This is a genomic window from Candidatus Pelagibacter sp. HIMB1485 (assembly GCF_052048055.1).
Lineage (GTDB): Bacteria > Pseudomonadota > Alphaproteobacteria > Pelagibacterales > Pelagibacteraceae > Pelagibacter.
In genome coordinates this window covers 230687-288357 of record NZ_JBNAIN010000002.1, presented here as the reverse complement: position 1 = coordinate 288357, position 57671 = coordinate 230687, and the positions used below count along the sequence as shown (strand labels likewise).

At 30.9% G+C, this 57671-nt stretch carries 57 protein-coding genes (2 of these 57 running past the window's edge); 35 read left to right on the top strand and 22 right to left on the bottom strand.

Annotated elements, in window-relative coordinates:
- The 3 genes from ACTTA4_RS04000 to gcvT all read right to left on the bottom strand — a co-directional run.
- Positions 1-532 carry the start of an NAD(P)/FAD-dependent oxidoreductase gene (locus ACTTA4_RS04000; RefSeq protein WP_440633623.1) on the bottom strand. It extends 797 nt beyond the left edge of the window, so the window shows 532 of its 1329 coding nt (coding positions 1-532); the start codon lies at positions 530-532; its stop codon lies off the left edge, out of view.
- A 101-nt stretch (positions 533-633) separates the two neighbouring features.
- On the bottom strand, positions 634-984 hold the full coding sequence (locus ACTTA4_RS03995) for a hypothetical protein (RefSeq protein WP_262590395.1): 351 nt from the start codon (positions 982-984) through the stop codon (positions 634-636).
- A 3-nt stretch (positions 985-987) separates the two neighbouring features.
- Positions 988-3327 carry a glycine cleavage system aminomethyltransferase GcvT gene (gene gcvT, locus ACTTA4_RS03990; RefSeq protein WP_440633622.1) on the bottom strand — a complete coding sequence of 780 codons (2340 nt, stop codon included), beginning with the start codon at positions 3325-3327 and terminating at the stop codon, positions 988-990.
- A gap of 144 nt (positions 3328-3471) precedes the next feature.
- On the opposite strand from gcvT, the gene ACTTA4_RS03985 reads away from it, so the two are divergent.
- The 7 genes from ACTTA4_RS03985 to ACTTA4_RS03955 all read left to right on the top strand — a co-directional run bounded on the left by ACTTA4_RS03985 (position 3472) and on the right by ACTTA4_RS03955 (position 11136).
- Complete coding sequence (locus tag ACTTA4_RS03985) at positions 3472-4416, top strand: ABC transporter substrate-binding protein (RefSeq protein WP_262590397.1); 945 nt, start codon at positions 3472-3474, stop codon at positions 4414-4416.
- 83 nt (positions 4417-4499) lie between these two features.
- Positions 4500-4877, top strand: coding sequence for an MORN repeat-containing protein (locus tag ACTTA4_RS03980; protein WP_440633621.1), 378 nt, complete (start codon positions 4500-4502; stop codon positions 4875-4877).
- Positions 4877-5428 (top strand): hypothetical protein, encoded by a 552-nt coding sequence (locus ACTTA4_RS03975; RefSeq protein WP_262590399.1) that lies wholly within the window; start codon positions 4877-4879, stop codon positions 5426-5428. The genes ACTTA4_RS03980 and ACTTA4_RS03975 overlap by 1 nt, the downstream gene beginning before the upstream one ends.
- A gap of 65 nt (positions 5429-5493) precedes the next feature.
- Positions 5494-6525, top strand: a complete 1032-nt coding sequence (locus tag ACTTA4_RS03970; protein WP_440633620.1) for a quaternary amine ABC transporter ATP-binding protein — start codon at positions 5494-5496, stop codon at positions 6523-6525.
- A 3-nt stretch (positions 6526-6528) separates the two neighbouring features.
- Positions 6529-8682 carry an ABC transporter permease gene (locus tag ACTTA4_RS03965; RefSeq protein WP_440633619.1) on the top strand — a complete coding sequence of 718 codons (2154 nt, stop codon included), beginning with the start codon at positions 6529-6531 and terminating at the stop codon, positions 8680-8682.
- Between the two features lie 4 nt (positions 8683-8686).
- Positions 8687-10165, top strand: a complete 1479-nt coding sequence (gene glpK / locus ACTTA4_RS03960; protein ID WP_440633618.1) for a glycerol kinase GlpK — start codon at positions 8687-8689, stop codon at positions 10163-10165.
- A gap of 8 nt (positions 10166-10173) precedes the next feature.
- Positions 10174-11136: a 2-dehydropantoate 2-reductase N-terminal domain-containing protein gene (locus tag ACTTA4_RS03955; protein ID WP_440633617.1), complete on the top strand. Its 963-nt coding sequence runs from the start codon at positions 10174-10176 to the stop codon at positions 11134-11136.
- Here the strand turns inward: ACTTA4_RS03955 and ACTTA4_RS03950 are convergent, their stop codons facing one another.
- Entirely contained in the window at positions 11137-12468 is a 1332-nt protein-coding gene (locus tag ACTTA4_RS03950; protein ID WP_440633616.1) for an NAD(P)-binding domain-containing protein, read from the bottom strand.
- 81 nt (positions 12469-12549) lie between these two features.
- On the opposite strand from ACTTA4_RS03950, the gene ACTTA4_RS03945 reads away from it, so the two are divergent.
- The 5 genes from ACTTA4_RS03945 (at position 12550) to ACTTA4_RS03925 (ending at position 18814) form a co-directional block, all read left to right on the top strand.
- Positions 12550-13626, top strand: a complete 1077-nt coding sequence (locus ACTTA4_RS03945) for an ABC transporter ATP-binding protein (RefSeq protein WP_440633615.1) — start codon at positions 12550-12552, stop codon at positions 13624-13626.
- Positions 13627-13739: 113 nt separating this feature from the next.
- Entirely contained in the window at positions 13740-15071 is a 1332-nt protein-coding gene (locus tag ACTTA4_RS03940; RefSeq protein WP_440633614.1) for an ABC transporter substrate-binding protein, read from the top strand.
- A gap of 47 nt (positions 15072-15118) precedes the next feature.
- Entirely contained in the window at positions 15119-16378 is a 1260-nt protein-coding gene (locus ACTTA4_RS03935) for a carbohydrate ABC transporter permease (protein ID WP_440633613.1), read from the top strand.
- Complete coding sequence (locus ACTTA4_RS03930; RefSeq protein ID WP_440633612.1) at positions 16368-17561, top strand: carbohydrate ABC transporter permease; 1194 nt, start codon at positions 16368-16370, stop codon at positions 17559-17561. The genes ACTTA4_RS03935 and ACTTA4_RS03930 overlap by 11 nt, the downstream gene beginning before the upstream one ends.
- Entirely contained in the window at positions 17561-18814 is a 1254-nt protein-coding gene (locus ACTTA4_RS03925) for an MGH1-like glycoside hydrolase domain-containing protein (RefSeq protein ID WP_440633611.1), read from the top strand. Before ACTTA4_RS03930 ends, ACTTA4_RS03925 begins: the two co-directional genes overlap by 1 nt.
- Here ACTTA4_RS03925 and ACTTA4_RS03920 read toward each other — a convergent pair.
- From ACTTA4_RS03920 to ACTTA4_RS03900, 5 genes are all read right to left on the bottom strand, one after another.
- Positions 18811-20172: a GH1 family beta-glucosidase gene (locus ACTTA4_RS03920; RefSeq protein WP_440633610.1), complete on the bottom strand. Its 1362-nt coding sequence runs from the start codon at positions 20170-20172 to the stop codon at positions 18811-18813. The genes ACTTA4_RS03925 and ACTTA4_RS03920 overlap by 4 nt on opposite strands.
- A gap of 1 nt (position 20173) precedes the next feature.
- The gene (locus ACTTA4_RS03915; protein WP_440633609.1) at positions 20174-21502 is read right to left on the bottom strand and encodes an alpha-glucosidase/alpha-galactosidase; all 1329 of its coding nucleotides are present in this window, start codon (positions 21500-21502) and stop codon (positions 20174-20176) included.
- Between the two features lies 1 nt (position 21503).
- Positions 21504-22355, bottom strand: a complete 852-nt coding sequence (locus ACTTA4_RS03910; protein ID WP_440633608.1) for a carbohydrate ABC transporter permease — start codon at positions 22353-22355, stop codon at positions 21504-21506.
- Positions 22356-23276, bottom strand: coding sequence for a carbohydrate ABC transporter permease (locus tag ACTTA4_RS03905; protein ID WP_440633607.1), 921 nt, complete (start codon positions 23274-23276; stop codon positions 22356-22358).
- Between the two features lie 76 nt (positions 23277-23352).
- The gene (locus ACTTA4_RS03900; RefSeq protein ID WP_440614108.1) at positions 23353-24597 is read right to left on the bottom strand and encodes an ABC transporter substrate-binding protein; all 1245 of its coding nucleotides are present in this window, start codon (positions 24595-24597) and stop codon (positions 23353-23355) included.
- A gap of 169 nt (positions 24598-24766) precedes the next feature.
- On the opposite strand from ACTTA4_RS03900, the gene ACTTA4_RS03895 reads away from it, so the two are divergent.
- Positions 24767-25918, top strand: coding sequence for an iron-containing alcohol dehydrogenase (locus ACTTA4_RS03895; protein WP_440633606.1), 1152 nt, complete (start codon positions 24767-24769; stop codon positions 25916-25918).
- A complete protein-coding gene (locus tag ACTTA4_RS03890; RefSeq protein ID WP_440633605.1) occupies positions 25918-26706 on the top strand; it encodes a type 1 glutamine amidotransferase in 789 nt (262 codons plus the stop codon). Before ACTTA4_RS03895 ends, ACTTA4_RS03890 begins: the two co-directional genes overlap by 1 nt.
- Here the strand turns inward: ACTTA4_RS03890 and ACTTA4_RS03885 are convergent.
- Positions 26698-28383, bottom strand: coding sequence for a formate--tetrahydrofolate ligase (locus ACTTA4_RS03885; protein ID WP_440633604.1), 1686 nt, complete (start codon positions 28381-28383; stop codon positions 26698-26700). The genes ACTTA4_RS03890 and ACTTA4_RS03885 overlap by 9 nt on opposite strands.
- A gap of 124 nt (positions 28384-28507) precedes the next feature.
- On the opposite strand from ACTTA4_RS03885, the gene ACTTA4_RS03880 reads away from it, so the two are divergent.
- From ACTTA4_RS03880 to ACTTA4_RS03865, 4 genes are read left to right on the top strand one after another with little or no spacing between them, the layout of a single operon-like run.
- Positions 28508-29764 carry a sarcosine oxidase subunit beta family protein gene (locus tag ACTTA4_RS03880; protein WP_440614112.1) on the top strand — a complete coding sequence of 419 codons (1257 nt, stop codon included), beginning with the start codon at positions 28508-28510 and terminating at the stop codon, positions 29762-29764.
- A complete protein-coding gene (locus ACTTA4_RS03875; protein WP_075506172.1) occupies positions 29765-30034 on the top strand; it encodes a sarcosine oxidase subunit delta in 270 nt (89 codons plus the stop codon).
- On the top strand, positions 30034-33030 hold the full coding sequence (locus ACTTA4_RS03870; RefSeq protein WP_440633603.1) for a sarcosine oxidase subunit alpha family protein: 2997 nt from the start codon (positions 30034-30036) through the stop codon (positions 33028-33030). Before ACTTA4_RS03875 ends, ACTTA4_RS03870 begins: the two co-directional genes overlap by 1 nt.
- On the top strand, positions 33027-33614 hold the full coding sequence (locus tag ACTTA4_RS03865; protein ID WP_440633602.1) for a sarcosine oxidase: 588 nt from the start codon (positions 33027-33029) through the stop codon (positions 33612-33614). Before ACTTA4_RS03870 ends, ACTTA4_RS03865 begins: the two co-directional genes overlap by 4 nt.
- Here ACTTA4_RS03865 and ACTTA4_RS03860 read toward each other — a convergent pair whose 3' ends face one another.
- From ACTTA4_RS03860 to purE, 7 genes are all read right to left on the bottom strand, one after another.
- Complete coding sequence (locus ACTTA4_RS03860) at positions 33615-34466, bottom strand: DMT family transporter (protein WP_440633601.1); 852 nt, start codon at positions 34464-34466, stop codon at positions 33615-33617.
- Between the two features lie 20 nt (positions 34467-34486).
- Positions 34487-34927, bottom strand: a complete 441-nt coding sequence (locus ACTTA4_RS03855; protein ID WP_440633600.1) for a hypothetical protein — start codon at positions 34925-34927, stop codon at positions 34487-34489.
- Positions 34928-34930: 3 nt separating this feature from the next.
- Positions 34931-35677, bottom strand: a complete 747-nt coding sequence (locus ACTTA4_RS03850) for an aspartate/glutamate racemase family protein (protein WP_440633599.1) — start codon at positions 35675-35677, stop codon at positions 34931-34933.
- A gap of 137 nt (positions 35678-35814) precedes the next feature.
- Positions 35815-36021, bottom strand: a complete 207-nt coding sequence (locus tag ACTTA4_RS03845; protein ID WP_075506166.1) for a cold-shock protein — start codon at positions 36019-36021, stop codon at positions 35815-35817.
- Positions 36022-36144: 123 nt separating this feature from the next.
- A complete protein-coding gene (locus tag ACTTA4_RS03840) occupies positions 36145-36612 on the bottom strand; it encodes a GNAT family N-acetyltransferase (protein ID WP_440614119.1) in 468 nt (155 codons plus the stop codon).
- Position 36613: 1 nt separating this feature from the next.
- A complete protein-coding gene (locus tag ACTTA4_RS03835) occupies positions 36614-37660 on the bottom strand; it encodes a 5-(carboxyamino)imidazole ribonucleotide synthase (RefSeq protein WP_440633598.1) in 1047 nt (348 codons plus the stop codon).
- Between the two features lie 2 nt (positions 37661-37662).
- Positions 37663-38154, bottom strand: a complete 492-nt coding sequence (gene purE / locus ACTTA4_RS03830) for a 5-(carboxyamino)imidazole ribonucleotide mutase (protein ID WP_262590420.1) — start codon at positions 38152-38154, stop codon at positions 37663-37665.
- A gap of 91 nt (positions 38155-38245) precedes the next feature.
- Between purE and ACTTA4_RS03825 the strand changes: the two genes are divergently transcribed.
- Genes ACTTA4_RS03825 through ACTTA4_RS03810 form a run of 4 tightly spaced genes read left to right on the top strand, consistent with a single transcriptional unit; the run spans position 38246 to position 41649 of the window.
- Positions 38246-39211, top strand: a complete 966-nt coding sequence (locus tag ACTTA4_RS03825; protein ID WP_440633597.1) for a membrane dipeptidase — start codon at positions 38246-38248, stop codon at positions 39209-39211.
- 3 nt (positions 39212-39214) lie between these two features.
- Positions 39215-40876, top strand: coding sequence for a hypothetical protein (locus tag ACTTA4_RS03820; RefSeq protein ID WP_440633596.1), 1662 nt, complete (start codon positions 39215-39217; stop codon positions 40874-40876).
- Between the two features lies 1 nt (position 40877).
- Complete coding sequence (locus ACTTA4_RS03815) at positions 40878-41489, top strand: DUF3726 domain-containing protein (protein WP_440633595.1); 612 nt, start codon at positions 40878-40880, stop codon at positions 41487-41489.
- The gene (locus ACTTA4_RS03810) at positions 41482-41649 is read left to right on the top strand and encodes a hypothetical protein (protein WP_179850428.1); all 168 of its coding nucleotides are present in this window, start codon (positions 41482-41484) and stop codon (positions 41647-41649) included. Before ACTTA4_RS03815 ends, ACTTA4_RS03810 begins: the two co-directional genes overlap by 8 nt.
- Here ACTTA4_RS03810 and ACTTA4_RS03805 read toward each other — a convergent pair.
- From ACTTA4_RS03805 to ACTTA4_RS03785, 5 genes are all read right to left on the bottom strand, one after another.
- The gene (locus ACTTA4_RS03805; protein WP_440633594.1) at positions 41646-42191 is read right to left on the bottom strand and encodes a hypothetical protein; all 546 of its coding nucleotides are present in this window, start codon (positions 42189-42191) and stop codon (positions 41646-41648) included. The two genes, ACTTA4_RS03810 and ACTTA4_RS03805, sit on opposite strands and share 4 nt — an antisense overlap.
- A 150-nt stretch (positions 42192-42341) precedes the next feature.
- Positions 42342-43700, bottom strand: a complete 1359-nt coding sequence (locus ACTTA4_RS03800) for an aminomethyl transferase family protein (protein ID WP_440633593.1) — start codon at positions 43698-43700, stop codon at positions 42342-42344.
- The gene (locus ACTTA4_RS03795; protein WP_440633592.1) at positions 43693-44421 is read right to left on the bottom strand and encodes a methylenetetrahydrofolate reductase; all 729 of its coding nucleotides are present in this window, start codon (positions 44419-44421) and stop codon (positions 43693-43695) included. The genes ACTTA4_RS03800 and ACTTA4_RS03795 overlap by 8 nt, the downstream gene beginning before the upstream one ends.
- A 60-nt stretch (positions 44422-44481) precedes the next feature.
- Positions 44482-45369, bottom strand: coding sequence for an ABC transporter permease (locus ACTTA4_RS03790; protein ID WP_440633591.1), 888 nt, complete (start codon positions 45367-45369; stop codon positions 44482-44484).
- Positions 45370-45424: 55 nt separating this feature from the next.
- Complete coding sequence (locus ACTTA4_RS03785; RefSeq protein WP_440633590.1) at positions 45425-46435, bottom strand: glycine betaine ABC transporter substrate-binding protein; 1011 nt, start codon at positions 46433-46435, stop codon at positions 45425-45427.
- A gap of 273 nt (positions 46436-46708) precedes the next feature.
- Here ACTTA4_RS03785 and ACTTA4_RS03780 point away from each other — a divergent pair, with 273 nt between their 5' ends.
- The 13 genes in view from ACTTA4_RS03780 to ACTTA4_RS03720 are tightly spaced (at most 11 nt apart) and all read left to right on the top strand, a layout consistent with a single transcriptional unit that may run on beyond the window.
- The gene (locus ACTTA4_RS03780) at positions 46709-47896 is read left to right on the top strand and encodes an aromatic ring-hydroxylating oxygenase subunit alpha (protein WP_440633589.1); all 1188 of its coding nucleotides are present in this window, start codon (positions 46709-46711) and stop codon (positions 47894-47896) included.
- Positions 47897-47907: 11 nt separating this feature from the next.
- Positions 47908-48948 (top strand): homocysteine S-methyltransferase family protein, encoded by a 1041-nt coding sequence (locus ACTTA4_RS03775; RefSeq protein WP_440633588.1) that lies wholly within the window; start codon positions 47908-47910, stop codon positions 48946-48948.
- Between the two features lie 8 nt (positions 48949-48956).
- The gene (locus ACTTA4_RS03770) at positions 48957-50039 is read left to right on the top strand and encodes a hypothetical protein (protein WP_440633587.1); all 1083 of its coding nucleotides are present in this window, start codon (positions 48957-48959) and stop codon (positions 50037-50039) included.
- A gap of 8 nt (positions 50040-50047) precedes the next feature.
- A complete protein-coding gene (locus ACTTA4_RS03765; RefSeq protein ID WP_440633586.1) occupies positions 50048-52453 on the top strand; it encodes a GcvT family protein in 2406 nt (801 codons plus the stop codon).
- Positions 52453-53079, top strand: a complete 627-nt coding sequence (locus ACTTA4_RS03760) for a class I SAM-dependent DNA methyltransferase (protein WP_440633585.1) — start codon at positions 52453-52455, stop codon at positions 53077-53079. The genes ACTTA4_RS03765 and ACTTA4_RS03760 overlap by 1 nt, the downstream gene beginning before the upstream one ends.
- Positions 53076-54311, top strand: coding sequence for a M24 family metallopeptidase (locus ACTTA4_RS03755; RefSeq protein WP_440633584.1), 1236 nt, complete (start codon positions 53076-53078; stop codon positions 54309-54311). The genes ACTTA4_RS03760 and ACTTA4_RS03755 overlap by 4 nt, the downstream gene beginning before the upstream one ends.
- Entirely contained in the window at positions 54311-54721 is a 411-nt protein-coding gene (locus tag ACTTA4_RS03750; protein ID WP_440633583.1) for an AAA family ATPase, read from the top strand. Before ACTTA4_RS03755 ends, ACTTA4_RS03750 begins: the two co-directional genes overlap by 1 nt.
- Entirely contained in the window at positions 54718-55092 is a 375-nt protein-coding gene (locus tag ACTTA4_RS03745) for a cytidyltransferase (RefSeq protein WP_075506148.1), read from the top strand. Before ACTTA4_RS03750 ends, ACTTA4_RS03745 begins: the two co-directional genes overlap by 4 nt.
- 6 nt (positions 55093-55098) lie before the next feature.
- On the top strand, positions 55099-55950 hold the full coding sequence (locus tag ACTTA4_RS03740) for a HalD/BesD family halogenase (RefSeq protein WP_440633582.1): 852 nt from the start codon (positions 55099-55101) through the stop codon (positions 55948-55950).
- Positions 55951-56730, top strand: a complete 780-nt coding sequence (locus ACTTA4_RS03735; protein WP_440633581.1) for an enoyl-CoA hydratase — start codon at positions 55951-55953, stop codon at positions 56728-56730.
- A 2-nt stretch (positions 56731-56732) separates the two neighbouring features.
- A complete protein-coding gene (locus tag ACTTA4_RS03730) occupies positions 56733-56933 on the top strand; it encodes a hypothetical protein (protein ID WP_440633580.1) in 201 nt (66 codons plus the stop codon).
- Positions 56934-56937: 4 nt separating this feature from the next.
- Positions 56938-57372, top strand: a complete 435-nt coding sequence (locus ACTTA4_RS03725; RefSeq protein WP_440618200.1) for a CoA-binding protein — start codon at positions 56938-56940, stop codon at positions 57370-57372.
- A gap of 4 nt (positions 57373-57376) precedes the next feature.
- Positions 57377-57671, top strand: the 5' portion of a protein-coding gene (locus tag ACTTA4_RS03720) for a YeeE/YedE family protein (RefSeq protein WP_440633579.1). The gene runs 125 nt beyond the window's last position; 295 of the gene's 420 nt are visible here — the first part of the coding sequence; its start codon is at positions 57377-57379; its stop codon lies off the right edge, out of view.

The window sequence follows — 57671 nt, the reverse complement described above, 5'->3', positions numbered from 1 at the left end:
TTACACCTTTCATAACTTGGACACCATTAGATGTAGATTTACTTTCTAAAGCTTTAATTGAATCTTTATTAAAAGCATATCCACCTTTTTTCTCATGAAGCACAGAAGTGATACCTTGAGCCTGCCAATCATCAAAAATTCCCTTCATGTAATTTGCGCAATCTTTTTCACCTTCAATAAAAACTGATTCATATCCAATTGCTTTTTGTTGTTCATATATACTTGCAACATCTTCATGCATTACTTCTGGAGATATTTGTAAGTACCCAACTGGATTATATTTAAATGCTTTAGGATCACTTTCCCAAACTGAAACTGAATGAGCCATCAATTCTCTCATTGCTGGCTGAAAATAATTATTTCTTACAACTCCACATGCAATTCCACTTGCACCAGCAGCTGTATCTTTTTTTTCTAATACAACTATGTCGCCAGGATTTTTGTAAGTTTCTGAAAGTTTCCATGCAGTACTTAAACCGTGTATTCCACCACCGATTATCACTACTTTTGCTTTTGAAGGTAATGTCGTCATATTTAAACACTATTTTTTGATGCGAGCAATTAATATAATTATTTATAGAAGTAAATTTTATATATAAAAATTAGATATTTTTTTCAGTCATCAAAATTTATTTAATAACTGATGTTTTTTAGCGTATCTAAATAGTCATTAAATTCTTTAATGAATGACTCGCTTGGGACTATATTTTTAATTCGCTGGTCAGTTGAAGTTTTTTCCAGTTTAAAGAAACCTTTTTCACAGGCTTCTGTAATTATTAATGCTGATTTTGGCCTAGATGTTTTAAATAATTTTGTTTTTAATTCTTCAACAGATAATTTTGTACCTTCTTTAAAAGCTGACATAACTAATAACATCATATGATAATGAGAAGGTGACTTTCTAAAAAAATAATTACTAGAGGTATGGGATTGTTTCATTTGTTCTTCCCAAAAATCTAAAAGGGTCTTTTTTTCTTTTGGCATTTTTTAAGATCTTACTCTTGATTTAGTTGGATCATAGAATGGAAATCCAACGACTTTTGCGCCAATTCTTTTTTGGTGACCATCTATTTTTCCAATTTCAACTTCTGTTCCAATTTCTGAATATTGAGAATCTATTCTACAAAGAGCCACATTTTTATTTAGGGTTGATGATAGACATCCACTTGTAACAATGCCCACTTGTGCTCTACCAATATGAACACAATCACCATGACCTGCAATTTCTTTTCCAATTAATTCTAATCCAACTAATTTTTTCTGTGGATTGTTTTTTCTTTTTATTAATTCTTCTTTACCAATGAAGTCCTCTTCTTTTGTTTTTAAGGGAACTGCAAAACCAATCCCTGCTTCAAAGGGGTCTTGTTGACCATCAAATTCATTTCCAAATAAAATTAACCCAGCTTCTATTCTAAGTTTATCAAGAGCAGCAAAACCAGCGGGAATTAAACCATCATCTTTTCCTGCTTCCATTAATTTATCCCAAACTTCAGGAGCATGATTTGGATGACACCATACTTCATAACCAAGCTCACCTGTATAACCTGTTCTAGAAACAATTAGTGGAATACCTTGCAATTCTTCAATTCTACAAATTGTAAATCTAAACCAACCAAGCTCATCAATAGATGGTTGAGTAGGTGGTGTAAAAATTATCTTTTTTAAAATCTCTCTACTTTTTGGACCTTGTATAGAAACATTACTAATTTGGTCGGTTGAATTTTTAACATTTGCATTAAAATTTTTTTTCTTCGCTATTTCTTTTAACCATTCTCCAGCATACTCATCACCACATATCCATCTAAATCCTGTTTCACTTAATCTTAATAATGTTCCATCATCAAACATCATTCCATTTTCATAACACATTGCAGAATAGACAACTTGACCAACTGATAATTTTTTAATGTTTCTAGTAAGTGTGTAGTTTAATAATTCTTCAGCATCTGGACCTATTATTTCAAATTTTCTAAGTGAAGATAAATCAATTAATACCGCATCGTTTCTGCAGGCATTATATTCATTTACTATTCCGTGTTTTGTATAATCATTTGGAAGCCAAAAACCTCTTGCATCAACATAATTTCTAGTTAGTTGAGATGTTCGTTCGTGGAAACCTGAATTTCTAGTTAGTTTTTTTTCTGAATCTGTTTTCATCCGAAAAGCAAATGACTTTCTAAATTCTTTATTTTTGTCATAAGTTCTAACAAAAATCTCAGTAGGATTCCATGAATTACAAGCATCAATATCGCTAGGACAAGCGGTAGTACCAATTGTTAAATCTTTTAACGCTCTAAACATTACATAATCACCAGGTCTAGAATAAGATTCATCAGATATTACCGAATTTAATCCAGCAGCCGAAGTATTAAAAAATAAATTAATTGCATGCCATCCCTTTTGTTTTTGAACTCCATATTTAGACATACTCTCAGTTAAATTGTCAGAGCAATTAGGATGACCAAAATAACCAGCATCTTCATAATATTTTGAAGTGCATGCAAGATTAAAAGTATCATGCTTACCAACTGTATCTCTTATTACCTCTACTAAGGGTTCATGATCAGTATCATAAAATTTTGAATGCAATCCAGGACCAGGAAAAGTATTTCCCATAAAAGTTCTAGTTGTTTGCCAATCTAATCCTTTTTCTATTCCTTTTTCTAATTTTTTTGTATCAAATGCTACAAAATCTGAACATTGTCTTCCAGTAGGACTTATAACTTGAATGTAATCTCCTTCTTTAACCTGATATGATGTTGAAGTTTCTTTATCTATGTTTTCTTCATAAAGTGGTTCAAAAACTGGATCAGGTATAACACTCAACTCTTTATCATTTATAACTTTCGCTCTTTTAATAAAAATAGTTAAATCTGTTGGTGGATTTTGTTTTGTAACATCCATATCTTCACCAGGTGCAGCAAAGATTGCATAACATTTATCTTTTGATTTAAGTTTAACCTTTTCTTCAGCTTTTGTATCAAGATCAAAAACTATTGATGATTTAGACTCTTTTATATTTAGGTTTCTTTTTTTTAATTGATAATTTGTTGCTAAGATTGTTTCATCTTTTCCATTTAAAATGTCTCTTATAAAATTTTTTTGACTATTTTCTTTTAAATTTAAAATTCCTAATTCTGACTTTCCATCTTTATTAAAACAAATTATTTCACAAATTTGATTTCCTTCATCATTAATAATTTCTATTTCATCATCAGGAAAAATTTGAAAAGCAGTAAGAGCACCTCCATTTACAATATGTCGTTCAACTCCAGGTGGTAAAATATTTAGTCCAGGATTTTTAATGTCTTTACTTGTTCCAAACATTTTTAAAATTTTTTAATATTGATATATTTTTTATCACCATTTTTATTGATTAAATATATATATATTTTTTAGAACTAATAATTCTTTACCTAGCTATTCGTTTTAACATAGAGTGTTAATATTAATATTAATAGAGGGGAAAAAATGAAAAAAATAATGTCATTATTATCTGCTCTAGTTATTTCTGTAGTAAGTTTCTCAGGAATTTCTAACGCTGATAGCAAAAAGCCCATCGTAATCCCAACTCATAACTGGTCATCTCAAATTGTAATGGCTTACGTTATTGGTGGAATTTTTGAAAGCATGGGTAACAACGTAAAATATGTAAACGCTGACTCACAAGCGGTTTATGAATCAATCAGAATTGGAGACGTAACTATTTCTCACGAAGTATGGGAGTCTGCATTCGGTAAGTCATTTACTACTGCTTTAGACAAAGGTGGTTTACTTGACTGGGGTGATCATGAGGCAAGAACTCTTGAAGATATGGGTTACCCAAACTGGGTTGTTGAAAAAGGTTTGTGCCCAGGTCTACCAGATTGGACAGCTTTAAAAAATCCAGACTGTGCTAAAAACTTTACAACACCTGACTCTCCAGATGGAAAAGGAAGAATGTTGGAAGGACCTCAAAGTTGGCATGGTGATTTAATTCCTCAAAGAGTTGAAGCTTTAGGCTTAGGTGATCTTTGGTGGGTTAAATTTGCTGGAGGTGCAGATGCACTTTGGGCTGAATTAGCAGCGGCTGAAAAAGAAGGAAGAGGAACTATAATCTTTAACTGGACACCAAACTTTACAGATGGTGCTGGTTTTACATTTATTGACTTCCCTCCATACACAGCAGGTTGCAGACCAGAAGATGGTGGTGATGGTAAATGTGGTTCTCCTGATGGATACTTGAAAAAAGCTGTTCATGAGGATTTCCCAAAAACTCACCCAGATGCAGCAGCAGCATTTAAAAAGATGTCATTCTCAACAAGTCATATTGGTGCAATGGCAGCTTTAGTTGATGTTGATAAAATGACTCACGAAGATGCAGCTAAAAAATGGTTAGCTGACAACGAGTCAGTTTGGAAACCTTTTACTAAATAAGGGTAAAAGTTAAAAAAATTAAAATCTCCCCCAACTTGTTTGGGGGGGATTTTTTTTTATTCTAATTTGTGTAAAGTGACAAAATGAAAAAATTTCTAATTTTCATATTTTTAATTTCTTTGATTAACTCATCTGCATTTGCTCGAAGCACAGGATGTAAAGAAGGAAACTGTGAAAATGGTTTTGGTAAATGGATTTATACCGATAAGACAACCTATGAAGGTGAATGGGTTGCAACAAAAAAAGAAGGCCAAGGAGTTGAGACATGGCCTAACGGATATATTTACAAAGGTGAATTTAAAAATAGTCAATGGAGTGGAAAAGGAGTTTTAACTTTTCCAGATGGATCTACTTATGATGGTGAATGGTCCAAAGGTTTTATGAATGGACAAGGAACATTTACTTGGGCAGATGGAAAACAAAAATCAGGCACTTGGGTAAACGGAAAGTTACAAGAGTAATGTCAAAAGAAAATAGTTTAAATAAAACTGAAGACAATTCAAACTCAACAAAGCAATTTATTGGTTTAGTTATTGTTACAGCAATAGTGATAGCTTTTTTTGCTGTTTTAAATGGAATATTTGGAGGGGGAGACGAGCTTGTAGAAAAAATGAAATTGGAAGAACAAAGAATTGCTGAAGAGAGAAAACTAAGTGAATTGATATCTAAATTACCTTCAGGGATACTTGTATCCTTTGATGGAACTGACCATTATAGATTAACTGATGAAGTATATGAGCAAGTATGTAAAGCTACAAAATTAATTCCACAACGAGCAATTATGGGTGCTAATTTTTTAAATTTTAGAGCACACGAGATTTATACAATCAACGGAAATAAAATTGATGAAACTTTTGTCAAATGGGATCAAGAAAAAGGCAAGTGTTATGCAGGTTTTACAGTAAGTGGAAACAATGTTGGGGTAGATGAAACTATTACTGTTAGTGGAGAAGCTTTAAGTTTTTTAAGCACAGGTATTGATACTAGAGTTTACTATATTAAGAATTTTTAATGATGAAAGGTTACAATAATTAACATTTAAATTTTATTGAATTTCATATAACTTTAAGAAGATTTATGTCTGAAACCGTTATCAAGTGTGAGTCAGTTTATAAAATTTTTGGTGAGAATGCCAAAAAAATGCTTGAAGAATCTAACGGTAATGTAGATGCAAAAACATTTCAAGAAAACGGCTGCATAGTTGGAGTTAACAACGCTTCGTTTGAAGTTGCAAAAGGAGAAATGCTAGTAGTAATGGGTTTATCTGGTTCAGGTAAATCAACATTACTAAGATGTATTTCAAGATTAACAGATGCAACTGGAGGAAAAATTTTTATAGAAGGCCAAGACCTACTTCAATTAAACAATAAAGAATTAATTGAGCTTAGAAGAAATAAAATGGGAATGGTTTTCCAAAGCTTTGCCTTGTTGCCTCATAAAACAGTTGTAGAAAATATTGCTTTCCCGCTTCAGATAAAGGGTATTAAGACTGAGGATAGTATTAGTAGAGCAATGGAAATGGTTAAACTAGTTGGACTTGATGGTAGAGAAAACTATTTTCCAAGAGAACTTTCAGGAGGTCAACAACAAAGAGTTGGGATTGCTCGATCTTTAGCAGTGGAACCTGACATTTGGTTCTTAGATGAACCATTTTCAGCATTAGACCCACTAATAAGAAAAGAAATGCAAGACGAGTTTTTAAGATTGCAAGAAAAATTACAAAAAACAATTATGTTTATTACTCATGATTTTGACGAGGCTTTAAAATTAGCTGATCGAATTGCGATCATGAAAGATGGTATTATAGAACAGTTAGATACACCTGCTAACATTGTTTTAAATCCAGCTACAGAATATGTAAGAAAATTCACAGAAGAAGTTCCAAGAGAAAAAGTTTTAGTTATTGAAGATGTGATGGATAGTTCAAATAAAGATAATTTAGGAGATTTAAAAGTTTCAAAAGATGACATTATCGAAAATGTTGCAGAAAAAATTCTTACCCAAGAAAAAATTGTAGGAGTGGTTGACTCCAATAACAATATTATTGGTTCAATAAAACCTTCAACAATCATTGATACAGTTTTTGGAGGAAGAAAAAATAGTAGCTAGACCATGGAATATTTAAAAAAATACCCAAAGTTGTTTCAATGGATATTTTTGCTGGTTGTATTTTTTGCTCTATGTTTTGCAATAGATGTTCCTGAAACTTATAAATTTATAAGAGGCCAAGCAGAATTTGTAAAAGATCCTAACCAAAGTGTTTATTTTTTTCTAGGTAAAGAAGTCCGATATTATGCATTTGATGTGTTTTGGAGGTTACCACCTTTACTTGGTTGGTTGCCTATCTGGATAAACGACTCTTTATTTTTCTTAATGAACGAGTGGATGCCAATGGAGTTTTGGAATGAAGATACTCAAGAGTTTAAAACAAGACCGCTGTTATTAGAGATAAGTAGAAATTTAACGTCTTTTATGACGTTTTTGATTGAGTTGATTAGAGAAATTTTACTTGGTGGATTAGAAACTATAGTAGCATTCACTAGCTGGGATTTTATTGATGCTTATCCTTGGTTAGAATTACCAGGTTTACCTTGGACTATCGTTGCAGCCGGAGCAACAATACTTGCATATAAACTAAGTGGTATAGGACTTGCTTTATTTGCAGGTTTAACGATGGTCTATATTTCAATCTTTGGTCAGTGGAAACCTTCAATGCAAACACTTTCTTTTATATTAGTGGCTGTTCCTTTGTCATTTGCATTCGGTATCAGTCTAGGTATTGCTGCTTACAAAAGTAAAAGAGTTGAAAATGCTTTGTATCCAATTCTTTTAGTGATGCAAACTATGCCTCAATATGCAGTATTAGTTCCTGCACTTGTTTTATTTGGCGTTGGTGATCATGCAGCTGTAATAATTACAATGGTAGTAGCAGTTCCTCCAATGATTTTATTAACCATTCTTGGACTACGAGCAGTTCCTCCAGAAGTCATCGAAGCAGGAAGAATGAGTGGATGCACAAACTGGCAGCTGATGACTAAAGTACTTATTCCAACCGCAAGAAGAGATATCTTAATCGGAGTTAACCAAGTAATTATGGTTTGTTTTTCTATGGCAGTAATCTCTGCATTTATTGGTGCAAAAGGATTAGGATTTAATCTATTGCTTGCTTTAAACCAACTTAACATTGGTCTCGCTCTTGAAGCAGGTTTATGTATTAGTTTGATTGCAATTCTATTAGATAAAATGTCATTAGCATGGGCAAATCAACAACAAGATTATTTTGGTAATCTTACTTTTTTCCAAAGGAATAAAAATATTATATTTTTTGGTGGATCAATAATTGTTGGAGCTATTCTTGCTTATATCGGAACATTTATTTTTAAAGATACATTTAATTATTTATTTGAAGTTCCACACAACAAAGGATTTTCAACAGCTGATTTTTGGAACAAGGGTGTTGATTGGATTTTTGATACATTTTTTGTTTATATAAAAGCATTTAATACGTGGTTAATTACAGAAGTGCTTCAACCAATGAGAGCTTTATATTTAAGAATGCCAGCTGTTGCCACTTTAGTATTAGCTGTAGGAGCTGGTTATCTAATTGGAGGAATTAGATCAGCATTAGTTGTTGCTGCTTTAACTTTATTTATAGCATTAAGTCCATGGTGGGATAGAGCATTGGTTACGTTGTACATGGCAACTTTTGGAGTAGTTGTTTCTTGTTTAATAGGTTTCACAGTTGGAACTTTATGTTTCCAGAATAAAAAATCTGCAGCGTTTATGTTAGGGGTTTGTGATATTTTTCAAACATTCCCATCGTTTGTATACTTAATTCCAGTAATGATGTTATTTGGAATTACAGATACTTCAGTTTTAATTGCAGTAATTGTTTACGCAACAATTCCAGCAACCAGATATACTATTGAAGGGTTAAGAAGTGTACCTGCTGGTTTGCATGAAGCTGCAACGATGTCTGGTGTTAATAAATTTCAAAGATTAACTAAGATTGAATTTCCATTAGCTTTCCCACATATGATGCTTGGGATAAATCAAACAATCGTATTTGCTTTATTTATGGTGATTATAGGAGCTTTTATTGGAACAGAAGATCTGGGCCAGTACATTTTGAAGGCATTATCGGATAAAAATGGAGCTGGAATTGGTTTAACCTTGGGTATTTGTGTTGCTTTCATAGGATTGATTTTTGATAATTTAATCAGAACTTGGGTAGAGAAAAGAAAAAAACATTTAGGTATAGCTTAGTCCATTGAAAAAATTTATTATTTCTATCGATCAAGGAACAACATCATCAAGAGTAATTTTGTTTGATACAAAAGGTAATATTGTTTTTGTTTCACAATATGAATTTAAACAATATTTTCCAAAAAATGGATGGGTAGAACATAATCCAAATGAGATTTGGTCCACAACACTTAGAGCTTTAAAACAAGTAATAAATAAAGCCAAAAAATTAAAAGGTCACATACTTACAATTGGAATTACAAATCAAAGGGAAACCACAATTCTATGGAATAAAAAAACAGGAAAGCCAATTTATAATGCAATTGTATGGCAAGATAGAAGAACTCAAGATTACTGTAAACTGCTTAAGAAAAAAAATTATGAAAATCTATTTAGAAATAAAACTGGATTATTTATAGATCCATATTTTTCAGCAACTAAAATTAAATGGATCTTAGACAATGTTAAAATTTCAAAAAAACTTCTTAATTCAAATGATTTATTGTTTGGGACTGTAGATACATTTTTAATTTGGAAATTAACAAAAGGTAAGCAGCATTTAACTGAAGCATCTAATGCAAGCCGAACAATGCTGTATAATATTAATAACAATAAATGGGACAAAGAAATTTTAAAAAAACTAAATATTCCACTTAAAATTTTACCAGAAGTCAAAAACTCAGCAGATAATTTTGGAAAAACAGATAAAAAAATTACAGGGGTCGAAATTTCAATTTCTGCAGTTCTTGGTGATCAGCAGGCTGCAGTATTTGGACAAACTTGTTTTGAAAAAGGATCTATAAAAAGCACGTATGGTACTGGTGCGTTTGTTATTATGAATACTGGTCCAAAGAAAATTAATTCAAAAAATAAATTACTGACTACTATTTGCTATCGATTAAATAATAAAAATACTTACGCCTTAGAAGGTTCAATTTTTATAGCTGGCGCAGGAGTACAATGGCTAAGAGATAAAGTAAAATTGATAAAAAAAGCACCCGAAACTGAAAAGATTTCAAAATCATCTAAAATTAATGATGGTGTTTTTGTTGTACCAGCTTTTAGTGGAATGGGAGCACCTTATTGGAGACCAGATGCAAGAGGAGCAATCACAGGACTAACAAGAGACAGTGATTGGAAAAGTATAGTGAGAGCAACAGTAGAATCTGTTGGTTATCAAAGTTTTGATTTGTTTGATTCAATGAACAAGGATGGTTTGAAACCAAGAATAGTTAAGGTAGATGGTGGAATGGTTGCAAATAATTGGTTCACACAATTTTTAGCTGACATTATTAATTTAAAAGTAGTTAGACCAAAAATATTAGAGACAACTGCTTTGGGTGTAGCTTTGTTAGCTGGATATCAAATAGGAGAATATAAATCTTTAAATCAAATTAAAAATATGTGGAAAAAAGACAGAATATTTAATCCTAAAATGAAACAAAATTTTAGAAAAGATCTTTTAAATGGTTGGAAATTAGCAATTAAAAAGACTTTAGCTTAGTATAATCTATGAATAAGATTTTAGTAATTGGCGCTGGTGCGATGGGTGCTGCATTTACATTTCCTTTGATTGACAATAATCATCAAGTAACTTTGACTGAACCATACAGCAAAGATCTTCATAAGAAATTATTAAAAAAAAATAAATTTCATCCAGCATTAAAACTTAAGTTATCTAAAAGAGTTTCTGTCAAAAAATTTTCATCAGAATTACTCAATCAAAAATGGGACTTAATTGTTGTTGCAGTAAGTTCTATTGGAATTGAAATGGCCAAAGAACATTTAAAAAATATAAAAAGAAAAGTTTCTATTCTCGTTTTGACCAAAGGTCTTAAATATGATCGAAATAATAAAAAAATTATTACTATGTCAGAGCAATTAAACAAAGGGAATCAAAATTTAAATATTTCAGTATTAAAAGGGCCTTGTTTAGCAAAAGAGTTAGCAAAAAAAATCAAAAGTTACACTGTGATAGCAAACAAGAATATTAATATCGCAAAAAACATAGGAAAATTAATCTCAACTAAATATTACAAAACAGAATATTCAACTGATGTAAAAGGAGTTGAATTTTCATCTGCAATTAAAAACATATATTCAATGATTATTGGATCGGGTGAAGGTGAAAATACTGCTTCAGCCTTATTTAGAAAATCGTTAGATGAAATGGAATATTTGATAAAATATTTTAGAGGTAAAAAAGAAACAGTTCATGGGTTAGCTGGAGTGGGTGACTTATACGTTAGTGCAGTTGGAGGAAGAAATAGTAAAATGGGTGAATATTTAGGAGAAGGTTTTACTTTTAAAGTTGCAAAAAATAAATTTATGAAAAATGATACAGTTGAGGGCGCAGATCTGGCTAAAGAGATTGCACCCTACATATTGAAAAAAATTAATAAAAATAAAATACCACTTATGCATGCACTATTAAGTGCAATCACAAAAAATAAAAAATTAAAAGTTAACTATTAATTATTTATTTAAAAAAGTCTTCATCGAGTCATCCATCGCAGTTTCCCATGGAGTATGGTGTATAGGTGCAACAGAACCTGTAACAGGTGATGAAAACGATTTGTTTCTGTAAGTTAAGATATCTTCTACTTTGTGATGTTCCCACTCTTTGAAATGTTTTCTAATTAGTTCAAAATCTATTTTTGGATAATCAGACATATCATGAAGTTCTTTTGTGTATTCAGTTTGAAAATCAATCATTTGATCTGGGTTTTCTAATTTTTCCTCCATAGCGACCCATTTATTGATATCTTTATTGATTTCATCAGCACTTGGCATTTTAATTTTTCCCATAATTACATCTCTTGCAAACCAAGCTTGGCAATCAAACATATTAAAAGTATGGAATTGATCTTGCATACCAAGATATAAAATTTTGTGATTTTCTTGCCAAACAACTCCTTTGTATAATTTCGGTGGATATAATCTGTTGTGTGTTTTTAACTTAATACTTTCATCTAAAAATGGAAAATGATGCAAGTATCCTGTGCACAAAATTATTGCATCCGCATCTTGTTCAGTACCATCTTTAAAAATTGCTTTTTTTCCTTCTAATCTATCTAGATAATGAACTTCTTTCATTCCTTTGGGCCATTTAAATCCCATAGGTGCATTTCGATATCCAATAGTTACACTTTTAGCTCCATATTTATTACACTGTAGAGCAACATCTTCAGCTGAATAACTGCTTCCCAAAACTATCACATCTTTTCCTCTAAATTCTTCAGCATCTCTAAAATCATGTGAGTGCATTATTCTTCCAGGGAAAGAATTCATTCCCTTGTATTCAGGAATAAATGGAACAGAAAAATGACCAGTTGATACAACAAGATAATCGAATGAATCTTTTGAAAATTGATCTTTTGCCTTATCTTGATATGTAATTTCAAATTTTTCATTTTCATAAACTACATTGGTGACTCTTGTATTAAATTTGACTTTGTCTTTTAATTTACCTTTACTCACTCTACCCAAAATATAATCCTGCAAGACTTCTCTTGGCGGAAAAGAGGGAATTGGCTGTCCAAAATGTTCATCAAAAGAGTAGTCTGCAAACTCTAAGCATTCCTTAGGACCATTGGACCATAAATATCTATACATACTATTATGAACTGGGTCTCCATATTGGTCACTACCTGTCCTCCAATTGTAGTTCCATAAACCTCCCCAATCTTCTTGTTTTTCAAAACAAACTATTTCAGGAATTTTTTCACCTTTATTTTCTAAGTGTTCAAATGCTCTTAACATTGATAGACCACAAGGTCCTGCTCCAATAATTGCAATTTTGCTCATTGTGTTTTCTCCAGTTTATAAATATGCTAAATAAATATAAACAAATATAAACTGAAAATACAATATAATTATTAACTTAAGATGGCTGAGATAAATATTTCAAACATAAATAAATCTTTTGGATCTACACATGTAATTAAAGATGTGTCTCTAGATATTAAAAGTGAATCTTTCACTGTATTGGTTGGACCAAGTGGATGTGGTAAATCAACAATGTTAAGAATGATAGCTGGTTTAGAGGAGATCAACTCAGGAACTATTTCAATAGATGGACAAGTTGTGAATGATCTTCCACCAAAAGAAAGAAATATCGCAATGGTATTTCAATCTTATGCATTATATCCACACATGACAGTGTTTGATAACATGGCTTTTGGTTTAAAAATTGAAAAAAAATCTAAAGAGGAAATTACAGAGAGAGTTATGGAGGCTGCTAAAATTCTTCAAATAGAAGAGTACTTAGAAAGAAAACCAAAGCAATTGTCTGGAGGACAAAGACAAAGAGTTGCAATTGGAAGAGCCATTACAAGAAAACCAAAAGTATTTTTATTTGATGAACCTTTATCTAATTTAGATGCAGCTTTAAGAGTGCAGATGAGAGTAGAGCTTGCTAAATTGCATGATCAATTAAACGCAACAATGATTTATGTTACTCATGATCAAACCGAAGCAATGACGCTTGCAGATGATATAGTTGTGCTAGATCAAGGTATCGTGTCTCAAAAAGGATCACCATTAAAACTATATAATGAGCCAGAAAATTTATTTGTAGGTGGATTTATTGGTTCACCAAAGATGAACTTTATTAACTCTAAAGTAATAAGCTCAAATAGTTCTGGAACTGAAGTTGAAATTTCTGGACAAGGAAAAATTATTGTTCCAAAAACTTCAGATAAAGTTTCACCTGGTGATAGTGTAAAAATTGGAATCAGACCTGAGCACATCTTAATCAATAGTGGTGAAAAATGCTGGGAGAGCAAGGTTTTCGTAATTGAAAAATTAGGTTCATCTACTTTTTTATATCTTGAAAAAGAGGGAGAGCCCCTAGTTGTTCAAACTGATGGAGCCAGCAAAGTTAATGTTGGTGACAATCTTAGCCTAAGCTTCGACCTGACCAAATGTCATTTATTTGATGGAAGTAATTTAGCTTTTAAATAAAGGTTTTTTCAATAATTTATAGTATTTTCTCAATACAGGGATGACACTATTGCATAGGAAATTCTGTACAAAAAATATTAAAGTTTTTAAATAAAAATTAACAAGAGGTAATTATGTTTAAAAAAACTTTAATATTATTATCTGCTATAGCATTTTTTATTAACAATGTTGCATTTGCAGATATTAAGTTTTGGACAACTGAAACTCAACCAGCAAGAATGGCTAAGCAAGAAGATATGGCCAAAGCATTTGAAGCTAAAACTGGTATAGCAGTTGAAGTTATTCCAATAGACGAAAAAGAATTAGGTAAAAGAGCAACAGCTGCAGCTGCAGCAGGTGATTTACCTGATGTAATTTATCATACACTGCAATATGTGTTGCCATGGGCTGAAGCAGGAATTTTAGATGTTGATGCCAACAATGAAGTTGTGAAAGATTTAGGTAAAGATACATTTGCACCTGGCGCTTTAAACATGGCCAAAAAAGGAACAAAGATAGCAGCCGTTCCAGTTGATGGTTGGACTCAAATGATTGTTTATAGAAAAGATCTTTTTGAAGCAGCTGGATTAGAACCGCCAACAAGCTATGACAATATAATTAAAGCAATAGATACTTTATCATCTAACGATATGTTTGGATTTGTTGCTGCAACAAAAACAGATGAAAACTTTATGAGTCAAGTTTTGGAACATGTTTTTTTAGCACAAGGAGTAAATATTGTTAAAAAAGGTGGAATTCAAAAACAAGGTTGGAGAATTAAAAAATCATTAGAATTCTATAAAGCAATAGCAAAAGCCAGCCCTCCAGGAGAGTTATACTGGAAACAATCAAGGGAACTTTACTTTGCTGGAAAAACTCCAATGATCATTTGGTCTCCATTTATCATGGATGAGCTTGCTGGATTGAGAGACTCAGCTCCACCAACTATAAATAGTGATCCTACTTCTCCAGAGCTAGCATCAAAAACAGGTTTCATAACTAATTTTAGTGGACCTAATAATGAAGATGGCGCTGCTTGGGCAGATATAAGATATTTTGGTATTACAGCTGATGCTGACACTGATGAAGCAAAACAATTTGTAATGTATTCTATGGACGAAGGTTATACGAGTACTTTAGCAATTGCACCAGAAGGAAAGTTTCCAGTAAGAAGAGGAAATTCATCTGATCCAGAAGCGTTTACAAAAGCTTGGAGTAAATTGCCAGTTGGTGTAGACAGAAAAGCTGCATTATCAGATCTGTATTCATCAGATGTTATCAATAATATTGTAGCTGGTTTGGATACTGCGAGTAGATGGGGAGTTAAAGAAGGTGAACTTTCTAGAGCCTCAAAAGTAATCAACTCTCAATTCTTAAACAGAATTACTAGGTTGTATATTGATGATCAGATCGATGTAGATGAAGCTGTTGATATGATCAATAAATCTTTAGCACAATTCAATTAATTTCAATTTTTTAAAAAAGCGGATAATATTAATTATCCGCTTTTTTTATGAGTAATTCACTTTCAAAAATAGAAAAGAGAACTGCCTATGCTTTAACTTTGCCTGCAGTTCTAATCGTATTTGCAATAGTATTATTTCCAATATTTTCCAACGTTTGGATTAGTTTTAAAGAAGTTCAATTAAAAGATATAAGAATTCCAGAGCCTCGAGCAAAAAAAATAGTTAAATCAATTAAAAATGAAGATTCAAAAATCAAGATTATCTATAAATTAAGAAATAGTTCCTTAATTCAAGATATTAGAGATGTAAAATTCCAAGATAAATTTCCAAGCAATGTTAAACCAATTGATTTAGATAAAAGATGTAAGTTCACCTCAAATAGAGTTCAGTGTGATTTTGGTAACTGGTCAAAAAAATACAGAGAGCAATTTGTGATTTTTTTTGAGACAAAAAATGGTGAAAAAATTGATAAAAAACAATTTAAATCAAACAAACCTAATTTAAAAGGAAATGCAGACAACATTCTTTTGACAAGTGATTTTACTTTGTCAAATTTTAAAAAAGTAATCACAAATTATGAATTTAAAGATTTATTATTAACAACATTTTATTATACTTTTTTTGGAACAGTAGGTGCAATTGTTTTTGGAATTTTGTCAGCCCAAATGGTAAATCAAAAGTTTAGAGGTAGAAGTTTTGTAAGAAGTACATTATTATTTCCCTACGTAGCCCCAGTTGTGGCCTTGGCTTTTACATGGGAGCTACTGTTAGATCCTAATAGTGGTACTTTAAATAATTTACTACTCAATTATAACATAATAGATAAGCCAATAAATTTGTTGGGTCAAAAGTATGTATCTATTTTTGTTTTTGGTTTTGAATTCAAATTAAGATTGGCTTTAACAACTGTTATTATCTTTGAAATCTGGAGATATTTTCCTTTGGCATTTCTATTTATACTAGCAAGACTTCAAGCTGTACCGAAAGAACTTTATGAGGCAGCAGATATTGATGGGGCTGGGCCTTACACTAAATTTATGAATATAACATTACCACAGATTACAGCAGTGATTTCTATTTTATTTATGATTAGGTTTATTTGGAATTTTAATAAGTTTGAAGATATTTTTCTTTTAACAGGTGGTGCATCAGGAACTAGAACACTTCCAATAAATGTTTATGAACAGGGATTTTCAATAGGAAATATTGGTATGGGTTCTGCTGTTTCGATGGTGATTGTATTATTACTTTTATTTTTCATGTTAATTTATTTTAAACTGATAGGAAAAAGAGCCAATGAGAGTTAAATCAATTATCACTTTCAGTTTAATTTCCTCATTTTTTTTATTTTCTTTGATTTCTATTTGGAAAATTTTATCCACATTGCAAGGTATTGAGCTTAAAACTTTAAATTTCAATTTTTATTTTATAAGTGGAATTTTAATTTCAATAATTTCAATTTTCTTAAGTGAAAAATTAAACAAACTATCTAAAGTGATTTTATTATCATCAGTGTTCGTATTGATTGATTATTTTAATAATAGCTCTTTACCTATTTGGCATTATATAGGTACATTTTTGATCTTATTATTTTTTGTTAATAAGCTGTCTAACTATAACAAAAAAAATTTTAATTATGATTTTTCTGCACAAATTATATTTTTTGATTTTGTAACTTTATTTGGAATAATCTTTTTTTCTTTTGTAATTTTATTCCCTTTTTACTTGATGTTAGTAACAAGTTTCAAAACCCAGGCTCTTTTATTAATTAATCCTTTAGATTTCAGTGTCGATTTAACACAAGATATTAAATCTTTATTTAAATCTTATATTATAGTTTTCACAGAATATAATTTTGGCAAGTATATGCTTAATAGTTCAATTGTATCAGTGGGCACAGTTATAATTACTTTATTACTTGGGATCCCTGCAGCTTATGCAGTAGCAAGATTAAACTTTTTTGGAAAACACTTTTTGTCTACGTCTATTTTAATTATATATATGTTTCCAGCTATTGTCCTCGTCATACCTCTTTACACAGTTTTTAGTCAATTAGGTCTAAGAAATTCTGTATTTGGATTATTAATTATTTATACAGCTACAACACTTCCAGTGGCAATTTATATGCTCCAAGGATATTTCAAAAGTATACCAAAAGAACTTGAGGAGGCAGGTATAATGGATGGACAAAATTGGTTTGGAATAATTGTTAAAATCATTTTACCTTTAAGTTTACCGGCAATTGCCTCTGTAGCATTGTATGTATTTATGATTGCTTGGAATGAATTTTTATTTTCACTAATGTTTTTAGATAGTCCTAGCTCATTTACATTATCAAGAGCAATACAGTTCTTAAATGTAGGAGCTGAAACGCCAAGACAATATTTAATGGCTGGTTCAGTAGTTGTAACTTTGCCAATTTTATTTATTTTTGTTTATTTTGAAAAATATTTAGTTAGTGGATTAACATCAGGGAGCGTTAAGGGTTAATGAGTTTGTTAAAAAGAGAAGCTGAGTATGTTTTATTAAATAATAGGCGTGAGGGATACACGCTGCCTACAAACAATAAGTTGTACCCAGCTCAATGGAATTGGGACTCAGCATATATAGCCCTCGGTTATTCTTATTTTAATAAAGAATACGCAATAGTTGAGTTAGAAAAGTTGTTCGAAGGACAATGGTCAGACGGTATGGTTCCTCATATTTTGTTTCATCAAAAGGATGAAAATTATTTTCCCAATCATAATACTTGGCAGTGTGGCGATAAAATTCCATCATCTGGAATAACTCAACCACCTATAGTCTCAAGTATTTTAAAATTAATGTTAGATAAGAATGAATTTAGTTCGAGTGAAATGAAAAGAATTTTGAACTTAATAAAAAAAACAAAAAAATATTTAGAATGGTTTTATAAATATAGAGACCCAAATGATACTGGTTTAGTGTCAATATTACATCCTTGGGAAAGTGGCACAGATAATTCACCTTTATGGGATTTTCCTTTAAGTAAAATTTTAATTGAAGAAAATTTGGAATATAAAAGAAGAGATTTGGATGTCTCAAGTAGTGATGTACGACCACTTAAAAGAGATTATGATTGTTATATTACTCTTTTAAATCAGTTCAGAAATGAAAAATATAATCCTGAAAAGCTCTATGATATTTCAATGTTTAATGTTGCTGATATAGGTTTTAATTCTTTGTTTTTGAAAGCTTGCAAAGATCTAGTCTATATTGCAACAAAAAATAATATTGACTGTACTTCAATTGAAAAAAAAATAACAAAAACTGAAAATAAATTGATTAGTTTATATAATCAAAATGATAATTCGTTTTATTCATTCGATGTTTTAAATAAGCAATCTTTAGAAATCCCTTCTATTACAAATTATTTTATTTTGTTTGCAGATATTCAAAATAAAGAAATTAATAATTCGATAATTCAAAGTTTAAAAAAGTATAATTCGAATGAAAAATATTTCTTTTCGTCAATAAAGCCTGATAGCAAATATTTTGAGGAGATAAGATATTGGAGAGGACCTGTTTGGATTAATTGTAATTGGATCTTATATAAAGGATTATTGGAAAAAGACCCTGATTTTGCTAATAAAATAAAATCACATACATTAGATTTAATACATGAAAAGGATTTTCATGAATACTACAGTTGTAAATCAGGAACTCCTTATGGTGCTAATAATTTTTCTTGGTCAGCAGCTTTATATTTGGATTTAATAAATTAAAAGTCTAGTGGAATGGAATTCTCTTCCACAAGTTTTTTGAAAAAATAATATGACTTTTTAGGAGTTCTTTTTAAAGTCTTAAAATCAACGTGCACTATTCCAAATCTCTTTTCAAATCCTAATGCCCATTCAAAATTATCCATGAATGTCCATGCAAAATAGCTTTTAACTTTAGCTCCATCATCAATAGATTTTTTTACAGCATTTAAATATTTTTTAAAATAATCAATACGATCGGTGTCGTTTATTTCTCCATTTTTTTCAATTAAATCTGGATATGCAGCTCCGTTTTCAGTTAAATAAATATCTGGATTTCCATAATTATTTTTTAAATCCATAATTTGATCATAATAAGCATCTGGAACAATTTCCCATCCCATAAGAGTTAACTTTGTATCTTTATCTTCAAGACCAAAAGGTAATTCATCATTAACTGCTCCTCTTGCTTTAAGCAAATTATTGTTATCAGCTTTAATTCTATAATGTTGATAATGATTTAATCCTATAAAATCATTTTTTTGAAAAATAGTTTTCATATCATCTTGTTGAATATGTTTTGAGACATCATTAATTAATAATTCTGGATACTTTCCAAGATACATAGGGTCGGCAAATGATCTATTCCAATAAGTATCAAATAATTTAGTAGCATGAAGATCTTCACTTGATTTTGTGGCAGGAATACAGGGTGCCATATTAAATGAACAACCAATTTTAATATTATTGTTTAAAGCTTTCATTGCTTGAAAAGCTGTACCATGTGCAAGATTAACATTATGTATTGATGCAAAATATTTCTCTAAATCTTTGTATCCTGGAGCCATATAACCATCTACATATCCATAAATTGTAAAAACAGCTGGTTCATTAAATGTGATAAAATGATTACATCTGTCTCCAAAATTTTTAACAATAGACTCTGAATAATCTGCAAATATATTTGTCATATCTCTATTTGCCCAACCTCCTTTATCTTGCAGAGATTGAGGAAGATCCCAGTGATATAAAGTTATGAAAGGTTCAATATTTTTTTCTAAACATTTGTCAATTAATCTTGAATAAAAATCTATCCCTTTTGGATTTATTTTACCTTTTCCTTCTGGAATAATCCTAGTCCACGCTAAAGAAAATCTATAGGAATTTAGATTTATATTAGCCATCAACTCAATATCTTCTTCGTATCTATGATAATGATCTACAGCTGTATCCCCGTTTTCATTATTTTTTACTTTTCCAGGTGTATGTGTAAAAGTATCCCAAATACTTTTACTCTTTCCATCTTTATCAATAGCACCCTCTATTTGGTAACTTGCAGTTGCAGTCCCCCAAAAAAAACCATTAGGAAAGTTATTTTTCATGTCAATTAAATTTTGGTATCCAATTTTTATGAGCTATTAACAACTCATCTACCATAGAACTTATTTGATCTAAACTTAATAAAGAGGAGGTAAGTGGATCCAACATAGCTGCATGATAAATAGCATCTTTTTTTTTAGTTCTTAAAGCTTCAACAGTTAACTGTTGTACATTTATATTAGTTTTCATTAGGTTTGCTAAATGCATTGGTAAATCCCCAACTTTTTGTGGGTTAATTCCTTCATTATTTATTTTACATGGTACTTCAACACAACAATCATCTGGTAAATTAGAAATTAACTCATTATTCAAAACATTACCATTAATTGTGTCTTCTTTTCCGTCAACAATTGATACAATAATCCGTGAAGCATACTCTAAAGATTTCTCACAGACAAATTTTTCTCCATCTAATAAATTTTGCTCTTGTTGATCCCACTCTTTAATTTGTTTTTTGCACCTTCTAATATATTCATTAATTGGAATATTGAATTCACTCAATAAATCCTCTCTGTTATTTTTAATAAACCAAGGAGTATATTCTGCAAAGTGTTCGGATGATTCTGTAACAAAATATCCAAATTTTTCTAAAACTTTATATCTAACTTCATTTGTACATCCGTCCCAATTGGTTCCAAATGTTTTTTCTTTTCCAGCTTTAAAAATTTTAGGATAAAGATTTTCTTTTTTTCCATCAGGATTTATTTTTTCAAACTTAGTATAAAAAGACATATGATTGATACCTGAACATTCATAACTAATGTTTTTAATATCCTCGCCAATATCTTTTGCCAAATCTTCAGCAGTTCCTTGTACAGAATGACAAAGTCCAACATATTTTAGCTCAGGTGCAAATTTAGACAATGCTAAACAATTAATTGCCATAGGATTAACATACTGCAACATAGTTGCGCTCGGACAAACTTCATTCATATCTTTTGCAACTGATAATAAAGCGGGGACAGTTCTTAATCCTCTCATAATTCCACCTATTCCCAAAGTGTCACCAATAGTTTGTTTTAGTCCATATTTTGCTGGAATTTCAAAATCAATAACAGTAGAGGGCTCATAACCTCCTATTTGAAACATTAATATTACGAAGTCAGCTCCACTGAGTGCTTTTTTTTGACTTTTTTCAATTATAATTGTTGGATTTACACCTATTGATTTTGCAACTTTTTCTGCAACCAAATTTGAAGTTTTTAATCTTGTATCATCAATATCTTGCAAGACTATTTCACAGTTACTGAAATTTTTTTCAAGCAAAATATCTGTAAGTATATTTTTCATAAATACAGTACTTCCTGCTCCAATAAATGTAACTTTAATCATACTAACCTTTAGTTGCCCCAAGAGTTAATCCAGCAATAAAATGTTTTTGCATTAAGAAAAACATAATAACGGGAGGTATAGCAGCAACAATAGATCCAGTTGATAGCAAGTGATAAGCTGTAATCCATTGACCGTTTAATGATTTTAACCCAGCGGTAATGGGCATTGCATGATCACCTTGTATTAAGACAGTCGCCCAAAAATAATCGTTCCATATAAATGTAAAAATTAATACACAAAGTGCTGCTATAGCTGGTCTAGTTAAAGGTAATATTATTTTCCAAAATATTTTAAATTCAGATGCGCCATCCATTCTTGCAGCTTCAATAAGCTCTTGAGGTAAAGCTTTAATAAAATTTCTCATAAAAAGTGTGCAAAACCCTGTTTGAAAAGCTACATGAAATAGCACTAATCCTGTAATAGTGTTGTAGAGACCAATTTTAAAAGTAAGATCCCTAACTGGTATCATTAAAATTTGAAATGGAACAAAGTTTCCAGCTATAAAAATAAAAAATATTGTTAAATTTGTCTTAAATTTATAGTTAGCAAGAGCAAAGCCAGTCATACAACTTAAAGCAACTGCTCCTAACATTGTTGGTATAGTTACTTTAAAACTATTTAGAGTATATTTAAGCATTGGAGTGTTAGTAAAAACATCGTGTAAATTTGAAAAAAGTAAAAATTCACTCGGTGTTCCCCACATGTTTCCAGCTGTAATATCTCCCAGGCCCCTGATAGATGTCATTAAAATACCAAAAATTGGTATCAGCCAAATAATTAACGAGATAGGTAAGAATATTTTATAAATATATTGATTTACAACTGGTCTTTGATGAATAGGAGTAGGGAACATTTAGTTATTATCCTCTCTCTCATTTCGATACATTCTGTATATGAAAAACAAAATATAAAACATCATTATTGTAAATAAAACAGTTGCTATTGCTGACCCGTATCCCATTCTGTATCCATATTCACTTAAAGCTTGCTCAAACATGTAATACGCCAAGACATTTGAATATCCATAAGGACCTCCTTGAGTCATTATTGCTACCATATCGAAGCTTCTTAGTGCACCAATTACAGTAACTACAATTGCTAGGAAAGTTGCGGGTCTAAGCTGTGGGAGTACTATATTCCAAAATAAATGAAACCCCTTAGCACCATCCATTCTTCCAGCTTCGATTTGTTCAGGGTTAATATTATTAAGTCCTGTTAAATATAAAATTAAACAATAAGCAATTTGAGGGTATAGACCTGCAAATATTATCCCATAAGTAGCAGTATCTTCATTTGCAAGAATTGAAAATCCCTCTAACCCAATGAAATTTAGAAATGGTGCAATCACTCCATAATTTGGTTGGTAAAACCAGGTAAAAATTAGACCAATAACTACTTGAGATATAACAAATGGAAAAAAAAATAGAGATTTTACTAATCTTATTCCAAAAACAACTTGATTTAAGAATATCGCTAATCCTAGACCAATAGGAACAGCTAGCATGAAAAATACTAGCCATTTAAGATTATTCCAAAGTGAAATATAAAAATATTCATCATCTAGTAGCTCAATATAATTTTGAAGACCAACATATATCGAAGGGGATAGGCCATCCCATTGATAAAAAGATATACCAATAGATACAAATATTGGAGCTATTACATAAATGAAAAAAAATATTAAACCTGGAGCTAAAAAAATCCATGGGCTTACTTTAATTTGATTTTTTTGCCACCAAGTAATTCTTTTTGCTTTTGAATTATTTAGTTCCATTTAATTCTATTTTAAAAATTGATGAAATCGATTTTTAAACTTAGGGGCTTATTAGCCCCTAAGTTAATTTAAAAGTTTATTTATAAACTCTTTGACGTACTTTTTCTAATCTTTCCAAGATTTTTTGTCTTCTGTCTGGATTAGACATATATTCTTGGAAGCCCTTCATACCTTCTGATGCCATTTGAGCTGGAGCATCTCTATCGTAGAATTGCGCCATTGCGTAAGCATTATTAAGCATATTTAATCCTGCTGATAAGAAAGGATCTCCTTCTTTAACACCAGAGTTTTTGTTAATAGGTAGCTGACCTAATATTTTATTAATCTCTTCTTGTACATCAGCTCGAGACATAAATATTAAGAAACGTTTTGCATCAGTTTTATTCTTAGCTTTTGAAGGTATATGTACTGTATCAGTAGGCGCCTCCTCAGCCATTGGAATACCTGGAGTTATTTCAGGAAATTGAAAGAATCCTAAAGTATCATCATTTAAACCACCCTCTTTTAAAGGAGCAACTGCAAAATTACCCATAACGTACATTGCAGCTTCACCATTGATCATTGGGGTTAGAGCCTCTTGCCAACTTAGAGCAGCATGATTTTCTAAAAAGTAACCAGGTTTAACCAATTCATCCCATTTATCAAAAACTGCTTGAACTTTAGCATCAGTATAAGGAACTTTTCCTAAAGTAAGATCCATATGGAATTCATATCCATTTGTTCTTAAATTTAAGTAGTCAAATACTCCTGCAGTAGTCCATAGATATTTTGATCCAATAGTTATTGGTGTTACTCCACTTGCTTTTATTGTTTCACAAGCTTTAACGAACTCATCCCAAGTTTTTGGAACACTAATACCTAAGTTATTAAAAATATCTTTTCGGTAATAAACTCCCCACTGATAGTAAGTATAAGGAATTCCCCATTGCTTGCCACCAATTGTCATGGATTTTTTAGCATGCTCCATATTTTCACTTAAGTTTCCATCAACCCAACCTGAGTCTGACCAGATATCAGAAACATCTTCAAACAAACCTGCTCTTACAAATGGTAACATCCTGTTTCCTGCATACCAGTTTGCCACATCAGGTGGATCAGTGTTCAAGAAATTTCTAATAGATTGTTTGTAACCTTCATGGTCAAAAACATTCCATTTTACTGTGACATCAGGATTTTCATCTTCAAATTTTTTAATGATATATTCAAAAGCTGCTTTAGGTGCTGCATCAGATGTATCTGTGTTTATTACTAAAGTTCCAGCAAATGAAGTTGAAGAGATTATTCCAAACGTCATTATTAATGAGATAATAATCTTTTTCATTTATACTCCTTTTATTATGTATGATTGATAGACTATGTATTTTTCAAATCGATTACAAACGAAAATTTCGATTACTATTTGTCGCAAAAAAAAATTGGTAAATTATAAATAGTTTCTAATATTAAATTATAAAAAATATCTATATAATTATACTAATTATAATTATTTTATGGCTTGGAATTATCCCACTACTATTTGGTTTGGAGCAGGTAAAATAGAAGATCTTACAACCGCCTGTTTAAACTTAAAAATTAAAAATCCACTTTTTGTAACCGATAAAGATCTTTTAAATCTTCTAATGACTTCAAAAGTAATTGAAAAATTAAAAAATGACTTTGATAATTTAAAAGTATTTTCAAAATTTTCAGGAAACCCAACTGGAAAAAACGTAATGGAAGGTGTTTCTTTATATTTAGAAAAAAACTGTGATGGAGTAATTGCCTTTGGTGGAGGTAGTGCATTAGATGTAGGAAAGGGAATAGCTTTTATGTGCGGTCAAAAAAGACCTATATGGGATTTTGAAGATATAGGTGATTATTGGACAAGAGCTGATGTAAATAAAATTTCTCCAATTATAGCGGTTCCAACTACTGCAGGAACAGGATCAGAAACAGGAAGGGCTTCAGCCATTATTAATCAAGAAACAGGAATAAAAAAAATAATTTTTCATCCAAAAATTTTACCTTCTATTGTAATTTTAGATCCAAATTTAACTAAAGATCTTCCGCCAAGAATAACAGCTGCAACAGGAATGGATGCACTTGCTCACAACCTTGAAGCTTTTTGCGCACCTGGATTTCACCCAATGGCAGATGGTATCGCGCTTGAGGGTATGAGGCTAATTAAAAATTCTTTAATAGAGGTTTATAAAAATGGTACGAACATAGAAGCTAGATCTGAAATGTTAGCAGCATCTAGTATGGGTTCTACTGCTTTTCAAAAGGGTCTTGGTGCAATACATTCTTTAAGTCATCCAATAAATGCACAGTTTGATGTACATCATGGTTTAAGTAACGCTATATTTATGCCTTATGTTTTAACTTTCAATAAATCAGTCATTGAAAACAGAATTATATCTATTTGTAATTATCTTAATCTAAATAGTACATTTGAAAGTTTTTTAGGATGGATACTAAATTTGCGTAAAGAATTAAATATTCCTCATAAACTTTCAGATGTTATGGACTGTAGTGAAATAGATTTAGAAAAACTTTCTCTAATGGCATTTGAAGACCCATCTACAGCAGGCAATCCAAAAAAAATAACAAAAGAAGATTTAAAAGAAATGTATAAAAAAAGTATTTCAGGAGAATTATTTTAATGAAGAAAATTTTAGTTGTAGAAGGTAATTTACAAGAGGAAAATCAAAGTTTTACAGAAGCAGGTATTCAAACTCATACTGAAAGCTTAAAACATAGCCTTTCTCATTTTACTGATCAACTAAATATAGATGTGGTTAATCCCTCTTCAGATGAAAATATAAGTAAGAATATAGATCCACTAGAAAGTTATGATGGTCTTATTTGGGGCGGAAGTAGTTTAAATATTTATAACAAGACACCTGAAATTTTAAGACAAATAGAATTTATGAAAGAGTGTCAGAAAAAAATTAAAAAAGTTCTAGCGATTTGTTGGGGAATGCAAGTTGCGGTAACTGCTGCTGGTGGTGAAGTTAAAAAAGCTGAGAGAGGATCTCATCGAGGTATTGCAAGAGATATTGAAATTAATGAAAATGGTTTAAATCATCCATTATATAAAAACAAAAATAAAAAGTTTAATACTCCAGCATTTAATTTTGATGAAGTTGTAACTCTTCCAAAAAATTCGACATTGCTAGCTTCGAACCCAATTAATAACGTTCAAGGTTTAAATTTTAAAATTGGAAAATGTGATGTGTGGGGCCTTCAGTATCATCCAGAAATTACTTACAACAAGATGATTAACTTAATTATTTTCAGAAAAGATAGACTTATAGAACGTGGTGCTTTTAAAGATCAAAATCATATTGATGATCACATTAAAAATATAGAAATAGAAAATAAAAAGTTAGATAAAATTTCTAGAATGCGAGAATTAGAAAATTGGTTGAGTTATCTTAATTTAGAATAATCCTTCTATCTCACCTTTTTCATTTAGTTTAATAGAATCTGCTGCAGGAACCCTTGGCAATCCAGGCATAGTCATGATTGCACCGCAAATAACCACAATAAACTCTGCTCCCGATGATAGCCTTACTTCTCTTACTGGTAATGCATGACCTGTTGGTGCTCCTTTAAGATTTGGATCTGTTGAGAAACTGTATTGAGTTTTAGCAACACAAATTGGTAAATCACCATATCCAGCTTCTTCAAAGTTTTTAAGTTGATCTCTAATTTTTGTATCAGCGATTACTTCATCTGCTCTATAAATTTCTTTTGCAATAGTCTCTATTTTTTTAAACAATGGTGTTTTGCTTTCGTATAAAAATTGAAATTTAGCTTCATCTTTTTCGCACAATTCTGAAACATGAGCTGCTAATTCTTTTGTACCTTCACCACCATTTGCCCAATGAGTACATAGACTAGCTTTAACACCCAAATTATCACAGAAATCTATAAGTGCTTTTACTTCATTATCAGTATCTTTTATAAAATGATTAACTGCTACAGCTACAGGTAAACCAAACTTTTTAACATTTTGAATATGTCTTTCTAAATTTACTAAACCTTTTTTTAAAGCTTCAACATTTTCATTTTTTAAATCATCTTTAGCAACACCACCGTGCATTTTTAAAGCTCTTATAGTTGCAACAATTACTACACAGCTTGGTTTTAAATTTGATTTTCTACATTTAATATCTAAGAATTTTTCTGCACCAAGGTCTGCACCAAACCCTGCTTCAGTTACAACATAGTCTGCTAATTTTAAACCAGTCTTAGTTGCGATAACTGAGTTACAACCATGAGCAATATTCGCAAATGGACCACCATGTATAATTGCAGGATTGTTTTCCAAAGTTTGTGTAACATTAGGTCTGATAGCTTCTTTTAAAAGAACTGTCATAGGACCTTGAGCATTTAGGTCTTTTGCATAAACTGGTTTTTTATCTCTAGTATACCCAATAGTTATATTTCCAATTCTTTTTTCTAAATCTTCCAAATCATTTGATAAGCAAAAGATTGCCATTATCTCTGATGCAACTGTAATATCAAAACCATCTTCTCTTGGAAAACCATTTGCTACACCACCTAAATTTATATTTATAGATCTTAACGATCTATCATTCATGTCCATAACTCTTTTCCAAACAATTCTTCTAACATCGATATCCAGTTTATTTCCCCAATAAATATGATTATCGATTAATGCTGATAATAAATTATGAGCCGATGTAATTGCATGAAAGTCACCTGTAAAATGCAAATTGATTTGTTCCATTGGAACGACTTGTGCATAACCTCCACCAGCTGCTCCACCTTTCATACCAAAAGAAGGACCTAAGCTTGGTTCTCTAAGACATACGATAGATTTTTTTCCAATTTTATTTAAACCATCATTTAATCCAACTGAAGTTGTAGTTTTTCCTTCTCCTGCTGGTGTTGGAGTAATAGCAGTTACCAAAATTAATTTTCCATCTGGCTTGTCTTTTAGTTGCTCTAAATATTCTAAATTTATTTTTGCAATATGTCTGCCCATAGGACTAAACGCAGAGCTTTCATCAGGTACATTTATTTTTGCTAAAATATCATTTATTGGTTGCATTTTAGCTTCTCTAGCTATCTGTATATCTGATTTTACATCGCTCATTCGTTATCCTTTATTGTAAATTTTTTTGCATAATAATTATCTTATTTGAGATTTTTCGAAACTTCTAAAATATATATATAAAAAAAATAAGAACTATTTAAATTCATTAATATAAAATTCTAATATGCAAAAGTATTCTATTTTTAGCTTGGTTAAAAATGCATTAACAGGCCATCAAAATTGGGATTTAGCTTGGAAAGATCCAAATCCTAAAGAAGAGTACGATGTTGTCATCATTGGAGGCGGTGGTCATGGTTTAGCTACAGCGTATTATCTAGCTAAAGAGCATCAAATTACAAAAGTAGCTATCATTGAAAAAGGATGGATTGGCGGTGGAAACGTTGGACGTAACACTACAATTATCAGATCAAACTACATGCATGATGAAAATGGTCTTTTCAGTGAGTTTGGAATGGATCTATGGAGAAAGATGAGTCAGGACTTAAATTACAATGTAATGTTTTCTCCAAGAGGAATAATTAATCTTGCACACTCAGATGCACAAATGAATGCATACGCAAGAAGAGGAAATTCGATGAGATTAAATGGAATAGATGCAGTTCTTTTGAATAGAGAAGAAGTAAAAGAATTAATTCCAATGGCTGATTTTTCAGATAACGTAAGGTTTCCAATCTTTGGTGGATTGATGCAACCAAGCGCTGGAACTGCTCGTCATGATGCAGTTGCTTGGGGGTATGCTCGTCAAGCAGACTCGATGGGGGTAGATATAATTCAAAATTGTGAAGTTACAGGTTTTGATGTTTCTGCAGGAAAAATAAAAGGGATCAGAACATCTAGAGGAAATATTAAAGCAAAAAAAGTAGGTCTATGTGTTGCTGGTAGCACAAATATTTTAGCAGAAAAATTAAATATGACTTTGCCAATTGAAACTCATCTTTTACAAGCTTGTGTTTCTGAACCAGTGAAACCAGTTTTAGATAAAGTTGTAACTTTTGGTGCAGGTCACTTTTATATTAGTCAATCAGACAAAGGTGAAATGGTAATGGGTGGAGACCTCGATGGTTACAATAGTTACGCTCAAAGAGGTAATCTTCCAACATTACAACATGTTTTAACTGAAGGAATTGCGATGATGCCATTTTTAAGTAAATTAAAAATGCTAAGAACTTGGGGTGGGATTATGGACATGTCAATGGATGGTTCACCAATAATTGATAAAACTCATATTGATGGTTTGTATTTAAATTGTGGATGGTGTTACGGAGGCTTTAAAGCAACTCCAGCATCAGGATGGACATTTGCACATACTATTGCTCAAGATAGAGTTCATGAATTAAATGCAGGATACAGTTTGAACAGATTTAGTACTGGTCATCTTATTGATGAAAAAGGTCTTGGTACAAAAACTTGGATTTCATAAATGTTACATATTAAATGCCCACATTGTGGAATGAGATCTCAAAATGAATTTTCTTATGGTGGAGATGCTACTGTTAAAAGACCAGAACTAAATAAAGAAGTTACAGATCAAGAATGGGATAATTTCGTATACAATAGAGTTAGTCCCAGAGGAAAACATTTAGAACTTTGGCAGCATTTATCTGGTTGCAGACAGTGGATAAAAGTTGAAAGAGATACTGCAACACACGAAATTTTTAAAACTTATAAAGCTAACGAAGAAATTGCTTAATGACTCAGAGTTATCGAATAGAAACAGGTGGCTTAATAAATAGAAATAAAAAAATTTCTTTTAAGTTCAACGGTACATCTTATTTTGGATATGAAGGTGATACATTAGCTTCAGCTTTACTGGCAAATGGTGTTCATTTGGTCGGTAGAAGTTTTAAATATCATAGACCCAGAGGGTTTTTTGGTGCAGGAGTTGATGAACCTTATGCTGTTGTTCAACTTTATAGAAATGGTGAAACGGAGCCAAATATTAAAGCAACTGAACAGGAATTGTTTGAAGGATTAGAGGCAAGCAGTGTTAATTGTTGGCCAAGTGTCAACTTTGATATTGGAGCTATAAACAATTTTTTAAAGATTTTTTTACCGGCTGGATTTTATTATAAAACTTTTATGTGGCCAAAAAGCTTTTGGTACAAAATTTATGAGCCATTTATTAGAAAAGCAGCTGGATTAGGTGTAGCTTCAACGAAACATGATAAAGAGAGATATGAACATAAATATGAGTACTGTGATCTTTTAATTGCTGGATCTGGACCATCAGGTTTAGCGAGTGCGTATTCTGCAGCGAAAAATGGAGCCAAAGTAATTTTGGCTGAGGACAAACCAAGATATGGTGGTTCATTATTAACAAGCGATGTGAATATCGGTAACCAATCTGGAAAAGATTGGGCGGACGGTATTATTTCAGAATTGAAAGAGATGCCAAATGTAATCGTAAAAAATAGATCTCAAGTTTTTGGATATTATGATCACAACATGTTGGTAATGTCTGAAAAAGTTAGTGATCATTTACCTAAAACTAAAAAATATCATCCAAACAAAAGACTTTGGTACATTAGAGCAAAAGAAGTTCTAATTTCATCTGGATCAATCGAAAGACCAATTGTTTTTGGAAACAATGATACTCCTGGAGTAATGCTTTCATCTGCAGCTAAAGAATATTTAAAAGTTTATGGCGTCTTAGTTGGAAAAAAACCTTTAGTATTTACAAACAATGATAGTGGCTATGAAACTGCAATTGAATTTAAAAAACATGGAGTTGAGCCTATAGTTTTAGATTCAAGATCAAATCCACAATCAGAAATTATTGATGAAGCAAAAAATTTAGGAATTAATATTAAAGATTCATATGTAGTAGTTGCAGCACAAGGTTATAAAAAAGTAAAATCAGCTGATGTGGCAACTATTTCTGAAGACAAGAAAACACTTGGCAAAATAGAGAATATAAATTGTGACTGTATATGTGTTTCTGGATTTTGGACACCTACAATTCATTTGGCATCACAATCAGGAAATAAAACTAAATTTAATGAAGAGATAGACGCGTTTGTTCCAGGAGTTTCAAAACAAAATGAAACAACTTTGGGAGCTGCTAATGGTGTGTTTACTCTAGAAGAAACTTTAAAAACATCATTTGAAAAAGGAAAAGAATTATCAAAAAAAATTACCGAGAAAGATAACGAAATATCTATTCCAAATGTAGTTGAAAAAAAATATTCTAAACATGATAAGTTTTGGTGTGTTCCATTACCAAAAGGTAAAAGTTATAAAAGATTTTTAGATTTTCAAAATGATGTTGCTGTTTCTGATGTAGAGATTGCATTAAGAGAAGGTTATAGATCAATCGAACATGTAAAAAGATATACCACTTTAGGTATGGCAACAGACCAAGGAAAAACAAGTAATTTAAATGGATTACAATTAGTATCTGAGATTGAAAATAAAGTTGTTCCGTCCGTTGGCCACACAACTTTTAGACCTCCTTATACACCTATTTCCATAGGTGCTATTGTTGGTAGAGAAGTAGGAAAGCATTCAAAACCAACAAGAAAATCTCCAATTCACAATTGGCATGAAGAGCATAACGCTGTTTTTGTTGATGCAGGAGTTTGGTTAAGACCAAGATACTATAAAAGAGGAAACGAAACCTTGTTCGAAGCATCAAAAAGAGAAGCAAAAAATGTAAGAACAAATGTTGGTGTTTGTGATGTAACTACACTTGGTAAGATCGATGTTAAGGGTCCTGATGCTGCTGAATTTTTAAACAGAGTATACACAAATGCTTGGTTAAAGTTACCTGTTGGAAAAGCAAGATATGGAGTGATGTTAAGAGAAGATGGGATAGTGATGGATGATGGTACAACTACTAGAATTTCAGAAAACCACTATCACATGACAACAACTACTGCTCAAGCAGCGAATGTGCTTTCGCATTTAGAGTATTATTTGCAACTTGTTTGGCCTGAACTTAATGTAAATGTAGTTTCAACAACTGAGCAATGGGCAGGAGCTGCCATAGCTGGTCCTAAATCAAGAGATTTATTACAGAAATTGTTCCCTAAAACAGATGTATCTAATGAAGGTCTTCCGTTTATGGGATATGTCGAGGGTGATTTATTTGGTGTTAAAGCTAGAATCTTCAGAATTTCATTCTCAGGTGAATTAGCTTACGAAGTTAATGTTGAGTCTGATAACGGAACATTTATGTGGGAAAAAATAATTGAACTTGGAGAAGAGTTTCAAATTCAACCATATGGAACTGAAGCACTGTCTACACTTAGAATTGAAATGGGGCATGTTGCAGGTTCTGAATTAGATGGAAGAACAATTCCTTACGACAATGCATTAGAAGGGTTATTGAGTAAAAAGAAAGACTTTATTGGAAAAAGATCATTGCAGAGAGCAGCTTTTGTAGCTGAAGATAGACAGCGAATTGTAGGCGTTGTTCCATTGGATAAAAAAACTAGTATTCCAGAAGGTTCACACTTAGTTAAAGACGCTAACGCTCCTTTGCCGAATAAAAAATTAGGTCATATCTCAGCCTCTTGTTGGAGTGTTGAGCATGATAATCCATTTTCACTAGCAATATTAAAAGATGGAAAAAATATGATTGGAGAAAAATTATTCGTAATGTCTCCATTAAAAAACAAAGTTATTCCAGTAGAAATAGTTTCATCACATTATGTTGATCCAAAAGGAGAAAGAGTTAGATCATGAGTTTAATTTCAGCTTTAAATAATGTGCATGCAAAAGGTCAATTTGGAGATTTTGAAGGTAAAGATGATAAAAATTTACTTTCAATATCTGAAACTACTAATTTATTAATTGTACAGATAGTTCAGTATAAAAGTTCAAACTCATCATTAGACAATATACAGGTAGATGGTCTAAATTTAAGAGACAATCCATCTTTAGTTAGCTCAAATGATAACACAAGAATACTTTGGAACGGTCCAAGAAATTGGATTTTAGTTTCTAAGAAAAAGGACACTTTAAATGAAATAAAGCAAAAATTTAATGATAATGAATTTGCAATAACAGACATATCTCATTCAAAAGCAATAATTGAAATTGAAGGTAAAGAAGCTAAGGAAGTTTTAAAAAAAGGATGCCCATTTAATTTTGGTGAGCTAGAAAAAAATCAATGTTTAAATTCTACTTATAACGGAATGTCAGTAACTATTGATATGCTTGATGATGATCCAGATAAATTTAGAATATTTGGATTAAGAAGTTTTGGTGAATCTCTTTATCACTCAATAACAGACTCATCTTTAGAATTTGGATATATTGCAAAGTAATTATTTATCTCTAGTAGCAATATAAACACCAATAGTAGCTATAAAAAATCCTAAAAGATCTAAATTAGATAATTTCTCATTTAAAAATAACCACGCCATGAACGCAGATGTAGGAGGAATTAAAAAAAATATCGAAACGGTTTTGCCTGCGGAATTTTTTTTAATTAAGAACATAAGTATTGTGAATGCTCCAAAGGACACTAAAAAAATTTGATGACTCATTGCAATTATAAATGTTTTTGAAAATTCAATGTAAGGATCAGCAAAAAAAATTATAATTAATAAATGAAATGAAAAACCCCCAAGTGCTTGGTTCATATTACTTACTGATAAGGGTAGGTTGTTGCTTATTGTTTTTTGCCAAAGGGTTGAACTTGTTATTGCTATCAAAGCTATAATGGTTGCAATTAATCCAGCAGTAGGAATTTTTGATCCAATTTCAAAACCTAGAACCAAAGATGCTCCAATAAATCCAAGTAAAACACCTATCCACTGTTTAATAGAAACCTTCTCTTTAAGTATTGGTCCACTTAACGCGTTAGTTAGTATTGGCTGAAGTGTTACAATTAAAGCAGCAAGGCCAGTGGGCATTCCAATAGAAATTGAATAAAAAACACCCCCCAAATAAAATCCATGAAAAAGCACTCCACTGAAAAAAGATTGTAAAAAATTTTTTTTACTTACAATTATTTTCTGCCTTGAATAGATAGAAAAAATTAGAAAACCAAATACTACTAGTGCAAATCTAAAGGCCAATGCAGCAAAAGGATCGCTGTTATCAATGATTGGTTTTGTAGTTATGAATGCTGATGACCAAAGTAAAATAAATATAAATGGGAATATCTTAATCACTATATTTAATAAATTTAAATTTAATCAATTAAATTTAATTTAATCAAATTTTTTTGCTTAGTTTCTTTACACCACATTTCATAACTTTCACAAACTCTCCAAAGATGATTAAAGGCTCTTTGAGATAATTCCAAAGGGAAATGAGTTTTTGTATAATACAACTTTGGTATTTTAAGCAAAAATTTAACCATAGAATCTTTTTGAATATCTAAAAGTCTTAATGTTTCTTCATTAATTTTCTTACCAGTAATTTTATCAATAAAATCGTTATCTTTTAATTCTGATATCCAATTTTCATGAAATTCTCCTGAGCTAATAAAATCATAATCTTTTGTTGTCATGAAAATCTCAAAAGCTTGAATGTTACTAACTTCAGGATTTTGGTTTTTTATCTCAATTATTTTAGAATATATTAGTTCAGCAACTCTTAAAACATAGGGCTTATCAATTTTTGATGTCACTGTTTATCTTTTGTGTTTCTGCATTGCAGAGTGAGCAAGAATTAAATTTGGATCCAAAAATATTTTTGAAGATTTAATATTCTTGAATGATTTAAAAGCAAATATTGCAATTGGTAACTCAGTACAACCTAAAATTATTTTTTTACATTTCATTTTTAGCAAATATTTTATAGCTGGTTTAATAGCTTTTTCAGCAGCTCTAACATTGCCCATTTTTACAAACTTGATTGCTTTATTTACTGAATTTTTTTGAAGATTTTCAGATGGATTAATCAATTGATAGGTCTCATCAAAAAATTTATTATACACTCCAGTTTTTAAAGTACCTTCAGTGGCCAATAAACCAACTTTTGAATTTTTTTTACAGTTCTTTTTTGTAAATTTAAAAACTTCTTTTGGCATATTTATAATTGGAATACGGATTTTTTTTTGTAGATCATCAAACCAATAATGTGCTGTGTTACATGGGATAACAATAAATTTGCATTTATTCTTTTCTAATAACTTACAGCCTTCAAGAAGACTTTTTAAAACTTTATTATATTTTGTTTTATTAGATTTATTTGTATTTAGATTTGATAAGTTTTTTGTTTGAGTACCTATAGACTCTGGTCTTCCTGGGATATTTGATTTGTTATACAAAACAAATAAAGGATACTCTTGATCAATTTTACCTCTATTCAGTACTGCAAGCTTATTGCAAAAATCAAGACCAGCTTGAGTACCCATTCCACCTAAAATTCCGATCATAAATTTTTTATTATTTTAAATACAACTTATATAATTAAATTTTTTGACTAAAAGTTGTTTTTTATAAGATTTGGTACTGGCTGAATAAAATTATTTACTAAAAAATAAAATTTTTTCAGCCAATAGGAAGTGTGAAATTATGCAGTTTTCAAGTTAACTGCTGAAGGACCTTTAGGACCATCTTCAACATCGAAAGTCAAAGCTTGACCCTCATCTAAACCGTTCATACCAGCATCTCTTACTGCTGAAACATGTACAAACACATCTTTTTCTTTGTCTTCTCTTTCAATAAAACCAAAACCTTTGGTTGGATTGAACCATTTTACTTTACCTGTTAGACTCATATTATTTCTTCTTACTTTTTGTTATATTAATTATTACTTAAAATTTATAATTAAGTAATTTTGGCTTTCTTTAGATTTTAATGGGTTTTGTCAACAAAATAGAGAAATTATTCGATCTTATTGTCAATCTGTAGCAATCAATTTAGTCAAATAAACAGAATTAACATCTTCTTTATAATGAGCAAAAGGTTCACAAGGCTCAAAACCACAAGATTTAAAGAGTTTTCTAGCAGGAATAAAAAAATTTCCAGCACCTGTTTCAATACTTAATCTTTTAATATCTAATTTTTTTGCCTCACTTATTAGATGATTAATAACAATAACACCGTGTCCTTTTTTTCTAAAATTGTCATGAATTCTAATTGATTTAAATTCTCCATGACCCTCATCTAAAAATTTTAATGCACCACATCCCATTAATTGATCATTGTTATATAAACTCCAGAATTTAATCGATGGAACTTTAAGACCAGGGATGTCTAAAACATGAGCACTTCCCTCTGGTGAGGCAGCTCTAAGCTCAACAAAATGCTTAGTTAAAAGTTTGTGAACTTCTGGATCATCAAAATTTCCTTCAATTGATTTTAACATATTATTCCAGAATAGTGATATGACCCATTTTTCTTTTATCTTTAATTTCTTTTTTTAAATAATCAAAAAAGAATTCATTATCTTTAAGTTTTGGAGAATTTCTATAGTGAGATATTTGATCTCCTAGTAAATTTATCATTTTTGCATTTGATAATTTTTTTAAAGGTATCTGTTCAAGTCCACAAACAGCTCTGATGTGATTTTCAAATTGACTTACATTAAAAGCATTAATTGTTAAATGTCCAGAATTATGAACCCTTGGAGCAATTTCATTTACATAAAGATTATCATTTCTATCTATAAAAAATTCTACACATAAAGTGCCGACATATTTAAGTTCTTCAGCAATAAGTATTGCCCAATCTTTAGATTGATTAAATATTTTTTCATTTATATCTGCTGGTATCTTAGAATGTTTTAAGATCTGATCTTCGTGGGTATTTTCTATAGGTTCGTAAATTTCATATTTATTGTTACTAAACCTAGTTATAATGATTGATATCTCTTTTTTAAGTTTGACTAATTTTTCTAAAATGTATCCTCTTGACAAATCTAATTTAAGATTTTTTAATTCTTCTGATGATGAAACAGGATGTTGTCCTTTACCATCATATCCTAATGTCGTAGTTTTTATTATACCTGGTAAAAAATCTTCCAAAACATCAATATCGGATTGATTTTCAATTGAGACGTATCTAGTCGTTCTTATATTTAATTTATTTACAAAATCTTTTTCTGCTAACCTATGTTGAATTAATCTATTTACTGAAGGCTTTGGCAAGACTGGTTTTAACTTGTTGATATCATTTAATGTTTCATATGGAATGTTTTCAAATTCATAAGTTACGATATCAACTTTGTTTACAAATTCATTTATTTTTTCTTTATCATCATATTTTGCACCAATAAATTCGTCACAAAAATTTTGAGCTGGTGCTTCTAAATCATCACAAAAAATTATTATCTTTATCCCTAATTTTTTTGCAGCAATTGCAAGCATACTTCCTAATTGGCCACCTCCAATAATCCCAAGAGTAATATTAGACATTTTTATTTTGGAGCTCTTTTAACAGATTTAGTTTGGTTTGATCTCCAACTTTTTAACTTATTTTTGATCGATGAATTATTAATAGCCATTATTTCAGCTGCAAGTAATGCAGCATTAATAGCCCCATCTTCTCCAATTGCTAAAGTACCAACAGGAATCCCTTTTGGCATTTGAGCAATCGAAAGCAAACTATCTAAACCTTTTAATTTTTTGCTTTCAATCGGTACACCCAAAACTGGAATTTGAGTTAATGCAGAAATCATTCCCGGCAAATGTGCTGATCCACCAGCTCCAGCAATAATTACCCCTATATTATTTTTTTCTGCCTTTAATGCAAAATCGTACATTCTCTTTGGGGTACGATGAGCAGAAACAATTTTAGTTTCAAACGAGACACCTAATTGTTTAAGAGTTTTTTCTGCTAATTGCATAGTTTTGTAGTCTGATTGACTACCCATAACTATTGAAACTTTTTTATTAGTATTTTTTTTCATGAAAATAGCTCTCTTGTTTATTTCAAAATTAATCAAAAATTTCAATAAAATTAATAGTATTTCAATTTAGATTGATTAATCTTATTTCGTTATGAATTTTAAAATCGATAATTTGCAATATTGCAATTGGTCTAGAAAAATTTTTGAAACAAACAGAGCTGCAGGTTTAGATGCAGTTCATGTAACTATAGTTTATCATGAAGATTATGATGAGCTACTAATTGAATTAAATAAGTGGGAAAAAATTTTTGAATCAAATTCTGATCTTATATTTCTAGGAAAAGATTTTAAAGATATTGAAAAAGCAAAGCTTGAAAACAAAACTGCAATATTTTTTGGTTTTCAAAATTGTTCACCAATTGAGGATGACATAGGTTTGGTTGAAAAAGTTCATGAACTTGGATGTAGATTTATGCAGCTAACTTACAACAATCAATCTCTTCTTGCTACCGGTTGCTATGAAAAAATTGATAGCGGAGTAACTAATTTTGGAAGAGAAGCAATAAAAGAAATGAATAGAGTAGGCATCGTTGTTGATATGTCTCATTCTGCAGAAAAAAGCACAATGGATGCAATTGAAATAAGTGAAAAACCAATTGCGATTACACATGCAAACCCTTCTTTTTGGCATGCTGCAAAAAGAAACAAGTCTACAGATTTGCTTAAGATGCTAAGTGATAGTGGAGGAATGTTAGGTTTATCTTTATATCCACATCACCTTAAAGAAAATACTAATTGTACTCTTGATAGTTTTTGCGAAATGGTAGCAAAGACTGCAGAAATTATGGGAGCAAGTAAAATTGGCATAGGGTCTGATCTTTGCCTTGATCAACCTGACAGCGTAGTGGAGTGGATGAGAAATGGTACTTGGACCAAAACTAAAAATTACGGAGAAGGATCAAAAAATAAACCAGGCTTTCCAAAACAACCTAATTGGTTTGAAGACACAAGAGGATTTGCAAATATAGAAAAAGGTCTCAAAAAGATTGGATTTTCAGATGATGAGACACATGGGATACTAGGAAATAATTGGTACAATTTTTATAAATCAATTTAAGTTATGCAAGTAGAACTAAGAGATCCAAATACTATTATGAAATTATCTCGTTTGGGATCTTTTCATCAATCTAAATTATCTTTTTTAAGAAGTTTTTTGAATGAATTTAAAGACTGGGAATATAAACAAGATTTGTTTAATTTAGATGAAAATGGTTATGGTGAGGCAGTATATTCATTTAAAAAAGACAGAAGAGTTTATTCTTTAGTTTGTTTTGCAAATCATATTAAAGATGAGGAAAGATCAGACAGAGTTATAGCTACTAAATGGGATGCGGCTTTTACTCTTCATGATGGAGTGCCAAGTAAAAAAGATATTGAAAGATTAAAAAATGAAGTTCCCAAACAAGAAGTAGGAAGACTTTCTTATAAAGAACTTACATTATCAAGAGCGAATAAATCTGTACGTTTATTTAATCATGTAACAGAGAGTTTAAGTCAAGGATTGCAACCAGATTTAAATTTATTATCAAAAGTTGGTTATTTATACAGAACTACTGCTGTTTATGGATCTGGTAAATTTGGTTTAGCAGATAGGTTTAGAATAAAAAATCGTGAGGAAATTAACGGACCATTTAGATTAGAAATGATGCTAGTTTATCTTGTAAGACAGTTCACTTTTGACCAAGTAAATCATGTTGCTTATCATAAGAACCCAAAAAAAGCAGTCAAACTAGACGAGCAAATCTCTAAAAATCTAGGTATTGGAAATTCTACTGGATTAGGAATGGCACCTTTTATTGTTAATCATCCAACACTTTTAAATAACTGGATTTTAAGCAGAGAAATAGCTTTAAAAAAAATTAGAGAAATTCAAAATGTAAATAAAATGGATAGTGAACTTTTTATTGATTGTGTAAAAAAATCACTAACAAACATTACAAGTTGGAACACTGATAGTGAATATCAAAAAAATAAAATTAATAATCTACTAAAAGATGTTCAAAAATTTTTGAAATTCATTGAGAATGATTTTGATTTTACAAGAGAATATCCTTTCAACAGTATTTATAAGTGGCTTGAGAAAGAAACATGTGAAGAATGTATTGAATACATAGTATCCATTATGATGGAACCATATAGTGAAATAACTGAACCTTTAGTAAAAGAAATGAGCTCTGATGAAGAAAAATTTTTTAATATACCAACTCATAGGACTGTTGAAGATTTAAGAAATATAATTGAGAAAAAATATCCAAATATTTTAGAAATAAATTTTGAAAAAAAAGAAAATAATCAAAATTTTTGGTTTATCTCAAAAAATAAAGAAGAGCCAAGATTAGCTGATAGATTTGAAGAACACGGCTCAGAATTAGAGCAACCTTTAGCTATAGCTAGAGATATAAAAAAACTTTACGAAATACTAATGGTTTCAAAAAATAGTCAAACTGTATCTGACTTTTTAATAAAAAACTCTAATTTAAGACATGTTATTAGAAGAGTTTTTATAGTTGAAAAATTTCCTTATTCAGAAATTCAAGATAATACAATTGGTAAAAATATAATGCCTATTGATATGTTGAGATTGAAGCTATCTTTCTTTGGGGCGTTAAAATTTGACCCAAGATCTGACAAGTGGTTAAGAATTTGTATGTTTCAAGGAGCACCATTACCTCATGAATTAAAAAATTATGATGAGCAGTGGGTTTATAAAACTAGCATTTAACATGAAATCATTAAGTGAAATCGAAACTACTGTTAAAAGAGCAACTAAAGCTAGCGGATATTCATGGGGAGTTGCTGAAGAAACAGCAAAGTGTGTAAGACTGTTAGAGTCCTTTGGTCTTCCCGGTATTAAGCATATAAATAAATATTTTTCTCAAAGGAAAGAAAATAGTTTTCAAAATTTAAATCTAATATTAGAAAAAAACCCATCTTCAGCAAAACCTTATTGTCCAATTATTCTTGGAGTTAGTTTTTTAGACCAATCAAAATCTTTGGAATTCTTAAAAAAAATTGAGCTAAATAATGTTGCTTATCCTTCAATATTTTTAGCTTTTGTAAGTAGAGCATCAGAAATTATTGGCAAAAAAATTCAAATAAATTTTGATAAAAAAGAAATTATTTTAAATTTGAATTTAAATATTTACTCTAATATTGCTAATAACGAATTTCCCTCTGTTGCAAATCATTTAGAGATTAGTTTTTTAGAAAATATTGATAGCTTTTCGGAGGAAGAGTGGAAGAATTTGTACAAATTATCTGAAGATACTTTTGTTGAAGAATCTGAGAGTTTAAAACAAGGTGGGGCAGGTGCAGGCCTAACAGATAATGACTGATAATTTTGATGAAATTAAGGATCAAGATAACATTGAAGATTTAAATAATATTTGTGATGAGTGTAAAGAAGAGGATGAGAGTGTATCTCAAAATTTAATTTTAACTGGCTTTAAAATTTGTAAATCGTGTAGAGTTTCAAAGACTATTTTTCCAATCTAGCTAATCTGATTAGTTGGAAGTATGTTCATTCTACTCATTACGAATGTAATTGACAGAAAAGCTATTATCAAAAAAGATAATAAGACTATACCAAAAGATTTAAAATTAGATTTTAAATTTAAAATTTCTTTTGTTGAAATGATTAAACCTGCAAAAATCCAAAATTGAGTAAGAAAAATTATAGGTATCATTAAATCTGGAGTTACTGCAAAAAATCTTAGTAAACCAGGAGCATGAGCAAAACCAACTGCAGTTAAAACTTTTTTAAATGATACTTTGGTTTGTTTATCTGGAAAAAGTTTAACACCTATCACAAAAATAAAGATCGCCCATATTAACCAAGTAACTATTGCTGTTAGACCCGACATTCCTATTGCTGTTTTAATGACAGTGTTAGCTGCTACTGCGCCAGCAACTCCATCTAAAATCATTATCAATCCCGCAAAATATATGGAAGCTTCACCAAAATTTCTGTTATCAGAATAAAGTGTTTTATCTAATTTTATTGATTTGAAAATTATATTTAAAAATTCACCAAACATTAATTTTTATCTCTTTTATTTTTTTGAGCTTTATATGAAACAATTAATGGAAATACTATTAAAGCAATCGCAATAATAATGCAAATTGCTATTAAAAACCCTTTTGTCATTGAAATTTGGGGGAGTTTAAATAACTCCCCCTAAATAAATTTAGCCTTTTACAACTTCTCTTGTGTTTGCGTTGAAAGACTCTTTGAATGGAATATCCACTACTACAGCATCAACAGGTGTTCCTGGAGTTTCTGAATATTCTGCAGGTAGATGAACTTTGAATTTAGTTCCTACTTTTCCTTTTGGAAAACCATTTGCATTCAATGTTCCATCAAAAGGAACGTATCCCATTGCAATGTTGGTTTTCTTTTCAGGGTGCCACCATGGTGATGTTAAGAATCCTACTGGATCTCCACCACTTTCAGGAGAAACTAACCAAAAGTCCGGTGCATAATTATCAATAGGTTTACCACCTAATTCCATACCAACTAGTTGGAGTTTGTATGGTTTTTTACCTGCTTTTAATTCCTCTTTCATCTTTTCTAGTGCAGCCTTACCAACATAATCAGCGGTTTTGTTCCATTCTCCTTTTCCAGACAAAGAAACTTGATAACCTAAATTACATTGGAACGGATTGTGTTGTTGATCCATGTCTTGTCCCCATGAAAGAATTCCTGCTTGAATTCTTCTGTGGTGAGCAGGAGCAATGACCATCAAGCTGTGTTTTTTTCCAGCTTCAAGTACAGCATTCCACATATCCTCAGCATATAAAGTAGATTTTCTTAAATAAATTTCATAACCAGCTTCTCCTGAGAAACCAGATTGTGAAATCACAACATCTCTTCCACCAACTTTCGCTTCAGCTAATCCATAGAAAGGCATATTATCGAAATCTACTTGATCTCCACACAAATCTTTCATTAATGCTTTTGATTTAGGACCTTGAATTTGAACTGGACTGACATCAATTTCTTCAATTTTACAATCAAATCTTCCATCTGCATTTACACCTTGAAGATATAAACCAATATCAGAGTCTGATAATGAAAACCAAAATTCATCTTCAGAAATTCTTAAAAGAATTGGATCATTTAAAACTCCACCATAAGCATTACATAGAATTACATATCTTGCTCTCATTGGTGAAATTTTAGTTGCATCTCTAGTGATCACATAATCAGTAAATTTTTCTGCATCTGGACCTTTAACTCTTATTTGTCTTTCAACAGCAACGTTCCACATTGTTACATGGTTTACGATAGCATCGTATTCAACCATAGCTCCACCATCTTCAGGTTTTACATAACCTCTTGGGTGATAAATACGATTGTATACAGTTGCTCTCCAACAACCTGCTTGCATTGATAAATGCCAATAAGGTGATTTTCTTACCCTTGTTGAAATTAACATTTCAACTTTTGTTGGCCCACTTTGTCTTAAGTTGTATGGTACTTCTCTGTCTGACTGATCAACTGAAGTAACATGTTTTAATTTAGTATAGTCAAATTCATTAGACATAACTATTCTCCCTCAACCACTTGTTAGTTTCCTTCAAGCCGCCGAATGTATAAATGTGGAAGTTATCAGTGTGCGATTTAACTTTCCCAATTAAATCATTAGGGTCTTTAGGTTTCAATAAATCTAACGCCTTACTAAAATTAGATTTAAGAAAGTTTAAGGAATTTTTTGCCCCAACGATATTAGCAAATTTTATTAAGCTAGATATTTTTAAGGGCCCAGTGATTCCAACATGCACTGGTACGCTTTGTTTAGAAATAAAATCAATAATAGGCTGAGGATCTAATAACCATTGAGTTACTATATAATCAGCGTAAGGCTTTTTATCTATCATTGCTTTTTCTAAATCTGTGTCGGATATATCAGGACTCCCTTCAGGATGTCCAGCTATTCCTATTTTCATTTTTTCAAAATAACCTGTTTCTAAAAGTTGAAATGAACTATCAAATTTTCCAAGAGGCTCTCTTCCTCCTCCAATAATTAAAGCTTGTTTAACTCCTGCATCTTTACATCGTGTAACATAATCCTTAAGCTCATTTTCATCTCCCATAGATCTTGCTGGAAAATGTGGAACTGGATTAAATCCTTTTTTTACAAGCTCTGCTGCTTTATCTGCAGTTTCTTTATAATCTCCTCCTGGAAGCATCGTGATATAGACATCACTTAGCGGAGGTACAGATTCAAGATCTGTTTTAGGACCAATCTCCAAAGAAAAATTCATATTTTGGATCTTTATTGATTTTGAAATATGAGTCTAGAAAATTCGATTATGACAATTGGTCTACTTTTTAAGTTGACCTCTGTGCTTTTGAATTCTTTGTCCGTACTGCTGAGTGACCCTGTCGAAGATAATTGCTAAGGCTACAATTGCTAAACCATTCATCATTCCTAATGCCAAATATTGGTTAGAAATTGCCTGTAAAATAGGCACTCCAAGGCCTTTTACACCTATCATAGATGCAATCACAACCATTGCTAAAGCCATCATAATTGTTTGGTTAATCCCAGCAAAAATTGTTGGAAGTGACAATGGAATTTGAACAGATTTAAGTTTCTGCATTGGAGTTGCTCCAAATGCCTCACTTGCTTCTAAAGTTTCTTTATCCACTTCTCTAATTCCCAGATTGGTTAGCCTTACAATTGGAGGCAAGGCATAAATACAAACAGCTAAAAGCCCTGGAACTTTTCCTATACCGAGTAGCATGATTATAGGAATTAAATAAACAAAACTTGGAATAGTTTGCATCATATCAAGTATTGGCAAAATTGCTTTCTCAGCTCTTTGGGATTTTGACATGATAATTCCTATTGGGATTCCAACTACTACACAAACTAACGTCGAAACAGATATTATGGCAACGGTAGCCATGCAATTTTTCCACATTCCAAAATAACCAATAATTAAAAAACAAGCTACAGTACCAATTACAAGCTTAATACTTCTTGATCCAATCCATGCCAACAAAGCAAATACACCTATTACTAATGGCCAAGGACTATTGACTAATAATTTTTCCAACCAAATTAAAAAATGCAAAAGTGGATCAAAAAAACCTTCGATCCCATCTCCATAGGCTCTTGAAAATTCTTTAAAACTAGAATCAATTCCTTTTTTAAGCTCTCTAAGAGCTGTTCGATCCATAACAGGAATTTTACTAAAGAAATCCATAATTTTACTCAACCAAACCCACTTCAAAGAGTGGGTTTGGTAATATTTTATTTTATTAAAGCGCTTTTTTTATTTTTGCAGCAGCTTCACTTGAAACCCACTTAGACCAAACATCTTCTTGGTTTGTAAGGAATTCAATTGCAGCATCAGCACCCTCTGCTTGGTTTTCACCCATCCAAACTAACATGCCGTTCATTACTGGACCTGGATAAGTTCTTTTTTTGAAGTAATCCATACCAGCACTTCCAGCTGTATTTTTGAAATTATCAGTTACGATTGTGTAAACTTCAGATTTTGTCCATGAAGTTGCTTTAGGGTCTCCACATTCTTGTTCTGGTAAAACTATACATTTATCCCAGTTATCTTTTCCACCCCAAGCTCCCATGTCTACAGCTCTCATATCATATTTACCAATGATAGCTGTTGGTGACCAATAGTAACCAAACCAGTTTTCACCTCGTTCAGCAGCTTTAGCAATTGAACCATCTAATCCTGCTGCAGAACCTGTTTCAACAATAGCCCAACCTTTTGCTTCCATGTCAAAAGCTTTGTAAAGATTTCTATTACTTAGTTCACAGTTCCATCCTGGAGGACAAATATGAAACCCACCTTTTGATGGATCTTCAGGATGAGGAAATAGATCTGGTCTTGCTAAAATTGCTTCTGCAGTTGTAAGTTCAGGATGTTTTTCTAAAGTAGCAGGCAATACCCACCATCCTTCGCCCAAACCAGTAATTGGCGCTTTATTAAGTGAGTGCATTTTTCCTTCATCTACTGCTTTATTTAATGCAATGATTGCAGCGTTAGCCCAAAATTCTGGAGCAACATCTGGCTCACCTTTTTCTTGCATAGATGTAAATGTAGGCATTGTTGCACCTGGCACCAATTCAACAGAACATCCATAACCTTCTTCTAATATAATTTTATCAACTTCAGCCATGAAGTTTGCTGAAGCCCAGTTCATATTAGCGATAGTTATATTTCCACAAGCAGCATTAGCTACACTTCCAAAAGAAGTAAGACCAAAAACAACTGCTAGGGAAAGAAGTATTCTTTTAATTTTCATTATATCTCCCAATATTTGATTCATTTAAAAATCAAATTGAACATATTGAGGGAAATATTGCAAATTAAATTCAATTGTAAGTTGAAGTCAAATTGTCTTTAACTATGCAATAAATTTAGTTATGGTTTTGATATGAAATTTTCAGCAAATTTTTTTTTCAAAGAATTTGTTTATATTTTAAATTGCAAAACAGTTTTTCAGCAAATCATTATTAGAGAGTCGTAATTTTTAAACCCTAAATTAATTTTTTAATTAATTAATTAAAGGAGGTTTATGAATTTAAATAAAAAATTATCAGACATCTTAGATCCTAAAAAAATAGAAGTTGTTAAAAATCCCATAGAGAAAGCTCATGGATTACCTAATGAATGTTATTTGAATAATGATTATTTAGAGTTTGAGAAAGAAAAAATATTTAAAAATAATTGGACAATGATTGGGGTTGCAAGCTCTGTACCAAATCCAGGCGATGCAAAACCTTTTAATCTTTTAGGGATACCAATATTAATAGTTAGAAATAAAGAGAAAGAAGTAAAAGTTTTTCATAATGTTTGTAGTCATAGAGGTTTCAAATTAGTTGATCAGGAATGTAAATTAAAAAATGTTATAAGATGTCCTTATCATTCTTGGTCCTATGATTTTAATGGAAAATTAAATGTTACCCCACATATAGGAGGACTCGGAAAACATGAAGTTGAAGGGTTCGATAAAAAAAAGAGCAACTTGAAAGAAATCAAATCAAATATTTGGATGGATTTAATTTTCATCAATATAAATTCTAATGCAAAACCATTTGAAGATTTCATTAAACCTCTAGAGGATAGATGGTCTAAGTTTATTTCTAAAAAAGATCAACAATTAATAAGACATTCTACTGATAATGGATATTTTAATATGACAGTAAATAGTAATTGGAAATTTGCAATTGAGAATTATTGTGAAAGCTATCATTTGCCCTGGATACATCCTGAATTAAATAGAGTTTCAAATATTGCAGATCATTATCATATAGAAGATGAAAATTTTAATTTTTCAGGACAAGGAAGTGATAAATATTCACAACAGTTTGATGGAAATATAAAATTTAAATGTTTTCCAAATTGGCCTGCAGAACTTTCTGAAAAGTCAGAATATGTCTCATTATATCCAAATGTAATGTTAGGAATACATATTGATCATTTTTATGCATTTTGGTTAGAACCAATTTCAAACAATCAAACAAAAGAACATTTTGAATTATATTATATTGGAGATGAAAGCGCTTCGAGCGATGAGTTTAAAGGGATAAGAGAAAAAAATTTTGCATTTTGGCAAGAAGTTATGAATGAAGATGTAACTGCAATAGAGGGAATGCAAAAGGGTCGAAGTTCCCCAGCTTACAATGGTGGAAATTTTTCACCTGTAATGGATACTCCTACTTTGATGTTTCACAAGTGGGTTGCAACAAATTTAACTAAATGAAAGGGTAAATTATGAAAAAAGATCTTATTACAAGATTAAATGAAGGTCCAATAATGTGTGCAGAAGGATATCTTTTTGCAATGGAAAGAAGGGGTTATCTTTCAGCAGGTCCATTTGTTCCTGAAGTTGTTATGGAACATCCTGAGGTAGTAACTCAATTACATAGAGAATTTATCAGAGCCGGTTCAGATGTTGTTCAGGCGTTTACTTATTACGGTCACAGAGAAAAGTTGAGAATAATTGGCAAAGAACACTTGTTAGAACCAATGCAAAAAGGTGCTCTTAAAATTGCAAAAGATGCTGCTGCTGAGTTTAAAGATTTGGATTTGATGGTTTGTGGAGATGTAGCAAACACCAATGTATTTGATCCAGGTGATCCAAATACTCATAAGCAGTGTCAACAAATGTATGAAGAGCAAGTTGCTTGGGCAAAAGAGGCTGGAGTTGACTTTGTTATTGCTGAAACAATAAGCTGGACTGATGAAATGAAAATTGCATTAAAAGCAATTAAAGATGCAGGACTAATTGCAGTTTGTAATTTTGCAATTCCTAGAGGGGATAAAACTAGAGAAGGACATAGTGCTGAGGATGCATGTAAGATGATGGAGGATCTGGGTGCTGATGTTGTTGGATTGAATTGTTACAGAGGACCAGAGATGACAATGAAACTTTTAAAAAAAGTTAGAGACAAAGTTTCTTGTCATGTATCAGGGCTTCCAGTTCCTTATAGAACTACCGAGGAAGAACCTGGTTTTTTAAATATTACTGATCATGGTTGTGATTGTATTCCTGGTGGAAATGCATTCCCCGTAGCTTTAGATAATTTATTTTGTAACAGATTTGAAATGGCAGAATTTGCAAAAGATTGTGTTCAGAATAAAATAAATTTTATTGGTATATGCTGTGGTGCTGAAGCTCATCATGTTAGAGAAATGTCTGTTGCAATTGGCAAAAAACCAATTTCAATGAAATACATGCCAGATATGAGTAAACATTTTCACCATGGAACAGATAAATCTCTTAAAAAAGTAAATAAGGAGATCAAATACTAATAATAAATATGAAGAGAAAAACTTTTTTTGACTCTAGAGACAAATATTTATCATTTGTAAACTCAACTAATGAAAAATCAAAAATTGCTTTTTATTTATTTAAAAAAATAGAAAAAATCAGTACTCGGTCACCAATTTTTAACGTTTTAGACGCGGGTACTGGTGAGGGAACAATTATATCTACTTTTTTGTCAGGTCTGCATAAATATTTGCCAAATAAACCTATATTTGTTGTAGGTAAAGAAATAAGTATCGATGATATTAATGTGCTTCTAAGTTTTTTAGGGGATAGATTTGCTGAACATAAAACTTTAATTTTTAATATTACTAATTGTAGTTATAAAGATTTAAATAACTCTACATCTGACAAAGTAAAATTTGAAAAATTAGAATTAGTTGGAAAAAAAGGTATTGATTTTACTAAGATCTTAATGAGTTTAAGTCCTTATGTTAGAAAAAATTGGAAATTATCTTTTAATAACAAAAATGGTTCAATTAAACCCAAGTCAAAAATTTTTTTGACTATTTACAGAAAAGATCAAAAAAAAAAATTAAAAGACTTTATACCTAGAAATATAAGTGAAATTCCAAAAAAATATGATTTTATTATTGCATCTCAATGTTTTAAGCTTCGGTCTCCTTTAATTCAGACTGTAAATAATGTTATTAAACCTCTTTTATCTTTGTTAAATTTTAAGGGAAAAATGTTCCTTATATACTCATCAGGAAAGGATTTTACAGGATCATTTCTCAAATACTACTATCCAAGGAATGGTTTTTATAAAAATTCAGAACCCAAAAAATTAGTATCTCAAATAAAAAAAAATATAGAAAAAGATAAATTTAAAATTAAACTAGAAAAACTAAAATATACCTTCAATAATTTATCTATCAATTTGAAGGAATTCTCACTAAATAATATTTTTTCTGTCTGGAATGCAATAAACTATGTGGGTCAAGTTTCTGAAATAGAGCAAAAAAAAGTTTCATTTACTAAAAAAAATATAAATATTCTTCAAAAGAGATTGTCCAAATTAAAAAATATTTATTTTGAAGACAATATTTTAAATTTTGAAAAAGAAAGGTTATAAATAAATTTATGGAGAAAAATGCTAAAGTTGTAATCATAGGTGGTGGTGTTGTAGGATGTTCTATTCTTTACCATTTATCTAAATTTGGGTTAAAGGATTGTATTTTACTTGAAAGAAATGAACTAACATCAGGTTCTTCTTGGCACGCAGCGGGAAATGTTCACGTGATTTCATCTGACCCTAATATCTCTAGGATGATGGCTTATACAATAGGCTTATATAAAGAAATAGAAAAAGAGTCAGGTCATTCTGTAGGCTTTAAACCTAGTGGAGGTTTTTATTTAGCTTCAAATGAAGTGTGGGCTGATTATTTAAAGAGAGAAAGATCAAAAGCAAGATACATGGGACTTGACCAAGAATTTATTTCTTTAGAAGAAGTAAAAAAGAAACATCCTTTAATTGACCCTTCTAGATATTTATTAGCGTTATGGGATCCTATAGATGGTGAAGTTGATCCATCAGGAGTTACTTATGCTTTTGCAAAAGCAGCAAAAGTTCATGGTGGAAAATATTACACCCACACTGTTGTAAAAGACACGAAACAAAAAGAGGACGGAACTTGGGATGTCTTTACTGAAAAAGGAAACATCAATGCTGAAATAGTAATTAATGCAGGAGGACTTTGGGCAAGAGAAGTTGGTCAATTAGCTGGGCTTAATCTTCCAGTTCAACCAATGGAGCATCATTATTTGATCACTGAACCTATTCCAGAAATTGAAGCAATGGGTGACCAAAGATTACCAATTGGAACAGATTTTGAAGGAAATATTTACTTTAGACAAGAAGGAAAAGGGATGTTGCTTGGAACATATGAACCTAAATCAACACCTTGGAAAGTTGAAGGTACACCAATGAATTTTGGACATGAATTACTTGAGCCAAAATTAGATAATATTGAAGATCGATTAGCAATTGGGTTTGAGAGAATGCCAGCATTAGAGCGGGCAGGAATAAAAAATATAGTTAATGGACCTTTTACTTTTGGTCCAGACGGAAGTCCATTAATTGGTCCAGTGCCTGGAATGAAAAATTATTGGGTTGCAGTTGGTGTTATGGCTGGATTTTGCCAAGGCGGTGGTGTTGGAAAATGTATTGCTGAATGGATTATTGATGGAGAACCTTCCATTGATGTTTGGGCAATGGATGTTGCTAGATTTGGAGATTACGCTTCACCTCAATATGGAACAATCAAATCCTCAGAAAATTATGAACGAAGATTTATTATGACATTTCCAAATGAAACTTTACCAAAAGGAAGAAAACAAAAAACTACTGCACTATATGATCGTTTTGTAAATCAAGGTGCTGTTATGGGAGATAGTTTTGGATTGGAAAATGTTTTGTGGTTTGCAAATAATAAAGAAGATGCTCATGAGGAACCAACAATAAAAAGATCAAGATCACATGATTATGTTTCAAAGGAAGTTATTAATGTAAGAGAAAACGTTGGTTTAATTGAAGTTGCTAACTTTTCAAAACATGAATTCAAAGGTCCTGATGCTAGAAAATTTTTAGATCACATAATGGCTGGAAAACTTCCAAAACCAGGAAGAATATCTTTATCACCAATGTTATCGTATAGAGGAAAATTATGTGGTGATTTAACTGTAGCTTGTTTAGACGAAAATGAATTCATGGTATTTGGTTCTGGAGCTGCTCAAGAAATGCATAGACGTTGGTTTGAGAGTCATTTAGATAAATTTAATTTAAGTTATTCTAATAGATCTGATGAATATCATGGTTTGTCTATTGCAGGACCTAACTCGAGGAAAGTTTTAGAAAAAATTGTAAGAGACGATGTTTCAAATGAAAAATTTAAATTTAGAGATTCTAGAAGAATGTTTGTTGGCGGAGTTCCGGCAATAATAAATAGAATTTCATTTACTGGCGAACTTGGATATGAAATTTATGTAGCACCTCATTATCAACTAAAATTATACGAAGAATTAATGGAAGCTGGAAAAGAATTTAATATTAAACCATTTGGTGGAAGAGCATTAATGTCAATGAGGTTAGAGAAAAATTGGGGAGCTTGGACATTAGATTATAGACCAGATTTTACTGCTAAAGAAACAGGATTAGATGCTTTTATCAATTGGGATAAAGAATTTATAGGTAAAGAGAGTGCACAAAAGGAAAACTCCTCACATAAACTTACACCTTTAATTGTTGAAACCAATGATATTGATGTAACAAATAATGAAGCTGTTATGAATGGAGATCAAAGTATAGGTTATGTTACCTCAGGTGGTTTTGCACATTTTGTAAATAAGAGTGTCGCTTTTACTTTTGTTGATCAGGATAAAATTAAATCTGAAAATAAAGTTCAAGTGGAGATAAATGGTGATTTATTTAATTGCTCAATAATTAAAGAACCACTTTATGATCCAAGTGGTCAAAAAATGAGAAGCTAATGGCACAAAAAGACGTAGGAAACAAAATACCAATTTATAAACTTAAAACCACCGATGAAGTCATGAAGTACTACGACGAGTGGGGAAATAAAGATAAGTATAATAAAGATATGGTTGATTGGAACTATACAGGCCCAAAGGAAACTGTAAAAACTTTCAATAAGCACGAAAATAATAAAGATACGCTAATTTTTGATGCAGGCTGTGGAACAGGTCTAGTTGGAGTTGAGTTAAAAAAGTATGGTTTTAAAAATTTTCATGGAGCTGATTTATCTCAAACCTTATTAGATACAGTTCCAAAAGATCTTTATCAAAAATTAGTTAAAGTTGATTTAAACCAACCAATAGAAGCTGAGAATAATTTTTATGGTGGACTGATGTGTGTTGGTACGTTTACATTTGGCCATGTAAAACCTAATGCATTAGATGAGTTCATAAGAATAACAAAACCAGGAGGATTGATTTGTTTTACTATAAATGAAGGTATTCACGAAGAGTATGGTTTTGATAAAAAAATTGATATACTAAAAGATAATAAGAAATGGGAAGAAATAGAATTTTTTAAATCTGATTATATTGCAAGCAAAGATGTTAATGCATGGTTAGGATTATATAGAGTAATATGAGGTTTAGTAGAAAAATAGCTCCAGAATTTAAACCAAAACAGAATTTTATTACCAAAAAAAGATTAAGAGAAGATGAAATAGATTTTGATAAACTTAGATCATATCGTTTAGATAGAGTTAGAAAAGAATTAGAAAAAAATAATTTAGAAGCTTGCTTTTTATTTGATCCAGTAAATGTTCGATATGCTTTAGACACTTTAAACATGAGTGTTTATAATATGCACAATCTTACAAGATATTGTTTTGTACCAGTTAATGGCCCAATAATTCTTTACGAATATTTTAATTGTGAAAAATTATCTGAAGGATTAAATCTTATAGATGAAATTAGGCCAGCAATAACCTGGGATTATTTTAGTAACGGTGATCAATCAGAAGTACAATTACAAAAATGGGTTAATGAGGTAAAAGATTTATCTAAATCATATTTTAAATCAAAAAAAATTGCTATTGATGTTTTAAATGGTCCTGCAGTTGCAGCTTTAAATAAAGAAGGTATTGAAATTGTAGATGCAAAATTAATTTTAGAACAAGCAAGAGTAATTAAATCATCTGAAGAAATTAAATGTATGAGATCAGCAATAGATGTTGCTGAAATGGGCATTGTTAAAATGAGAGAACAACTAAAACCAGGAATGACTGAAAACGAATTATGGTCAATTCTTCATCAAACAAATATAGAAAATTATGGTGAATGGATTGAGTGTAGATTATTAGCTTCAGGAGAAAGAACAAATCCTTGGATGCAAGAATGTGGAAACAAAGTTATTCAAGATGGTGAACTAGTTGCTTTTGATACAGACATGGTAGGACCCTATGGATACTGTGCAGATATTTCTAGAGCATTTGTAGTTGGTAATAAATTTAATGAGGAACAAAAAAAATTATATTCAATGGCTGTTGAACAAATAGACTACAATTCAAGACTAATTAAAGATGGTTTATCTTTTAAAGAATTCACAGATAAATCATGGGTTTTACCTGAAGATTACTACCCAAATAGATACTCTGTAATGGTACATGGAATAGGTCTTTGCGATGAGTGGCCTGCAATTAGATATCCAACAGATGGTGGTGAACGTAGTGGAATGTTTCAAAAAAATATGACTATAACAGTTGAGAGCTACATTGGTAAAGTAGGTGGTAAAGAAGGTGTTAAACTTGAGCAACAATACCTTATTGGTGAAAATGGACTTGAATTAATGTCCCATCATCCCTTAGAAGATATTTAATGAAAATTATTTTAGTAATGGGTTTACCTGGTGCAGGTAAAACTACTTTAGCAAATGAAATGGCACCTCATTTAAATGCAAATAGATTGAATGCTGATGAAGTTAGAAAAGCAGCTAATGATTGGGATTTTTCAGAAGAAGGTAGAGTAAGACAAGCTAAAAGAATGGCAGAATTTGCTCTAAAATTAAAGGCTGAGGGTAATTATGTAATTGCAGACTTTGTTGCTCCTACACCGGAGGCAAGAAGTATGTTTCCAGCAGATTTTAGAATTTGGGTAGATACAATAAAGAAAGGTAGATTTGAAGATACCAACCAAATGTTTGTTAATCCAAAAAACTTTGACTACCATGTAACAACTCAGGATGCTAAGAAATGGGCACCTTTAATAATTGAGGAGATAAAAAAATGACATATCAATGGGATAATAAAAAACCTACAGCGCAAATGTTAGGAAGATGGCAACCCTTTCATGATGGGCACTATAAACTGTTTAAAGAAATAATAAAAAAAACAGGACAAGTTTGTATTCAAATAAGAGATGTACAAGGAGTGGATGATAATCCATTTGATTTTGAAACTGTAAAAAAAAATATTGAAGAAAGATTAAATCCTGAATTTGAAGGTCAATTTAAAATTATGTTAGTTCCTAATATTACAAATATTTGTTACGGAAGAGGCGTTGGTTACAAAATTGAGGAAATAGTTTTAGATGAAGAAACTCAAAAAATTTCAGCTACTAAAATTAGAGCTCAAATGAGAGAAGAGGGTAAGTTAAAATAATTTTTAATGAACGATAGATTAAATACTATTGTCGATTTAAAAAAATATCCTATTCACGATTTAAATTCTCCGATCATTAAAAATTTAGTAAAAAAATGTAAGGAAGAATTAGACCAATATAGTTGTTCAACTATTCCAAATTTTATTTTACCTAAATCTTTAGAGGTAATGAATTCAGAATTAGAAAAACAACTTGATGAAGTTTATATGTCTAAAGAAAGCATCAATGCATATCTTTATGCTAAAGATGATCCAAGTTTACCTGAAAAACATCCAAAGAGAAATTTTATGGAAAGGTATAATGGATATTTAAATTCAGATTGCTTTGCAAAAAATTCAGAAATGAAATATCTTTATGAAACAGAAGAACTTTTAAAATTTGTTTCTGCATGTTTAGGTATTTCCCCTATTTATAGATGGGCAGACCCTTTGGCTTGTCATGCGTACAATGTTATGAAGCCAGATGGAATTCTTCCTTGGCATTTTGATAGTTGTGAATTCACTCTAAGTTTGATGATACAGAAACCTGAAAAAGGAGGTGTTTTTGAATATTGTCCAAATATTAGAGCACCAGGAAACGAAAATTTTGATGAGGTTAAAAAAGTTTTAGAAGGAGATCGATCAAGAGTAAAACAGCTTAAATTAGAACCAGGGGATCTTCAAATTTTTAAAGGAAGATTTACTTTGCATAGAGTAACAAAAGTAGAAGGTCAAAAATCTAGATATATGTGTATTCCTGCTTATGTCTTAGATCCTTATAGAGTAAATACCCCAGAACACTCAAAAGCAATTTATGGTAAAGTTTTACCAATTCATATAGAAAGAAATCAGGCTAGATCCGATGGATTAACTGATTAAATGACTAGTAATATTAAAATAAAGAAAATTAATTCTGAGATTTCATCAATAATAATTGATGAACCAAAAACATATAATTCTCTTTCATTTAAAAATCTTTCCGATTTATTAAAATCATTAAAAAAATTAGATGCTGATAAAAAAACTAAAGTAATAATCATAGAGGGCGCAGGAAAAGGATTTAGTGCTGGCCATAATCTAAAAGAAGTCAGAAGTCTAAAAAAAAAAGATAAATATCAAAAGTTATTTAATCTTTGCTCTAAGGTTATGTTGCAAATTGTTGAAGGAAAAAAACCAGTTATTGCAAAGGTTCATGGGGCAGCTTTTGCAGCAGGCTGTCAGTTAGTTGCAAGTTGTGATCTCGCATATAGCACCAAAGACGCTTTATTCGCGACACCTGGTGTAAATATTGGATTGTTTTGCAGCACACCAATGGTGGCGGTTAGTAGAAAAATTAATCGTAAACCAATGATGGAGATGCTTTTAACAGGAGAACCTATCAAAGCAAATTATGCAAAAGAAATTGGTTTAATAAATGATCATTTTTCTAAATCAAAATTAAACGATGAAGTTTTAAAAGTAGCAAAAAAAATTGGATCGAAATCTAATTTGACCATTAAAATCGGAAAACAGGCTTTTTATAAGCAATTAGAAATGCCTCTAAGAAATGCTTATGCATACACTAGCAAAATGATGACTGTTAATATGATGGCAATGGATGCAAAAGAAGGCATCTCGGCCTTCTTAGAAAAAAGACAACCAAATTGGAAACATAAATAATAATGAAGAATAAAAAAAATATACTCATTATTTTATTTATTATTTTTGGAATGTACTTTGTATTAAATTTTAAAGATCATAATTTTAAAAGAGCAGTAGATGCTTGTATTGCAGGAAGTCAAAAATTATCTGATACTAAAATTACTGATTTGAATGCAGCAAGAAAATTCTGCGAAGAACAAATTAAAAAAGAAAACAAATAACTAAATGAGTGACATAAAGAGAATTTTAGAAAATTCTAAGTCTATAGCGATGATTGGTGTTAGTAATGATTTAAAAAAACCTTCAACTATTGTTATGAAATATATGCAAGAGTATGGCTATAAAGTTTATCCAGTTAACCCATCAGCTAAGGGTAAAAAAATTTTAGGTGAAGAAGTGTATGCTTCGATAACAGAAATTAAAGATCCTATTGACATTGTAGATGTTTTTAGACCTTCTAAAGAAGCCTTTGGCATAGCTGAAGATACTGTGAAAATTGGTGCTAAGGTATTATGGTTACAACTTGGAATAAGAGACGAAAATGCAAAGTCACTTGTAGAAAAAAATAATATAGAATATGTAGAAAACAAATGTACTAAAATGGAATATCAAAAATTTTTTTTAAAAGTAAGACAGGCTTTTCCTGTTTTGAGTAATTAATTTTATGAACATAGAAAATTTTACACCAATTCCGGCTTTTACTGGCGGATTGATAATTGGATTAGCAGTAGTGGTATTTTTTTTACTGAACGGTCGTTTAGTAGGAATAAGTGGTATCGCAAGTAATGCGTTAACAGAAAAAGAAAATAAATTTGATAATTTATTATTCTTATTGGGATTAATTATTGCACCATTTATTTATTCCTTATTTTCTAAAGGAGGAATTAACATTAGTATTTCTAATTCTTATGTCTTGATGATAGCAGCGGGTTTGTTGGTTGGAATCGGAACACGGATCA

Bases quoted from the DNA above. Each gene is read 5' to 3' on its own strand.
- ACTTA4_RS03890 (WP_440633605.1), top strand. From the start codon at position 25,918: ATGAAGAAAATTTTAGTTGTAGAAGGTAATTTACAAGAGGAAAATCAA.
- ACTTA4_RS03945 (WP_440633615.1), top strand. From the start codon at position 12,550: ATGGCTGAGATAAATATTTCAAACATAAATAAATCTTTTGGATCTACA.
- ACTTA4_RS03885 (WP_440633604.1), bottom strand. From the start codon at position 28,383: ATGAGCGATGTAAAATCAGATATACAGATAGCTAGAGAAGCTAAAATG.
- gcvT (WP_440633622.1), bottom strand. From the start codon at position 3,327: ATGTTTGGAACAAGTAAAGACATTAAAAATCCTGGACTAAATATTTTA.
- ACTTA4_RS03975 (WP_262590399.1), top strand. From the start codon at position 4,877: ATGTCAAAAGAAAATAGTTTAAATAAAACTGAAGACAATTCAAACTCA.
- ACTTA4_RS03770 (WP_440633587.1), top strand. From the start codon at position 48,957: ATGAAGAGAAAAACTTTTTTTGACTCTAGAGACAAATATTTATCATTT.
- ACTTA4_RS03865 (WP_440633602.1), top strand. From the start codon at position 33,027: ATGAGTTTAATTTCAGCTTTAAATAATGTGCATGCAAAAGGTCAATTT.
- ACTTA4_RS03735 (WP_440633581.1), top strand. From the start codon at position 55,951: ATGACTAGTAATATTAAAATAAAGAAAATTAATTCTGAGATTTCATCA.
- ACTTA4_RS03810 (WP_179850428.1), top strand. From the start codon at position 41,482: ATGACTGATAATTTTGATGAAATTAAGGATCAAGATAACATTGAAGAT.
- ACTTA4_RS03985 (WP_262590397.1), top strand. From the start codon at position 3,472: ATGAAAAAAATAATGTCATTATTATCTGCTCTAGTTATTTCTGTAGTA.
- ACTTA4_RS03725 (WP_440618200.1), top strand. From the start codon at position 56,938: ATGAGTGACATAAAGAGAATTTTAGAAAATTCTAAGTCTATAGCGATG.
- ACTTA4_RS03850 (WP_440633599.1), bottom strand. From the start codon at position 35,677: ATGATCGGAATTTTAGGTGGAATGGGTACTCAAGCTGGTCTTGATTTT.
- ACTTA4_RS03995 (WP_262590395.1), bottom strand. From the start codon at position 984: ATGCCAAAAGAAAAAAAGACCCTTTTAGATTTTTGGGAAGAACAAATG.
- ACTTA4_RS03825 (WP_440633597.1), top strand. From the start codon at position 38,246: ATGAATTTTAAAATCGATAATTTGCAATATTGCAATTGGTCTAGAAAA.
- ACTTA4_RS03820 (WP_440633596.1), top strand. From the start codon at position 39,215: ATGCAAGTAGAACTAAGAGATCCAAATACTATTATGAAATTATCTCGT.
- ACTTA4_RS03880 (WP_440614112.1), top strand. From the start codon at position 28,508: ATGCAAAAGTATTCTATTTTTAGCTTGGTTAAAAATGCATTAACAGGC.
- ACTTA4_RS03765 (WP_440633586.1), top strand. From the start codon at position 50,048: ATGGAGAAAAATGCTAAAGTTGTAATCATAGGTGGTGGTGTTGTAGGA.
- ACTTA4_RS03895 (WP_440633606.1), top strand. From the start codon at position 24,767: ATGGCTTGGAATTATCCCACTACTATTTGGTTTGGAGCAGGTAAAATA.
- ACTTA4_RS03745 (WP_075506148.1), top strand. From the start codon at position 54,718: ATGACATATCAATGGGATAATAAAAAACCTACAGCGCAAATGTTAGGA.
- ACTTA4_RS03805 (WP_440633594.1), bottom strand. From the start codon at position 42,191: ATGTTTGGTGAATTTTTAAATATAATTTTCAAATCAATAAAATTAGAT.
- ACTTA4_RS03750 (WP_440633583.1), top strand. From the start codon at position 54,311: ATGAAAATTATTTTAGTAATGGGTTTACCTGGTGCAGGTAAAACTACT.
- ACTTA4_RS03730 (WP_440633580.1), top strand. From the start codon at position 56,733: ATGAAGAATAAAAAAAATATACTCATTATTTTATTTATTATTTTTGGA.
- ACTTA4_RS03785 (WP_440633590.1), bottom strand. From the start codon at position 46,435: ATGAAAATTAAAAGAATACTTCTTTCCCTAGCAGTTGTTTTTGGTCTT.
- ACTTA4_RS03980 (WP_440633621.1), top strand. From the start codon at position 4,500: ATGAAAAAATTTCTAATTTTCATATTTTTAATTTCTTTGATTAACTCA.
- ACTTA4_RS03935 (WP_440633613.1), top strand. From the start codon at position 15,119: ATGAGTAATTCACTTTCAAAAATAGAAAAGAGAACTGCCTATGCTTTA.
- ACTTA4_RS03905 (WP_440633607.1), bottom strand. From the start codon at position 23,276: ATGGAACTAAATAATTCAAAAGCAAAAAGAATTACTTGGTGGCAAAAA.
- ACTTA4_RS03795 (WP_440633592.1), bottom strand. From the start codon at position 44,421: ATGAATTTTTCTTTGGAGATTGGTCCTAAAACAGATCTTGAATCTGTA.
- ACTTA4_RS03760 (WP_440633585.1), top strand. From the start codon at position 52,453: ATGGCACAAAAAGACGTAGGAAACAAAATACCAATTTATAAACTTAAA.
- ACTTA4_RS03965 (WP_440633619.1), top strand. From the start codon at position 6,529: ATGGAATATTTAAAAAAATACCCAAAGTTGTTTCAATGGATATTTTTG.
- ACTTA4_RS03790 (WP_440633591.1), bottom strand. From the start codon at position 45,369: ATGGATTTCTTTAGTAAAATTCCTGTTATGGATCGAACAGCTCTTAGA.
- ACTTA4_RS03845 (WP_075506166.1), bottom strand. From the start codon at position 36,021: ATGAGTCTAACAGGTAAAGTAAAATGGTTCAATCCAACCAAAGGTTTT.
- ACTTA4_RS03875 (WP_075506172.1), top strand. From the start codon at position 29,765: ATGTTACATATTAAATGCCCACATTGTGGAATGAGATCTCAAAATGAA.
- ACTTA4_RS03915 (WP_440633609.1), bottom strand. From the start codon at position 21,502: ATGATTAAAGTTACATTTATTGGAGCAGGAAGTACTGTATTTATGAAA.
- ACTTA4_RS03800 (WP_440633593.1), bottom strand. From the start codon at position 43,700: ATGTCTAATGAATTTGACTATACTAAATTAAAACATGTTACTTCAGTT.
- ACTTA4_RS03870 (WP_440633603.1), top strand. From the start codon at position 30,034: ATGACTCAGAGTTATCGAATAGAAACAGGTGGCTTAATAAATAGAAAT.
- ACTTA4_RS03775 (WP_440633588.1), top strand. From the start codon at position 47,908: ATGAAAAAAGATCTTATTACAAGATTAAATGAAGGTCCAATAATGTGT.
- ACTTA4_RS03900 (WP_440614108.1), bottom strand. From the start codon at position 24,597: ATGAAAAAGATTATTATCTCATTAATAATGACGTTTGGAATAATCTCT.
- purE (WP_262590420.1), bottom strand. From the start codon at position 38,154: ATGAAAAAAAATACTAATAAAAAAGTTTCAATAGTTATGGGTAGTCAA.
- ACTTA4_RS03940 (WP_440633614.1), top strand. From the start codon at position 13,740: ATGTTTAAAAAAACTTTAATATTATTATCTGCTATAGCATTTTTTATT.
- ACTTA4_RS03950 (WP_440633616.1), bottom strand. From the start codon at position 12,468: ATGAGCAAAATTGCAATTATTGGAGCAGGACCTTGTGGTCTATCAATG.
- ACTTA4_RS03840 (WP_440614119.1), bottom strand. From the start codon at position 36,612: ATGTTAAAATCAATTGAAGGAAATTTTGATGATCCAGAAGTTCACAAA.
- ACTTA4_RS03920 (WP_440633610.1), bottom strand. From the start codon at position 20,172: ATGAAAAATAACTTTCCTAATGGTTTTTTTTGGGGGACTGCAACTGCA.
- ACTTA4_RS03970 (WP_440633620.1), top strand. From the start codon at position 5,494: ATGTCTGAAACCGTTATCAAGTGTGAGTCAGTTTATAAAATTTTTGGT.
- ACTTA4_RS03755 (WP_440633584.1), top strand. From the start codon at position 53,076: ATGAGGTTTAGTAGAAAAATAGCTCCAGAATTTAAACCAAAACAGAAT.
- ACTTA4_RS03910 (WP_440633608.1), bottom strand. From the start codon at position 22,355: ATGTTCCCTACTCCTATTCATCAAAGACCAGTTGTAAATCAATATATT.
- ACTTA4_RS03925 (WP_440633611.1), top strand. From the start codon at position 17,561: ATGAGTTTGTTAAAAAGAGAAGCTGAGTATGTTTTATTAAATAATAGG.
- ACTTA4_RS03740 (WP_440633582.1), top strand. From the start codon at position 55,099: ATGAACGATAGATTAAATACTATTGTCGATTTAAAAAAATATCCTATT.
- ACTTA4_RS03780 (WP_440633589.1), top strand. From the start codon at position 46,709: ATGAATTTAAATAAAAAATTATCAGACATCTTAGATCCTAAAAAAATA.
- ACTTA4_RS03930 (WP_440633612.1), top strand. From the start codon at position 16,368: ATGAGAGTTAAATCAATTATCACTTTCAGTTTAATTTCCTCATTTTTT.
- ACTTA4_RS03955 (WP_440633617.1), top strand. From the start codon at position 10,174: ATGAATAAGATTTTAGTAATTGGCGCTGGTGCGATGGGTGCTGCATTT.
- ACTTA4_RS03835 (WP_440633598.1), bottom strand. From the start codon at position 37,660: ATGTCTAATATTACTCTTGGGATTATTGGAGGTGGCCAATTAGGAAGT.
- ACTTA4_RS03815 (WP_440633595.1), top strand. From the start codon at position 40,878: ATGAAATCATTAAGTGAAATCGAAACTACTGTTAAAAGAGCAACTAAA.